This window comes from Nocardia sp. NPDC049707 (genome assembly GCF_040674855.1).
GTDB lineage: Bacteria > Actinomycetota > Actinomycetes > Mycobacteriales > Mycobacteriaceae > Nocardia.
Genome location: NZ_JBFANN010000002.1, coordinates 342,969 through 391,035 on the forward strand (window position 1 = coordinate 342,969; position 48,067 = coordinate 391,035).

A 48,067-nucleotide genomic window follows, 5' to 3' on the forward strand; every position below is an offset into this window, starting at 1 on the left:
TGATCAATTACTGCTGCGCCCTGTCCTCGATCCGCTTCTGGCCCTACTTGATCGCCACCGTCATCGGCATTCTCCCCGGCACCATCGGAACCGTCATCCTCGGCAATGCCCTCACCGGAGGTACCGATCCCGGCATGCTCATGGTCTCTGGGGCGCTCATCGCCATCGGAATCATCGGACTGATCGTCGACGCGCGCTGGGCGCAAACCCAGTGACCGGATCGCGGGTCCGCCACCCCGGTCACCGTGACCGACCGACTACCGAGCGTGTGCGTCGCCCGAGGCGGTGTCTGCACGGGTCTGCATCGATGCCGGTTTGCGGTTACCGGCGGGTGGCTACCCCGGAACAGCAACGTCCGCTCGAAGGGAGGTGACGAACGATGGTGGTACACGCAGTCGAACCGGGGCCGAATGGCAATAACCACGACAACTGGAATCAAGACCCCCGCGAAGATCTGGCTGACGACGTCATCCGACCGTGGGGTCGATGACTTCCTGACCTAATCCACGGTCAACTCGATCGGCACCGCGAACACATCGACCATCGCACCATTGCGCAATACCGTCACCGGCATCGAGACGCCGATGGCGTCACCGAAGAGTTGCCGTTGGATGCCTTGGGCGTCGGCCACCTCCGAGCGGGCGACGCTGAGTACCAGGTCGCCGCGGCGCAGCCCCGCGTGATCGGCGGGGCCGCCGCGGACGACTTCGACAATGCGGACACCGGCGTGTTGGCCGGTGCGGGCGGCGACGGATGTGGGCAGTGGGGCAGGAACGCCGACCAGGCCGAGGTAGGCGCGGCGCACACGGCCGTCTTTCAGCAGGGTGCTGATGATGCGGCGAGTGGTGGCATTGATCGGGATGGCGAGGCCGAGCCCGACGCCCGCGACCGCGGTATTGACTCCGACCACTCGGCCCGATGAATCCGCGAGCGCACCACCGGAATTGCCCGGATTCAGAGCGGCATCGGTTTGGATCACATCTTCGATCACGCGACCGGCACGGCGGGAGTTGACCGGTACGGCTCGCCCCAGCGCACTGACCACACCCGCGGTGACGGAGCCCGCCAAGCCCAGTGGGCTCCCGACCGCCACCACCAATTGGCCGACCACCAGCTTGTCGGCATCGCCGAGCACCACCGCGCCCGGCGCGCCGGCGCGGGCCCGCAGCACCGCGAGATCGGAGAGCGGATCGACGCCGACGACGTCGATCCGCGACTCCACACCGTCCGCGAACACCACATCGCCGCTGCTCGCCGCGCCGATCACATGCGCGTTGGTCAGCAGAAATCCGTCATCGGTGAAGACCACGGCGGATCCGCTCCCTCGCCGGGTTCGCACGCTCGCCACATGCGGGGTGACCGACGCCGCGACCGCGATGACCGACCGCGAATACGCGTCCATCGCCGATTCATCGAGATCGCGTTGCTGTCTGGCGTCCTCCGGACCCGACAACGGAATCGACTCGTCGTCCACGCTGACCACCATCCTGCTCATCGGGCGCGCACTCCATATCGAGGCCGCCCTCTCCAGGATCCTCCGCCGACCCGCCCGGTGCAGCGTGTTCGCCGCAGGCGCAACCGGATTCATCCGATGTTTACCCGCGCCTGTCTCGGCCCCGGGATCGGTTACGCTCCCGGCACCCGATCCAGGAAGCCGTACACACCGATGATCCGGCCGTCCTCGGCGAGGGTGATCACATCCGTCCCGGCGACCGGCGCACTCCCGTCGGCCGACACCAGCTCCCAGGAGAACCGGGCGGTGTTGTGGTGTCCGTCGACCACGCCGAGCTGTCGGAATTCGAAACCGGGAAACTGCTGGTGCACGCCTCCGATGGCGGCGCTCAATTGTTCGTGCCCGGCGACATCGGCCAGCGGATCGGTGTAGAAACCGTCCTCGCGCCAGGCCGCGGCCACCGCCTTGGCACGCACCTCGTCATCGGTGGCATTCCATGCCGTGAAGTAGCGCACCACCGCGTCCTCGTACTGAGACATAGCGAATCATCCTCTGCTGGAAGGTATTTCGACCCCCGCCGGGAAGCTCCGGCGAGATACCTCAACCTTGCCCGCTGCCGATCACGGAGTCGATTACGCGCGAGGTAAGAGTTAGCGCGCGAACCAGCGCGGCCACTGATGACCGCGCTCCCACACCGTGTCCCCGGCGACCACGACCAGGTCGCAGATCTCGGTGACCACGCGCCGCGACGCCCAGATGTGCTCCCTACTCGGCACGATGACCGCATGTGCACCGCAGCGCGCGATGGCCGCGAGTAGCCGCGCGACCGGATCGCCCTGCGGCCCCACCGTCATCTGGACCAGGCTGTAGCCCCTCCGAGCCGCGCAGGTCCGGGTGGCCCGCACATCGTGATCCACTATCGATCCCGAAATATCCCACCGCACGAATCCGATCGCCCACGGTGTGGTCACCACCCCGTTGCACAGTGACCCCGTTTCGCTTCCCAACCGCCCGACAACCTCCCATGGTTCCGACCCGCTCATATCACCCACCTGTCTGTCAGCACCCACCCAAGAACGGTAGAAACACGACCCGGCGCGGCACCATGGTTTTGCGGGGATTTGCGGAAGTTGTTGACCCTTATGGCGCTGACCGGCGACGATTATGCACAGCCAGCGCAATACCCACGCGAGACGAGGCCACTGTCATGCGTATACAACTGCTCGGCGGACCGACCAACAACACCGGCTCGCCCCGGCTCTGGATGGATGAGGATCGACATCTCTATCTCGTGCAGGGCTTTCGGGTGGCCCATGACGCGAACCGCGTCGAAATACCGCATATACTGCTCGGCTGGCTGCAGCCCGGCACGTACATCGGCGTCCCCCTGCTCGATTCCGGACATGGCTCCTTCACCCTCGCCGGACAGCCGATCACCGATCCGGATGCGTTGGCGCACATGCGGATTCCTGATCACGAAACCGCGATCGCAGTCCCGGTCGGACAGAGCCCGTGGGAATGGTAATGCAATGCTCTTCTTCAGCATCGAGGAAACCAACGATCTCATTCGCGAGACCCGCAGCGATGCTTTCCATCTCGAGGTGTCCGATGATCACTCCCAGGTTGCCGACGAGACCGAACCGATGCGCCGCGTGCTCGCGGGCCTACCGCCGTTCGAGGAGAGTTCCTATCCGCCGTCGTGGCGGGCCTGGGAGGAACTCACCAGCGAGGTCGCCGGTCGCGGCGTGCCGATCCGACGCGTTCGGGTGGTCTCGGAGCCGCTCACCGACTACGTTCGATTCCTGCACGCACTCACCGATCGCAATCAGCGTTATGGCGAGGATATCCGCTGGCTACCACGGCATCTCGCCGATCCCACGGAATACACCGACGACGAATGGTGGCTGCTCGACGAGACGGTCGCGTTTACGATCTTCACCAAGACCGGCGATCTGGCGGGGGCCGCGGTAACGACCGACCCCGTGCTGGTCGCACGCTGCACGACAGTACGAGATACGCTGTGGAACAAAGCAATTCCGCACCACGACTATATGCCCGGCGGGCGGAGTGCATGAGCGGTGTCGAGCAGTCCCGGCAAGCCTTCGGGGCACGCTTACGCGAACTGCGCAAGGCCGCACATCTGACCGGCGTGCAGCTGGCCGCCGATGCGGGCTGGCATTCGGCCAAGGTGTCGCGCATCGAACACGGTAAACAAACGCCGAGCGATAGCGATCTGGCCGAGTGGTGCCGCCTGTGCGGCGCCGAACTGCTGCTGCCGGATCTGCGGGCGGCACTGGCGAATATCGAGGCGCTCTGGCAGGAGTGGCGGCGCATCGCCGCGACCGGACATGCCCAGCAGCAGCGCCGCCGTATCGAGTCGGAGGCGCGCGCCACCACCATCCGCAATTACGAGAACGCCGTCGTGCCCGGCCTGTTGCAGACCGAACCCTATGCCAGGGCCGTACTCGAGACCTGCATCGACTTCGTGGGCGGTATCGACGATATCGACCACGCGGTGGCGGCTCGGATCGCGCGCCAACGAATTCTGCACCACGGCACCCATCGGATTTGCATCCTGCTGGCCGAACAGGTGCTCTACACCACGGTCGGCGACAACGAGGTGATGGCCGGTCAGCTCGAACGCCTCATCGATATGATGCCGCTGCCCCGGCTGGGGATCGGGATCATTCCGCGGACTGCAGATTTCCTCTACACCACAACATGTTTCGTATTACTCGACAAGCGCATCGCCGAGGTCGAGACGATTTCGGCGGGTCTCACCATCAGTCAGCCGCGGGAACTCGCCTACTACGAGAAGACCTGGGCGGCACTGCACCGGCAGGCGCGGTACGGCGAAGCCGCCCGAGCCATGATCACCGATGCGCTGAAACTACGGTTGACGCAGCGATAGTTACAGTGCCGCAAGGAATTTCGCGGCATTCGCGTAATCGTCCGCCCAGGCGGGGCCGGTCGGCGCGAGAATGACACGTTCGACACCCGCATCCCGGTACGCGGCGAGCAGTCGGACGGCGGCCGAATGTTCGGTGGGCAGCGCCGGCGCCACCACCGTCACCGCGGGCACAGGTCGATCGAATTGCGCGGCCAGTGACCGCAATTCGTCGAAATCGACGGCCAACTGGTCGAGGCCCGGCTGCAGGGTTATCCAGCCGTCGGCGTATTCGGCCGCCCGCCGCCGTGCCCGAGTCCCATTGCCCGCCACCAGGACCGGTGGCATCGCCGATCCGGGTGCCAGCGCCACGTCGACGCCGTTGACCGTGGCGGTCGCACCGGTGACGAGAGCGGGCAGCACCCGCAGTGCCTCGTCGGTGTGCCGACCGCGATTCTCGAATGTCGCACCGGCCGCGCGCCAACCGATATCGCCATGCGCCGGATTCCCGGTGCCGACACCGAGCAGCAACCGGTTCTCCGATACGTACTGCAGTGTGCTGATCTGCTTGGCCGCCCATGCCACCGGGCGCAATGCGAGCAGCATGACGTTGTAGCCGATCCGGATTCGGTCGGTGACGGCCGCCGCGGTCGCGAGCGTCACGGTGCTGTCGAGCATGGGCGCGCTCGCCACGAGATGGTCGGTGGACCACACCGATTCGAGGCCGAGTTGTTCGGCGAGGCGGGCGGCGGCCCGCACATCGCCGAGGATCGGCCGTGCCGGATCGGGGGTGGAGGTCGGGAGGATCACGCCGATATCGAAGGTCATGAGCACAACGTTAGTAACGAATCGTGAGCGTTCCAATGGCTCGATCACTCATTTCCATGCCCGCAACGCTCATTCCGTCACGGCCGCACCCGGTGCCAGGCCGAACCGTATTCCACTGCCGACGCCGACCGAGCCCCCTTCCGGCCCGGAGCAGTCCGCGGTGCCGAAACCGCCCTGTCGGCGCACCGGCCGGTAGCCTCGACGAGGGCACGGTTCGAAGAAGGGAGCGGATATGACCGCATTCCGTATGTGCAGCGGACTGGTCGTGCTCGCGGCAGCCGGACTGCTGACCGGTTGTTCCGACACAGCCGCGCCGGACGCCCAGCCCACCTCCACCCCGCCGGCCAACACATTGACGAACTGCGCGCCGCTGACCGAAGAGCAGATCAGCCGTGCCGCGCAGGCCGACACCATCACCGTCCAGCACCGTCCGCCGGTCTGCGTCTGGCAGGCACAACGCGACGCCGACGAATCCGATCTGACGTTCACCTACACCGCTCGCGAATCGCTCCAGCAGACGTGGCAGCGGGCCGAGAACGACGGATTCCAGACCGAACATCTGACAATCACCGAACAGATCTTCGGCACGACCGTCACCGCGACGGGCTTCTACATCCGCAATCCACACGACCCGGGTGACTGCGCGGTGGCCGCCGCGGACAATGGCACCATCGTCTGGCGCGTGCAAAACCGATCCCACACGAGAACACCCGACCCCTGCGCCATCGCACTCCAATTGGCAACGCTGACCATCGATCTCGCGCCCTAGCCAGCAATAAGCACCCCGGGCCTCGACAAGATCCGGGGTACCTGCGGTGTTTCCCCGACTACCGCGACGGCGGCTGCCAGGATTGTCCCTGGGGTCCGTCCGGGCGGTACGGCGGCTGCTGCGGTGGAAGCTGCGGCGGCGGGGTCTGCTGCCGTGCTGGCATGACCGGCTGGTGCGGGGAGGGCTGGGTTCCGGTCACCGGGGCCGCCACGCCCTCCACCGATGCGCGGGCATCGGCCTCCGCGGCGCGAACCGCCTGTTCGATGGCTGGATCGCGCGCCGTATCGAACCAGCCCGCGACATCGGAATCGTCCTCCGGCTTGCTCTCCACTTCGTCGACCGGGGTGGGCTCGTAGCGGAATACGCCGTCCTCGCCCTTGGTCGCGAAGTTCTGTGCGAAGCCCTCGAGTGCCTTTCCGAAATCGCTCGGTACCAGCCATACCTTGTTCGCATCACCGCGCGCGACCAGCGGCAGGGTCTGCATGTATTGGTAGGCAAGCAGTTCCGGCGTCGGCTTCCCGGATTTGATTGCGGCGAAGACCTTTTCGATGGCCTTCGCCTGGCCCTGTGCCTGCAGATAGGCCGCGGCCCGTTCACCCTGGGCGCGCAGAATCCGGCTCTGCCGTTCACCTTCGGCCGCCAGGATCGAGGCCTGCTTGGCGCCCTCGGCGGAGAGGATCTGCGACTGCTTGGCGCCTTCGGCCGTCTTGATCTGCGATTCGCGGGTGCCCTCTGCGGTGAGGATCATGGCGCGCTTCTCGCGGTCGGCCTTCATCTGCTTCTCCATCGACTCCTGGATCGATGGCGGCGGATCGATGCTCTTGAGTTCGACCCGCGCGACGCGCAGTCCCCAGCGGCCGGTGGCCTCGTCGAGCACCCCGCGGAGCTGACCGTTGATCTGATCGCGGGAGGTCAGCGTCTGCTCCAGGGTCATGCCGCCGACCACATTGCGCAGCGTAGTCACGGTGAGCTGCTCGACAGCCGCGATGTAGTTGCTGATCTCGTATACCGCCGCCTGCGGGCTCGTCACCTGGAAGTACACGACGGTGTCGATGTGCAGGGTCAGATTGTCCTCGGTGATCACCGGCTGCGGCGGGAAGGACACCACCCGCTCGCGCAGATCGACCTTCGCCCGGATCCGGTCGGCGAATGGCACCAGAAATGTCAGCTGACCGGACACTGTGCGCGAATATCGGCCCAGTCGCTCGATGACTGCCGCCTCCGCCTGCGGGACAAGGGCGATCGACTTGAAGACCACCACCACGACCAGCAGCACCAAGACGGCGGCAACGATCAGTACACCCATCAGGGCCCCTTCCAGACGACCGCGGTCGCGCCATCGATCTGCATGACGTACACCGTGGTTCCCTTCGGATATTCGACCGTTGTATCGAACGGCCGTGCGGTCCATTCCTCACCGCCGATTTTGACCAGGCCGCTGTGCTCGGCCACCGGTTCGAGCACCAGCGCCTGCTTACCCATCAGCGCGTCCACATTCGTCGGGATCGGCGGCGGAGTTCCGAAGCGGCGCCGCAGAACTGGGCGCACCCCGAGCAGCAGCACGAGTGCCAGCACCGCGAAAATCACCGCGTCGACGACCAGACCGGTACCCGCTACCGCGCCAACGCCCGCGGTGCCCAGCGCGGCGACGCCCAACATGAGCAGCGTGAGGTCCCCGGTGAGCATCTCCGCCGCCGCGAGCAGCAAACCCGCGACGAGCCAAACGATTGCGGCCACATGCCCCACTGTAGTTGTCCGTGGCACTTCTGTGGCGTGACAAACCCAAGATCAGCGGCCACAACGTGCACCGCGGCCGGGCCCTCTCGCCGACAACGCCGCAACCATCGCTCGAGATGCGCAGATCCGGGCAGTTCGGGAGGTGTTTCGGACGATCTGGTCACGATTTTCCGCCATCTCGCCGACCGGCCCGCTCATCCTGACGATGCCGAACCTGATCACGCCCGATTGCCGAGGGTCTGTGACCGGCACACCAACTCGGTTGCGCCGCAACCCGAAATGGCGGTGCTAGTTTCGGGCGGGTGAGCGGGCGTGACATGTATGGCAGCGATATCTTCTCCGGACATTCGCGGGCGAATAAGCGAACGGTGCCGACGGTGACGGCGGAACGTGACCTCGTCGTGGAGGATGCGGACAGCGGATTCTGCGGCGCCGTCGTCGGATTCGATCGCAGCTACGACGGCGAATTCGTGAAACTGGAGGACGCCCGCGGTGTGGTGCGGTTGTTCGCACTACGCGAGGCCGCGTTCCTCATCGACGGCCAGCCCGTGACGCTGGTTCGCCCCGCAGCCGTGGCACCCAAGAAGCAAACCCGGTCGGCGTCCGGCTCGACGCGCGTGGAGGGGCTGCGTGCGCAGGTCGCCAAAACCAGCCGGATCTGGGTGGAGGGTGTCCACGATGCCGCATTGGTGGAGCGGGTCTGGGGGCACGATCTGCGGGTCGAGGGTGTGGTGGTCGAGCATCTCGAGGGTCTGGACAATCTGGCCGAACGGCTGACCGCATTCGCACCCGGACCGGGTCGGCGGGTCGGTGTGCTGGTCGACCATCTGGTCACCGGTTCGAAGGAATCCCAGCTGACCACCGGCCTCGGTAAGTATGTGCTGGTCACCGGGCACCCCTATATCGATGTCTGGCAGGCCGTGCGCCCAGCGGCGGTCGGCATCGCGGCATGGCCGGAGGTGCCGCGCGGTGAAGACTGGAAAACCGGCATCTGCCGCCGCCTCGGCTGGGGCACCCCGCAGGAGGGGTGGCGGCGGGTGTACAACGCCGTCGAATCCTTCCGCGATCTGGAATCCCCTCTGATCGGCGCGGTGGAGCGGCTCATCGACTTCGTCACCGAACCGGAGTGACCGGATCGATACCGGTCCAATCGCTGAAATCCTGTCCCACTACGCAGAATTAGGCCCCAGTCGACGCAACCGTGCAGCGGCGGCGGCCGGTCGGACATTCCAGCTACTCGCGGTACCGGCAGACCGATCGATGCGCGCAGCTCACCGGGGTATCCGGCATGGCTCCCCCGAGTCGCAACCCTCCTTTATGCTCGATAATTATGTGCTCTCCTAGTGCCACGCTGACGGTGTGGGCCGGCTCCTGGCTGGCCGGTCGCAGCGCGCCCGATGACATCCTGGAGGCGTTGTACGCCTGGGCGCCGCGGCACACGATCGCCGCGGGCGACCCGATCACCGGTGGTCGCGACGACCTGCCCTGGTCCTCTCGCGACAATCTGTCCGGCACCGGAGTCATGGCGCTGCTCAAGGTGATTCGCGAGGCGATGGCACAGCCCGGTGCGCAATTGCGGCTGGTGTTGCCGGTGCCCGGCGATGTGCGCGGTCTGCCGACCGGAACGGCGTTCGCCGCCGATGCCATCGAGGCGGGTGAGGGCATGCTGTTCGGCACGCCCGGCGGCGACGGCACCGGGTTGATCCCGCAGTGGGCCGATGACGACACCCTGCAGTGGACGGTCTACAGCACACCGATCCCCGCCACGCCCGGACCGGATATGTCGCTCGGCGAGGCGGAGTACACCATGCGCGAGGCGGTGCGCGAGGCCGCCGACGCCCTCATGCGCCTACACACCACCGCCGTCGGCGCGGCCGCCGACGCCGACCCCCGCGAACTCATCGAGGCCGAACTCGCCGACTACTCCCGCCACGACTATCCGGACTCGATCCCGTTGCGCGCCAGGCGAATCCTCGACAGCGCCGACCACGTCGCCGCCATCCTTACTGTCGCCCAACGCGAACCGGCCTCCGCGCCCACCTCCGCCACCGCCATCGGCGCCCAGGAAGACCTGCTACGCCCACTGTGGGACGCGATCCGCGCGGCCCGGTTGGTGGCGGTGCACGCCGCGGCCCGGGGCAATTCGTAAAGCATCGGCGGTCGACGTATGCGGCGGCAACGAAGGCGCGACAACATCGACATCCTCTGGTTGAAGAGGCCGAGCGATCGCCGGAACCATCAGGGAGGCGGCATGTTCCGCATACCTCGCATTGCCGCGGCTGTGACTGCCGCACTCATCATCGGTCTCGGCGCGCCCGCCGTTCCCGCCACGGCGATCGTTGGCGGAATTACCACCGAGGCGAGCGCCCATCCGTGGCTCGCCGCCGTCGGCACCCCGTTGTACCTACCCCGGCCCTCCGGACAGTTCTGTGGCGGTGTGCTCATCGCGCCCGATCGGGTTGTGACAGCGGCACACTGCGTCGTATTGGCCCGGCTGCTCCCACAGGCGATCAGCGTCACCTTCGGCCGCACCGATCTGCGCTCGCACGACGGAGTTGCAGTGGGGGTCAAGGAGATTCGCGTCCATCCGGACTTCAGGGAGACCGATTTCGACGGCGAGATCGTGCACCACAATGATCTCGCGATCCTCGTCCTCGACAGGCCGATGCCGGGGCCGTACCTGGAAGTCGCCCCGCCACAGCGCGATCCGCGCACATACGGCGACACCGGCACCATCGTCGGCTGGGGCGGCACCACCGAGGACGACACCGCCAATACGGTCCTGCGATCCGCCACGGTTCCGATCGTTCCCGACGCCATCTGCGCCGCCGCCTACGGCTCCGCCTTCGACCCCGCCGATATGCTCTGCGCCGGCTCCCCCGACGCCGACACCGCCGAATACGACAGCGGCGATCCACTCATCGCCGCGGGCCGCCTGATCGGCGTCACCTCTTGGGGCAAGGGCAGCGCCCGCCCAGGCTTCCCCGGCGTCTACGCCTACCTCACCAGCTCGAGCTTCTGACCGACAACACTGCGAGCGGAGCCGGCCTGAACTGATCTGATGGAACCGGACGGACTTGCCGTCGACCTGAACCGGCGTATACGTCGTCGACGCGAACGCCAATCGGGTGCTTATGCTTACGGGTTGCTGACGACCGGAATTGCGAGGTCGTCGACCATTGCGGGGACACTGCGGACCAGTCGTATACTCGCCTCATGGCGGATGAACAGTCCTCCATGGGATTCCCCGAGGCACCGGTTCTCGTGGTGCAAACCAGGGAACGCGTCTATCGGCTACGCGCTGGAGCGGCGTATAACGTCGGTCGCGATCCGGCTTCCGACATTATTGTGACCGATCCGCGCGCATCTTCGTTGCACGCCGTTCTGGAGCGGGGTGCGGACGGTTGGGAAATCGAGGACGCGGGCAGCCTCAACGGCACCTTTTTCGACGGTCATCGCGTCGAGCGGATGGTGATCGACCATAACGAGACATTCCAGCTCGGTCACGCCGTGGACGGCGAGCAGCTGGCCTGTTCGCTGGAGGGGCAAGAAGGACGACCCGACCACGAGTCCGATGGCGATGTCGGGGAAGACACGATGGTCGTCCCCAATCCCGGCTACAACCTCGAGGATGAAGTAACGGTCACGAAGTTCCATGCTGGCCGGCCCCGGCGAGTTTCGCGATCGTCACCTGTGGCGGTACCCAGCGAGGTCGTCCGGATCACATCGCCCACGCTCCGAATCGGACGTGCGGCCGACAACGACATTGTCGCGCATGACCTCATGCTCTCCCGCCATCACGCCGAGCTGCGCACGATCGGCGACGGCAAGTACCGGATCGTCGACCTCGACAGCCACAACGGCACCTACGTCAACGGCCACCGGATCGACGCAGCGGACCTCTCCGAATCCGATTTGATCGGCATGGGCCACACCACGTTCCGGCTGGTTGGCGACGAGTTGCGCGAGTTCGTCGACACCGGCGACGTATCGGTGTCGGTGCAGAGTCTCACCGTGCGAACCCCCGACGGGAAGGTGCTCCTCGACGGGGTGGGCTTCCCCATCCCGCAGCGCTCGCTCGTCGGGGTCATCGGGCCGAGCGGAGCCGGCAAGTCGACCTTGCTCGGCGCGATCACCGGGTTACGGCCCGCGACGGAGGGGACGGTCCGCTACGACGGACGCGACCTGTACACCGATTACGACGAACTCCGGCACCGCATCGGGCTGGTCCCGCAGGAGGACATCCTGCACAACCAGCTGCCGACGCGGCGCGCGCTGCTCTACGCGGCCGAACTGCGGTTCCCCGGTGATACGCGCAGCGAGGAGCGCGAGGAGCGGGTCGACGAGGTCCTCAACGAGCTCGGTTTGGCGCGGCACGCCGATACCCGCATCGATAGGCTCTCGGGCGGGCAGCGCAAACGGGTGAGCGTCGCACTGGAGTTATTGACCAAACCGTCCCTGCTGTTTCTCGACGAACCGACCTCAGGCCTCGACCCGGGCCTGGACAAGACGGTCATGGAAATGCTGTCCGGGCTGGCGCACGACGGGCGGACCGTCATCGTCGTAACGCACAGTGTGGCGAATCTCGATTCCTGCGATCGCCTGCTGGTCCTGGTGCCCGGCGGTCGGCTGGCCTATTACGGGCCGCCCGCGGAGGGTCTGCAACAGTTCGCACAGCGCAGCTGGGCCGAGGTGTTCCAGGCATTCGACCGCGAGGAAGACCGCGACTGGGCCGGTGAGTTCCGTACTTCGCCGCGCTTCGAGAACTACGTTGCGGTCGGGCTGACCGACGACGTCGGCCCAGCGCAAGTGCATACACCTGCGCCACCGCCCGCGCCGCAGTCCAAGCTCAGCCAGCTCAGCACACTGTGTCGGCGATATCTGGCGGTGATCGCCTCGGACCGCAGCTATTTGGCGCTCCTCGGCGTGATGCCCCTGCTGCTCGGTGGCTTGATCGCCGCGGTGCCGTCGGGCGCGGGATTCGCCGGGGCGCCGGGATCCAACACCGATGCCCCGACCAAGCTCATGATTTTGGCATTCGGTGCCTGCTTCATCGGCACCGGCAACTCGATTCGCGAGATCGTCAAGGAGCAGACGATCTACCGCAGAGAACGCGCGGCAGGCCTGTCGGCAGGGGTCTACCTGATGTCGAAAATGTTGGTCCTTGGCGTGATCACCGCCCTGCAGGCGGCGGTGTTGGTTCTGATCGGCACCATCGGTATGGATATGCCGCCCAAGGGGCTTTTCACATCGGTCGAGCTGGAGTTGATCCTGGCGATGGCGCTGCTCGGCATCACATCGCTGGCATTGGGCTTGCTGGTGTCGGTGTCGGTGAACACCTCGGAGAAGACACTGCCGCTGCTGATCGTGCTGTCGATGGCACAACTGGTGCTCACCGGCGGGCTGGTGCGGCTCCCCGGCACATTCGGCCTGGAGCAACTGGCCTACTTATCGCCGTCCCGTTGGGGGTTCGGCGCGGGAGCCGCCACCATCGATCTCGACACCCTCACACCGCACTCGGGCGCCGCCGACCCGCTGTGGAAACACACCATCGGCACCTGGCTGCTCGACATGGGAGTCGTCGCCAGTCTGGGAGCCGTCTTCCTCGCGCTGGCCTGGTATCGCCTACATCAACTGCGTCCACGGCGCACCGGTGCCCGCCGCGAGCGGATTTGACGGTGGACGTCCACCTCGAAAGCTAGGTTGCCGCTGCCGGCCGTCGCGGCGGGGTGCAGCAGTCGATTGCGCAGCGAGCACCGTTTACGGTGCAGCCGTAGCCTGGAATATCGCCGAGTCGGCGTGGCGATTTACCGGTCAGGTGCTCGTTGATCAGTTCGACGACCAACTCGGCGAAACGGGGATCGGTGCCGGGGGTGGCGGCCCTGGCGAACGCCATGCCCAGTTCCTCGGCCTTCTCCCTGGCTTCGTTGTCCAGATCCCAGATGACCTCGAGGTGATCGGAGACGAACCCGACCGGGCAGACCACCACCGCATCCACACCCTTGCCGGACAGATCCTCGAGATGATCGACGATATCCGGATCGAGCCACGGAATCTGCGGTGGCCCGGAGCGGGACTGCCACACCAGGTCATAGTCGGCGAATCCCGTTGCGGCGGCACATAATCGGGCGGCCTCAGCGACCTGGCGACTGTACAGACGGCCACCATCGGCAGGCGGCCCCGCGGAAATATCGGCCGATACCGGGATCGAGTGCGCGGTGAACACCAGTCGGGCGCCCGCTCGGCGCCCTGTGGGAAGCGAACCGACCGCAGCTCGAATCGCCGCCGCGAATGCCTCGATCAACAGCGGATGGTCGAAGTACTGCCGCAACTTCACCAGTTCCGGCGCATCCGGCCCGAAAGCCGCACGCGCCCTGCTGATGTCCTCGTCATACTGCAGACACCCGGAGTATCCGCCCCACGGCGAGGTCGGGAACACCAATGCCGACCGCACACCGTCGGCAGCCATCCGCGCAACGGTGTCCTCGACCATCGGATTCCAGTTGCGGTTGCCGAAGTAGACCGGTAATTCGATGCCGGCACCGGCCAATTCACGCTCGACCGCGGCGATAATGTCGCGATTGAGCGCATTGATCGGTGAGACACCGCCGAAGTGCAGGTAGTGCTGTGCGACCTCATCGAGACGTGCGCGCGGCACCCCCCGTCCCCGGGTGACGTTCTCCAGGAACGGCATAACGTCCTCGGGCCGCTCGGGACCACCGAACGACAGCAGCAGTAAGGCATCGGCGGCCCGAACCACGGTGTCTCCCTTCGGATTACGTCAGTTGATCGACATATTCTCCGGGAACCAGGTGTTGTGGCTGGCTCCACCGTCGACGTAGATGATCGAACCGGTGGTGCCGGGCAGCCAGTCCGAGAGCAGTGCGACGATCGACTTCGCCACCACGGTCGGATCGTCGACATCCCAGCCGATCGGCGACGCGCCGTCCCAGTAGGTGTTGAGCTGGTTCAGCTTGGCGGCATCGTCGGTCGCGGTGCCCGCGATGGCCTTGGCCGCGAGGGTCTTGATCGGACCGGCGGCGATCAGATTGGAACGAACCCGCTTGGCGGTGCCCACCTCGCGTGCCACGTACCGATTCACCGACTCCAGCGCGGCCTTGGCCACACCCATCCAGTTGTAGAACGGCATCGCGGTGCGCGGATCGAAGTCCATGCCGACGAGCGAACCGCCCTCGTTCATCACCGGCAGTACGGCGCGGGCCAGCGAGGCGTAGCTCCAGGCCGAGATCTCGAAGGCCTTGGCCGCGTCCGGACCGGGACCGTCCAGGAATGGACGCGCCTCCGGGCCCATCAGCGTGCGCGGCGCGAAGGCGATCGAGTGCAGTACACCGTCGAGGCCGTTCGGCGCGAGCTCACGGAGCTTATCGGCCAGCGACGCCAGATCCTCTTCATTGGTGACATCGAGCGGGATCGCCGGGGCGACCTCTTGCGGCAGTCGCTTGGCGATCCGATCGATCAACCGCAGCCGCTCCGGAATGCCGGTGATGATCACCTGCGCGCCCTGCTCCTGCGCGACCGCGGCCGCGTGGAACGCGATCGACGCATCGGTGATGATGCCGGTGATCAGGATGGTCTTGCCTTCGAGCAATCCGCCCATGGGTTTTCGGTTCTCCTCAGTCGAAGTTCGTGGGGTTGCGCAACCGCCGAGGCGGCGCGCCGCTGTCGGTTGGCTCAGTGACCCATGCCCATGCCACCGTCGACCGGAATTACCGCGCCGGACACATAGCGCGAATCCTCGGAAGCGAGGAAGCTGACCACGGCCGCGACATCCTCGGGCTGGCCGAGACGCTGCAGCGGAATGAACTTCTTCGCCATGTCACGCAGATCGTCGGGCAGCTCGGCGGTCATATCGGTTTCGATGAAGCCGGGCGCGACGACATTGGCGGTGATCGAACGCGAGCCGAGTTCACGGGTGACCGACCGAGCCAAACCGATAACACCGGCCTTGGACGCGGCATAGTTGATCTGTCCGGCTTGACCGGCAAGAGCGACCACGGAACCGAGGAAGATCATCCGCCCCCAGCGTGCCCGCAGCATGGCACGATTCGCGCGCTTGGCGCAGCGGAACGCACCGGTCAGGTTCGCATCGATGACCTTGGTGAACTGCTCCTCGGTCATCCGCATCAGCAGGGTGTCATCGGTGATGCCCGCATTGGCGACCAATACCTCGACCGGACCCTGATGCTGCTCCACCTCGGTGAAGGCGGCGTCGACCGAATCACTGTCCGTCACATCGCATTTCACACCGAACAGACCGTCCGGAACCCCCGACCCACGATGTGTGACGGCCACCTTGTGCCCGTCGGCGAGCAGACGCTGCGCGACCGCCAGGCCGATACCGCGGTTGCCTCCGGTCACCAGGACCGACCGGGATGTGATGTTCGACATGAGAACCAACCTATCTGTTCGGGTTCGCGCGCCACGCCCAGGCCACACAGAGTGCTCTCTGCAGAACCGGGCGCGTCGCGACGGTGGGCATTGACGACTACGGCAGGCGTTGACGATAGAGCAAGCCGGTAACTACACCGGCTGCGATAACGAGCATGCCGAGCAAAAGCCATGGTCTGCTGGCATCGCCCCTGGTCATCTCGTAGCCGATCTGTTCTTCGAGCGTGTCGTAGACGCTGGTCAGCTCGGTCAGGCTCGACGCGGTGTAGAAATCGCCACCGGAGAGTTTGGCGATCTCACGCAGCGCGTCGTCGTCGACAGGCACCTTGACGCGCTGAGTGCCCCTACCCTCCGAGTCCGGAATCTCCACCGAGCCCCACGAGGTGCCGAACGAAATCGTCGACACCGGAACACCTTTGTTCTTCGCCAGGCGGGCAGCGGTGAAACCGTGCCGTGGATTGTCGGCATCCTTGTCGTCGGGCACCGTCTGCTTACCGTCGGACATCAGCACGATACGCGCGGGCGGTGGCGTTTCCGCGCCGCCCAACACCGTGGCCAGGGTGTCGATCGACTGCAGCGCGGTGAGAATGCCCTCGCCGGTAGCCGTACGCTCGGCGAGTTTGATGTTGTCGATGGCCGCCTTGACGGCCTCGCGGTTCGTCGTCGGCGGCACCATCACCGAGGCGGTGCCCGCGAAGGTGACGAAGCCGAGATTGATACCGGGCGGCAGCCCGTCGACGAATTCCTTACCGGCCTTCTGCGCCACCTTCAGTCGCGAAGGCGGCACATCGGTCGCCTCCATGGACAGCGAAACGTCCATCACCAGAACGACTGTCGCGCGATTGCGGGGCACCTTCTTGACCGCCGTCGGCCCCGCGGCCGCGATGGTGAGGAACACCAGACCGACCAGCAGCAGCGCGATCGGCACATGCCGCATCGGACTCGGCCGCGATGGGGCGACCTTCTCCAGCAGCTCCATATTGGAGAACTGCAGCATGTGCCGGTGGCGGCTGCGCTGAACGAGGATGTAGCCCAACGCGATCAGTGCGACCACGGCGAGGAAACCGAGCCAGACCAGCGCGGTGAAATGCGAAATACTCACTGGCGCGGCGCCCGTCCGCTCGGGGCGCCGAATGCGTGGCGCCGGGTGGACACGAACCGGACCACATCGGAGATCCAGTCCCGATCGGTCTGCAGGCTGAGCACCGGGGCGCCGCAACTGCGCAGGGCCTGTTCGACCTGAACGCGATGACGCTCGGCGGCGGCCGCGAAATCTGCGCGCAGCCCAGGCGTCACGCTGAACTCGCGGGTGCGCCCGGTCTCGGGATCGTGCAGCACCACATCCCCCACATCGGGCAACGACAGATCGCGGGGATCGAGCACCTCCACCGCGAGCAGATCGTGGCGCGCGGAGATGGCACGCAGCGAACGCTGCCAGTTGATTTCACCCAGGAAGTCGCTGATGACCACCGCGAGTCCGCGTTTGCGCTGCGGGCGGCGCAGCGATTCGATCGCCTCGCGCAGATCGCCACGCACACCGTCGCGGGCGTGCGGCGTCGTCGCGATCTCGCGCAGCATCGACTGCGCGTGCACCCGGCCACTGCGCGCGGGAATGCGGGTCAACTGCTCTCCGGTCGCAACGACCGCGCCGATCCGATTGCCACCGCCGCTGGTGAGATGGGTGATCGCCGCGGCGGCCGCAACCGCAAGATCGCGCTTCTCGCACAGCGCGGTACCGAAGTCGAGACTGGCCGACAGATCGACCACCATCCAGGTCTCGAGTTCCCGGTCCGCGATCATCTGCCGCACATGCGGATGGGTGGTGCGAGCGGTGACCGACCAATCCATCTGCCGCACATCGTCGCCCGGCTGATAGGTCCTGGCCTCGCCAGGCTCCGAGCCGGGGCCCGGAATCAAGCCGAGGTGATCGCCGTGCAGCACACCGTCGAGCCGACGACGGACGGTCAGTTCCAGCGTTTTGAGCGCGGCCGTCAACTTCGGGTCGGACAGTTCGCCCGATCGGAAAGACGGTGGTGCATGTGGGGACATCGGCGCTGGCGGAATCGGATCCGATGCGGAGGTCACTTCGGCTGGTTATTGCCGGCGGCCGAAGACATCTGCGCGACCGACGGCTGCGGCACCGCGTCCTGGGATGACGGTGGCTGCGCGATGGGGGCCGGCGCGCCGTGCGGACCCATGGCGGGCGGCGCTGCGGGAGCAGGGACAGCAGCCGCCCCGGGGGCGACCGCCTGCGGCCCGACCTGCGGCAGGCCCACCGTCTGCAGCACGCGCTTGATCACATCGTCGGGGCTGATCTCATCGGCCAGCGCGTCGTAGGACAGCACCAGGCGGTGGCGCAGCACATCCGGAATCACCTCGACGACATCCTGCGGCACGACATAGTCGCGGCCGCGGATCAGCGCGACGGCGCGGGCCGCGGCGATGATGCCGAGGCTGGCGCGCGGCGAGGCGCCGTAGGCGATCCAGCTCGCCACATCCTGCATGCCGAAATCACCGGGCTTGCGGGTCGCCGTGATCACCCGAACCACGTAGTCGACCAGCGCATGGTGCACGAACGTATTCGCGGCCACCTGCTGTAGGCGGATCAGCTCGGACGGCTCGAGGATCGGCTTGGCTGCCGGCGGGGTGACACCCATCCGGTAGATGATCTCGCGCTCTTCCTCCACCGACGGGTAGTCGACGACCACTTTGAACAGGAAGCGGTCGCGCTGCGCCTCGGGCAGCGGATACACGCCCTCGCTCTCGATCGGGTTCTGGGTCGCCATGACCAGGAACGGATCGGGCATCGGGTAGGTCTTGCCGCCGATCGATACATGCCGCTCGGCCATCACCTCGAGCAGTGCGGACTGCACCTTGGCCGGCGCGCGGTTGATCTCGTCGGCGAGGACGAAGTTCGCCACGACCGGGCCGAGTTCGGTATCGAATTCCTCGCGGCCCTGGCGATAGATGCGGGTACCGATCAGGTCGGTGGGCACCAGGTCGGGGGTGAACTGCACGCGAGCGAACGAACCACCGACAACCTTCGCGAAGGTCTCCACCGCAAGGGTTTTGGCGATACCCGGCACACCCTCGAGCAGAACGTGGCCGCGTGCCAGCACCCCCACGAGCAGCCGTTCGACGAGCCGATCCTGACCGACGATAACGCGCTTGACCTCGTATATCGCCTTCTCCAGGGTCTGGACGTCACGCTCCAGGGTGCTGGGTGCGGGAGCAGTGGCCGATTTAGCCAAATTTGCCCCGCTCACACCGTCCGTCGAAGTCACCAACATCCCCGCTTTCGCTTTGGTCCTGTGCGTGCTGCCACAACTATTCCAGGTAACGGCCGCATATGCCGCAACCGGACCCGAGATCACGGCAAATCAGCAGGTTCGCGGTCGGGTTCGCGGCGTGCGACCCAGCCTAGGGGTTACGAGACGATCCGCACCGCGTACGGCATGATGCCGCCCTCGCGCACCGGCGCCACCCGTACCACCTCGCCGGATTGCGGCGCCTCCACCATCTTCCCGTTTCCGAGGTAGAGCGCAACATGTTCGCTGCCGTTCGACCCCCAGAACAGCATGTCGCCGCGGCTGCGCGCGGCCACGGGCACCCTGGTGCCCGCGTTGTACTGATAGCCGCTGTAGTGCGGCAATGAGACGCCGATACCGGCGAAGGCGTAGATCATCAGACCCGAGCAGTCGAAGCCGACCTTGTGGAAATCGCCGAAGCTGTCGGCGACACCGCCGTCGCGGATGCCGAGGGTCGGCCCGTCCTCGTCGCCACCGCCCCAGGCATAGTTGACACCCAGCTGCGACATCGCCCGATCGACCACGGTTTCGATCGCATCGGCACCGCCGATGGACGGCAGGGTCGGCCTGGTGACGCGCGGCTTGGTCTGGCGCGGCGGCGGCGAATCCTCCATCTGGATATGGGGTCGTCTACCCTCGCCCGCCTGCGCCGCGCGGTCCTTGGCGGCCTGGTCCTGGGCCGCGCGCGCGGCCGCGGCCGCAGCCGCGGCGCGAATGGCGGCCTCCTCGGCCTTGCGCTGTTCGTCCCAGGCCAGATAGGCCTCGCGCTGTCCTTGCAGCCCGGCCACATTCGCGCGGGCCTGATCGAGGCGGCTCTGCGCCGCCGCACGCTCACGTAGCAGGCCCTCCCGCTGCACCGCCTGTTGATCCTGTTCGGTCTTCACCGCGGCGACGGCGTTCTCGGCGTCGGTCTTCTTCTGTTCGGCCGCTGCGGCAGCCGCGTCCGCGGCCGACTTCGCTTGGCGCGCACTGGCATTCTCATTGCCCTGCGCGATCTGCGCGCGGCGCAGCGAGTCGAGCACCGACTGCTGATTCTTCGATACCAGCGTGAAAACCTGGGCGCGGTTCAGGGCAACATCCGGGGTGGCCGAGGACAGATACGTCACCATCGAGGTCGCGGCGGGCCGGGTGTAGGCCTGCACCGCGAACTGGTCGAAGTTGCGCCTGGCCTGGTCGACCTGGGTTCCGGCCTCGCTCAGTTCGCGCTGGGTCTGCACCACCGCCGCCGCGGCCGCGTCGGCGGCGTCGCGCGCGTCCTGCAGATCGACGAGGGCCTTATTGACCTCTTCACGCCTGTGCGCGACGGCGGCGTCGAGCTCCTGCAGCTTCTGATCCGTCGCCGCGACCTGGTTGATCAGCGCACCGACCTCGCTCACTCCGGCGTCGACTTGCGCTCCAGCACCGGCGATCTGGTCATCGCTCGGGTTGGGCGGGGCAGGCGGCACCGCGGCGACCGGTCCGGCCGTGACGAGCATGGCGGCAGTGATCAGCAACCCCAGAGCGACCCACAGCGGACGCCGATCGCTGGCAACGCCGTTGTTGCGCATCGCACCTCCCAAAGGACCCGAACAGGCTTAACCTCACGAGCCCCCTGCGAACCATCCCACTCAGCGGTTGACAGATAGCTCTCTGATCACTCTTTCCCCATCAGCCATCATTCGAACCGTACGACACATCTTTCACCAAAGAAACTATGGCAACAGGACTACAGCCGAGTAATTTTCCCGCAGCCCGGAGATAGCCGGATGCATGCTGGGATTCGGCCGGGAAAAATAAACCGACCGTCAGGAAAAGTAACTGAGTGGATACTCGCTACGAGGTGAGATCCTGGTTGTCGTCACGAGCCGAAACCCCCACCGGAACAGCTGCCCGCCCGGCAGGACGGCGCGACTTCACCCAGTAGAGTCCGCCGACCACCACCGCGGTGCCAACAAGCAGCACACTGGTGATCGCGGTCCAGGAGACCTTCTCCGGCCGCTCCAGCCGATCGACGAAAATCTGCGCCGCCTGCGCCGAATGCCCCTGCGTACTCTTGGACGCGTCCTCGGCCCACTCCAGCTTCACCCGGCTGATCGAATCGCTGTAGGTACCGACCCAGTCGTCGCTGAGCACCACCACGGTTCCGCGCTCGGCCTTGCCGACCTCGGTGGCCAGGTCACGTAGATTGGAGTCGTGGCCTGGATTACCGGGAATCACCACGATGCTGAGTTCGATGCCATGGGCTCGGGCATCGGCGACGACCGCCTCGAGTGCGTCCTGATCCTTACCCTTCGGCATGGCCACATGATTGTCGGCCACATCCTCCTTGATCTGGGTCAACGTCGTGTCGTCGATACCAGGGGGGAGTTCGGCGCGCATGGGCGTGAACACCGAGGTGTGCGAGACGGTCATCTTCCATCCGGTCTGTCGAGCCGCATCGGTACGCGAGGCGACGGGCATCCAACACTGCGGGGGGAACCGATGCAAGCCCACCGGTCACCCCGAACAACTCGAAAGCACAGTACGCGACGGGGTGTCGGATCACATTCAGACGGCGCGTCCAACGGCACCCGCGCGTTTCACAGGACAAGCGTACTGTTAGGCTCGAAGGTGCGAGGAGCCAGTAAGTTCCAGTGCTGGAACCCTCCGAAGACGTAGCCGTAGCGACTGCTTGCAGATCGCTCGAAAGACCAGCCGCGAGCACAGCCCCGCCCGCGGCCACCCTCACAGACGAGTGGAGCTGACGTGACGACAAGTATCGATACTTTCGGCGCCAAGGGCACCCTCGAGGTCGGAAGCAACTCCTACGAGATCTTCCGTCTCTCGGCCGTGCCGGGCACCGAAAAACTCCCCTACGCACTGAAGGTCCTCGCGGAGAATCTGCTCCGCACCGAGGACGGCGCCAACATCACCGCCGATCACATCCGCGCCATCGCCAGCTGGGATCCGTCGGCTCAGCCGAACACCGAGATCCAGTTCACCCCGGCCCGTGTGATCATGCAGGACTTCACCGGCGTGCCCTGCATCGTCGACCTGGCGACCATGCGTGAGGCCGTCGCCACCCTCGGCGGCGACCCGGACAAGGTCAACCCGCTCGCCCCCGCCGAGATGGTCATCGACCACTCCGTCATCATCGACGTATTCGGCCGTGCAGACGCCTTCGAGCGCAACGTCGACATCGAATACCAGCGCAACGGTGAGCGCTACCAGTTCCTGCGTTGGGGCCAAACGGCTTTCGACGATTTCAAGGTCGTTCCGCCGAGCACCGGCATCGTGCACCAGGTCAATATCGAGCACCTGGCGCGCGTCGTCATGGTCCGCGACCGCCCGAGCGGGTCAGGCCCGGAGGAGGCAGCCGCAGGCGTAACCACGCAGGGCCCCCGCTCGGGCAGCAACGTGATCCGCCAGGCGTACCCGGACACCTGTGTCGGCACCGACTCGCACACCACCATGGTCAACGGCCTCGGCGTATTGGGTTGGGGCGTCGGCGGTATCGAGGCCGAGGCGGCCATGCTGGGCCAGCCGGTCTCCATGCTCATCCCGCGCGTCGTCGGCTTCAAGCTGACCGGCGAGATCAAGCCGGGAGTGACCGCCACCGATGTGGTGCTCACCGTCACCGACATGCTGCGCAAGCACGGTGTGGTCGGCAAGTTCGTCGAGTTCTACGGCAAGGGCGTCTCCGAGGTGCCGCTGGCCAACCGCGCCACCCTGGGCAATATGAGCCCCGAATTCGGTTCCACCGCAGCGATCTTCCCGATCGACGAGGTGACCGTCGACTACCTGAAGCTGACCGGCCGCTCCGATGAGCAGGTCGCGCTGGTCGAGGCCTACGCCAAGGAGCAGGGCCTCTGGCACGACGCCGACAACGAGCCCGCCTACTCGGAGTACCTCGAGCTGGACCTGAGCACCGTGGTGCCGTCCATCGCGGGTCCGAAGCGTCCGCAGGACCGAATCCTGTTGTCGGAGAGCAAGACCGCCTTCCGCAAGGACATCCACAACTACACCGATGACGCGGAGACCGGTCCGGCCGCCGCGACCCCGCACACCCACCTGGACGAGGCCATCGAGGAGTCCTTCCCGGCCAGCGATCCGGCGGTGCTCTCCTTCGCCGAGGACGACGCCGTCCTGCCGTCCGCCGCGAACGGTGCGGTGGGCCGCCCGTCCAAGCCGGTCAAGGTCTCCACCGAGGAGTACGGCGACTTCGTGCTGGATCACGGCGCGGTCGTGGTCGCCTCGATCACCTCCTGCACCAACACCTCCAACCCGTCGGTCATGCTGGGCGCGGCACTGCTGGCCCGCAACGCGGTGGAGAAGGGCCTGACCCGCAAGCCGTGGGTGAAGACTTCCATGGCCCCGGGTTCGCAGGTCGTGAACGGCTACTACGAAAAGGCCGGTCTGTGGCCGTACCTGGACAAGCTGGGCTTCAACCTGGTCGCGTTCGGCTGCGCCACCTGCATCGGTAACACCGGTCCCCTGCCGGAGGAGATCTCCAAGGCGGTCAACGACAACGACCTGACCGTCACCGCGGTACTTTCCGGTAACCGCAACTTCGAGGGCCGCATCTCCCCCGATGTGAAGATGAACTACCTGGCCTCGCCGCCGCTGGTCATCGCCTACGCGCTCGCGGGAACCATGGACTTCGACTTCGAGAAGGACGCGCTCGGCAAGGACACCAATGGCAACGAGGTGTTCCTGAAGGACATCTGGCCCTCGACGCAGGAAATCCAGGACACCATCGACCGGGTCATCTCCCGCGATATGTTCCTCGAGGACTACAAGGATGTCTTCAAGGGTGACGCGCGCTGGCGTTCGCTGCCGACCCCGGAGGGCAAGACGTTCGAGTGGGCCGAGGAGTCGACCTACGTCCGCAAGCCTCCGTACTTCGAGGGCATGCCCCAGACGCCGGAGCCGGTCACCGACATCAAGGGCGCGCGTGTCCTCGCGTTGCTGGGCGATTCGGTCACCACCGACCACATCTCCCCCGCGGGCAACATCAAGCCGGGCACCCCGGCCGCACAGTACCTGGAGGCCAACGGCGTCGAGCGCAAGGATTACAACTCCTACGGCTCGCGTCGCGGCAACCACGAGGTGATGATCCGCGGCACCTTCGCCAATATCCGGCTGCGCAACCAACTGCTCGACGATGTCTCGGGTGGTTACACCCGCGACTTCACCCAGGACGGTGGCCCGCAGGCGTTCATCTACGACGCCTCGCAGAACTACCAGGCCGCGGGCATCCCGCTGGTGGTACTCGGTGGTAAGGAGTACGGTTCGGGTTCCTCGCGTGACTGGGCCGCCAAGGGCACCTCGCTACTCGGCGTGAAGGCCGTCATCACCGAGTCCTTCGAGCGCATCCACCGCTCGAACCTCATTGGTATGGGCGTCATTCCGCTGCAGTTCCCGGCCGGTGAGTCGGCCGCGTCGCTGAAGCTGGACGGCACCGAGACCTTCGATGTCGAGGGCATCACCAAGCTGAACGAGGGTGTGACTCCGAAGACCTTGAAGGTCACCGCCACCAAGGAGAACGGTAATGTGGTCACCTTCGACGCGGTAGTCCGGATCGACACCCCCGGTGAAGCCGACTACTACCGCAACGGTGGCATCCTGCAGTACGTGCTGCGCAACATGATTCGCGGCTGAACGCCTGTGCTGTAGTAGGTCCGCGCACCGCATTACCCGCGGTGCGCGGACCTCTTCACATTGCATTGCCCGCTTCGCTCAGAGGAGCCCGCCGAAATGCCCAAAGTCAGTGACGATCACCTCGCCGCCCGGCGTAGTCAGATTCTGGAGGGAGCGCGGGCCTGTTTCGCCGAATACGGGTACGAAGGGGCAACCGTGCGCCGCCTGGAAGAGGGCATCGGCCTGTCGCGCGGCGCGATCTTCCACCATTTCCGGGACAAGGACGCCCTGTTCCTCGCGCTGGCCCAAGAAGATGCCGACCGCATGGCCGACGTCGCGGCCAATCAGGGACTGGTGCAGGTCATGCGCGATATGCTCGCCCACCCGGAGCAATTCAACTGGCTCGGCACCCGTTTGGAGATCGCGCGCCGCCTGCGCACCGATCCGGAATTCCGCGCCGGCTGGACCCAGCGCTCCGCCGAACTGACCGCCGCCACCCTGGCCCGCCTGGAACGCCGCAAGGCCGCAGGCGCCCTCCGCGACGATGTCCCCACCGATGTCCTCCTCGGTTACCTCGACCTCGTCCTCGACGGCCTCATCGCCCGCATAGCCTCCGGCCACACCAATGAAAACCTCTCCGCGGTACTGGATCTCGTAGAAGCCTCGGTCCGCCGCAAGGAGTGAACCAGCCGAACGGGTCGACCCGCATCGGAACAAGGTGTCGCGATGTCTCTGCCGGCGAGCCCGACCCGCCGTGACCGCTGAGCGGTCAGTGGTGGGATAAACGGCCGAATACGATGCTGGCGCTGCCGAATCCGAGGGCGCCGAGAATGGCGCACCAGAAGAGGGCGAGGGGGGCATTGTGGCCGATGTCGGTGGAGTTCAGGAGTCCGCGTACGGTTTCGATGATCGGGGTGGCGGGTTGGTAGTCGGCGAAGCCGCGGAGCCAGTGGGGCATGGTGGTGGTTTGAACGAAGGCGCTGCTGATATAGGGGATGAACATGATGGCGTAGGTGAGGCCGCCGGCAGCTTCCGGATTCTTGGCGACCAAGCCGAGAGCGACTGCGATCCAGGAGATGGCGGTGACGAACAGGGCGATGACCGCGAGGGCCGCAAGCCAGCCGAGTGGGTCGGCCTGGGGGCGGTATCCGAGTGCGAGCGCCACCGTGACCGCGATCGCGATGGCCGCCAGATTGCGGACGACCCCCTCGACGACGTGGCCGGCGAGTACGGCCTGGCGAAACATCGGCAGCGTGCGGAAGCGGTCGATGCTGCCCCGGGTCATATCGGTGGAGACGGCGGTGGCGGTGATCGATGAGCCGAAACCCGTGCACAGCAACATGATTCCGGGCACCACATAGTCGAGATAGGGTCCGCCGACATCGATGGCCCCGCCGAAAACGTAGGTGAACAGCAGCATCACCAGAATCGGCATGAGCAGCGAAATGATCAAGGTGTCGCGACTGCGCAGGGTGTGCCGGACACAGCGGCGGAACATCACGACGGTGTCGGCGAAGACGTCGGTCACCGGGCGGCGGCCTCGATGATATCGGCGGCACGGGCGGCGGCGTCCTCGGTGCTCAGCGTCTTCGCGAATTCCGCTGCGCGGGAACGGCGTTCGGGCGTGAGCAAGGACGCGACGCCTTGTTCCAGCCGAGCCTCGGTGAGTTTGGTGAACGGCAGATGCGCACCAACCCCGAGGCGCTCGACCTGCCCGCCCCACATCGGCTGTTCGAACGATACCGAGCAGACCAATGTCGGCAATCCGGCACGCAGACTCTCGAATAACGTCCCGATACCGCCGTGATGCACCGCCGCGGCGCAATACGGGAAAACCAGATCGTGCGCGAATGGACCGACCACCTTCACATTCGGCCCCGCCTGCGCATCGGCGATATCCAGATCACTCCAGCCCGCACTCACCAACGCACGCACGCCCAAACGAGCAGACACCTCGTTGACCATGGCCAGCACCGCGGCCGTATCCCTAATGGGCATACTGCCGAATCCGAAGAATACCGGCGGCGCCCCCGTCTCGATCCACGACAGAATGCCAGCATGGTCGCCCGCCAGATCACCGACGGCCTCCCGGGCGGCGTGATCGAGCGTCAGAAATCCGGTGAACGGCCTGCGCTCATCCCATTGTTCGGGCAGTCCGGGCACCAATGCCGGATCGTAGATCTGCACTTCGGGCACCTGTGCACGCGCCAATACCGCAGCGGTACTCGCCCGCGACTTCGGCAGCCCGAGCGTCGTCCGTAGATCGTTGAGATAGCGCATGAACACCACCCGGCGCAGATTCTCCGCGAATGCCCAGGTCGCCCGATTGACGACCGCGGGCGGATGCCACCGCGGGGGCAACGCACCCGGAAACGGATATGCGCCGTTGCCGCGGCAGGGGAAGTAATGCAGGCTGACCAGCGGAACTCCCATTGCCTCCGCAACCGAACTGGCGCGATCCTCCGTCACAGTGGTCGCCACGATCAGCTCCGCACCCGTGCAGACGTCGATGACCTCCCGATTCATCTGCTCGGCATAATCGGCCATCTGCCGGGCGACCAATTGCATGAGCCGCAGGGTGTTACCCGCCGCCAGCGCCCGCTGTCCGGCGTCCGAACTGTAGAGCTGCTGCACATCCGGTCCGCATGCGACGGCGGCAAGCCCGGTGGCCGTGGCGAATTCGACCAGATTCGGCGGCGCACCGAGCAGCACATCATGGCCGCGACGGCACAGTTCAAGTCCCAGCGCCACGACGGGCTGGACGTCACCGCGGGTTCCGGTGAGCGGAATCGCTATTTTCACGGCGGCTCTTTCGGTATCGGGGCCCTGACGACGCCGACCGGATGATCCACAGAATTGCGGGCTCCGCACGGCGGCGATGTGTCAGTACAGTGCCATTGTGCACATAGCGATGTTCATGGACTACCACCCGGCCACCCTCGGTGGGATTCAGACAGCGGTCGCTTCGCTGTGCCGCGGACTCGAACGCGCAGGTCACCGCGTCACCCTGTTCGTCGCGCCGCAGCCGGGCGCCGACGAGCTCCCGAATGTGGTGCCACTGCACGCGGTCGGCGGTCTCGCGGTGAATGGATTCCCGGTTGTGCTGCCGACCAAGCACAATGCCGAACTCATCGACGCCGCCTTCGCCGGGCGCGGCCCGATCGACCTCGTGCACACTCACACCACCTACGGCGTCGCTATCACCGGTATGAAAGCCGCACGGCGACACCGGATTCCGCTCATCCACACCGCCCAGAGCCGCGACGACGCGTTCATCGAGAACACCTCGCCCGCACCGTATCCGGCGGCGCTCGCCCTGCGCGCGCTGCACAGCCGGTTCGTACCGCATGATCAGTACATGCCACACCGCGCCGAAAGCCGTGCGGCGCGTCATGCCTGGTGGACCATCGTCGGTCAGGCCCAGGCCGCGGATCGGGTCATCGCGCCGACCCAGCACTTCGCCGACCAGCTGCTCGCCCACGGGCTGACCCGGCCGCTGCGGGTGGTATCCAACGGTGTCGATGACGAGCTCATCGAAAACAGCGGCGGCACAATGATTGTCGAGCAGGCGGCCGACGCGCCGCTGCGGCTGATCTGGTGCGGGCGACTGTCCGTCGAGAAGCGACTGCTCGCCGCGATCGAGGCCGTGCGGTACCTCGACAACTGCACGCTCGATGTCTACGGGGATGGCGACCTGCGCGCCGAGGCAGCCGCCGCCATCGGCGAGTATCAACTCGCAGACCGAATCCGCTTGCACGGCAGAGCCACTCAGGCCGAATGCCTCGCCGCCATGTCCGAAGGCGACGCACTGCTGTTCCCCTCCAACGGTTTCGACACCCAGGGCATGGTCCTGCTGGAGGCGGTGGCGGTCGGTCTGCCGATCATCTACTGCGATCCCGATCTCGACGAATCGGTGCCGACCGGGGGCGGCCTTCGCACCGCCGATCCGTCGCCCGTCGCGATCGCCGACACCATCTCGAAGCTCGACGCCGATCGCACCGCGCTCACGGAAATGCGCCAGATCCTCGGCAAATACGGCGACTCGGTACGACAGTCACAGCACATCGGGACTGTACTCGAGATCTATCGGCAGGCTCGTGTGGAGGCCGCGCGCAGCCCGGAATTGGTCCTGCCGCAATCGCTTTCGGAGGTGCCGACCGCGCCCGGTCAGCTGCCGCTGGTCGGCCACAGCCTGCGGGCTCTGCGTGACGCTCCGGGGTTCGTCACCTCGCTGGCCGATCTCGGCCCGATCGTGCGCCTGCGGTTCGGCCAGAAGACCGGATATCTACTCACCACACCGGATCTCGTCCGCGAGGTCGGGCTCGGCGATGCCGAACTCAATCGGGATGATCTGCGCGAAGCAATCGAGGATGTCGCGGGCGGATCCGTCAATGTGCTGCGCGGCGCGGAACACAAACTGCGGCGGCGAATGATCTCGCCCGCGTTGCGGCAGAGCCGCCTCGCCGAATACACGCGCTCGGCGGCCGATATCGCCGAAACCTGGTCGGCGGGCCTGCCTTCGGGCGGACGCGTGAATCTCATGGACGAGGCGCACGGCCTGATCCTCGACACGGTCTCCTCGACGCTGTTCACCGCCGACTTCAGCGATGACGCACGCCGCGAGATCCGCGACAGCGTGCCCTGGCTGCTCAGTCAGGTCATCTTGCGCACCGCACTTCCCCCGCAGGTGCGTCGGCTGCGACTCATTTCGAACTGGCGCTGGCGCACGAAGGCTCGCAACCTGCGGACCGCCATCGGGGCCGTCATCGCCGAATACCGCCGCCGCGACGAGGATTTCAACGATGTGGTCTCGGCGCTCATCCGGCACACCGACAGCGAGACCGGCGCGACCCTGTCCGACGAGCACATCATCGATGAGGCGATCCTCATGCTGGCCGGTGGTGTCGGCTCGATGGCGTCACTGACCGGCTGGCTCTGGCACGAGGTCATGCGCCGCCCACAGATCGCCGAGCGACTGTATGCCGAACTCGATGCTGTCGTCGGCGCGGGCCCGGTGCGCGCCGATCATCTCGGTGCACTCCCGTATCTGAAACAGGTTGTGGCGGAGACACTTCGGTTCTGGGGGCCGTGGATCAGTGCGGGCACCGCCGACGGCGACATCACCATCGGCGGACTCACCGTTCCGGACGGCACGGCGATCATGTTCTCCCCCTATCTGGTTCAGCACAACAAGCGGTACTACGCCGATCCGGAATCCTTCGACCCAGACCGCTGGTCGCCCGACCGCGCCGCCGATATCGACAAGAAGGCCAACCTCTCATTCGGCGTGGGCCGTCGCCGCTGCCTCGGCGACCATTTCGCCATGATCGAAATCGGCCTCGCCGCCGCGGCGCTGCTGGTCCGCTGGCGCCCGACACCCGACCCGGACTATGTGGTACGCGCCTCCAATCGCGACTTCGTCCTGTCGCCCTCGGCGCTGCCGGTTACGCTGCATCCGCGGTGAACACTTGCTTTGAGTGCACTCCAAGTGACTAGCGTGGATCGCATGAGCAAAGTTTGGTTCATCACCGGAGTCTCACGAGGATTCGGCCGTGAATGGGCACTCGCCGCATTGGAGCGCGGCGATCACGTGGCCGGTACGGCGCGCGATACCAGCACACTCGACGATCTTGTCGCCAAATATCCTGACACCTTCCTGCCACTGCACTTGGACGTCACCGACCGGGACGGCGATTTCGCCGCGATACAGCAGGCGGTCGAGCGATTCGGACGGCTCGATATCGTGATCAACAATGCCGGCTACGGCCAGTTCGGCATGATCGAGGAACTCAGCGAGGACGAGTTCCGCGCGCAAGTGGAGACCAATGTCTTCGGCGCGCTGTGGGTCACCCAGGCGGCCCTGCCGATCCTGCGGGCCCAGGGTAGCGGCCACATCATCCAGGTATCGAGCATCGGTGGCATCGCCGCCTTCCAGAACCTCGGCGCGTACCACGCGTCGAAGTGGGCACTGGAAGGTTTCTCCCAGGCGCTGGCCCAGGAGGTCGCCCCCTTCGGCATCCACGTCACCCTGATCGAACCGGGCGGATTCGGCACCGACTGGGCCGGCCCCTCGTCGCGGCATGCCACCCCGCTCCCGGCCTACGATGCGGCCAGGGCGGCACGAGCCGCCCAGCGCGCGGCGGTGCGCCAGGGCGATCCGGCCGCCACTGGCACCGCCATCCTCGCGGTCGTCGACGCGCCCGAGCCGCCGCTGCGCATTTTCCTCGGCGCGGCCCCGCTGACCATCGCCACCGCGGAATACGAATCCCGCCTGGCACTCTGGCGCGAATGGCAGCCCATTTCCGCTGCCGCGCAGGGTGATTGAGCCGAACAGCACGAGTGCGGCGCCGCCGGGGAGAACGGGGATGATGGTGGACCCGTCCCCGGCGGCGCCGACCCACCCGTCCGGAGTTCCCGAACTGCCCTGGGCGGGTCAGTAGTTGGCGTTCAGATAGTTGGCGGCATGGGTCGTCCACAGGACATTCGTGCCGGGCATAGTGTGTCCGGAGTAGAGCACATGCTGGCCGTCCGGCCAGGGCGTCAGATAGCCGATGACACCGTTGACCGCGGTCGCGTAGCGATCGAGATCGGCCATCGGATCGTTCATCAGGAAACGCAGCAACTCGGCGAAGATCAGCGGGGCCACATTACCGATGCGGGCGCCCTCGACGAACGAGAACGGCGAGATGCCGACATCGATGACCCGCAGCGGCGAGTCGCCCGGTGCCGCGGTGATGATATCGCCGGGATTCGCGTATTCTTCGACATCGAGTGCGGGCCAGGCACCGTGTTCGCCGTGCAGGCCGTAAGTCGTTGCCGGACAGAGATTGCCGACCGACTGGCCGCGTTTGCGCAGCGGGTTGGCGATATTGACCGCGAAGGCGATTTCCAGGGGCGAGCCGTCGGTGTTCTTGTACTTACCCGACCGCACCCCCTCCAGGATCTTGCTCGCGCAGATACTTCCGAGCGAATAGCTCAACAGCCCGCAGACATTCGGCGAGTCCTGAATCGCCTTGACACCCGCGGCGGTGCCGAGCCGGATCGAGGTGTCCAGCGAAGGGCCCCACAGCTCTGGGCTCGGCCCGACCGAGGCGGGCCAATCCGGCTCGAAGGCGGTGAATCGGCCGGGATCGAGCAGTTTCGTGACATCGCGCAGCATGCCGGCGGGCGTCCCATCGGTATTCCGCGGTTCACCCGTGCCGCGGAGGGTGATGATGTCGATCATCACTGCAGAGTGCCCCGATGACCGCACCGGCACACGAGTAGCGGACTACCTCATTTCGTCCCGCCCTCGAGGCTCGCGAGCAGTACGCGGGCTATCCGGTCCAGATCGTGGCGGTCCTTCGCCGAGAGCACCGACAACATGCGGGTTTCGTTCTCGGTATGCGCGGTGACAACCTCATCGATCAGCGTGCGGCCGGTCTCGGTGAGCGCGACCCGGATGGCGCGGCGATCCTGCGCATCCGCGATGCGCCGGACCAGCCCCGCGGACTCCAGACGGTCGAGCCGTCCGGTCATCCCCGCGCGCGACAGCATCAGTGTGTCGGCGAGCACCGATGGGTTCAATTCGAACGGCGCCCCCGAACGACGCAGTGCGGCAAGCACATCGAACTCCCCACGCTGCAGCCCGTGCGCGATGAAGACCGCCTCGATATCTCGCTGCGCCACCGCAAGCAGCCGACCCATTCGTCCGATCACCCCCATCGCCGCCAACTCGAGGTCCGGTCGCTCCCGGCGCCACTGTTCGACGATCGCATCCACCGGATCCTGTTCCGCCTCCCCGAACCTTTTGCCGGTCGTGAGTGCCGCGACAGTGTCGTTGCGGGCCGGCGGTTGAGTGCCTGGCGGGGTTCTGGACGTACCCGGCGGGTTACCCATGTGCCTGCGAAATCAGTTGTCGCGACTCAGCCATGGACAGCATTCTATTCACCCAGATATAGTTCGGTAGTGAATTATCAATCACTGAATCATATGGAGTGACCATCGTGAGCACCACCGACCGCACCTTCGCCATCCGCCAGCCGCACGATGCCGAGACCATGGTGACCCCCTCGGTCACCATGCGCCTGCTCATCGACTCGAACGAGGCAGGCGGCGCGGTCAGCCACTTGGAGGTCGACATGGCTCGAGGCGCCGACGGCGCGGCACCGCATTACCACACCAAGTCGGACGAGCTGTTCTACGTCGCCGACGGCGAATTGCAGGTGCTGGCCGGAGACAAGATCGTCACCGTGGGAGCGGGCGGGTCGATCGTGGTACCGAAACTGATGCCGCACGCCTTCGGCGCCAGCCCGGACAGCTCCGCGCGGATCCTGATCGCCCTCATGCCAGCGGTGGAGCGCTTCGGCTACTTCCGCCTGCTCGACCGCCTGACCAAGGGCGCGGCCACCTTCGAAGAGTTGGCGGCAGCACAGGAGGAGTACGACAACTGGTTCGTCGAGTCGCCCGATTGGTGGGCCGAGCGCAACGCGAACCGGCGCGATTCGTGAAGCGACGCAGCGACAATTGATTTCGTACGTAGATGGGTAAGTCGTCGGATACTTCCCAGCGCACGCTCGCGAGCGCTCGCCGAACAACCCGGCCTCCCTAGAACCCTGAACCACACCGGGCACATCCGTACCACATGATGCACAGCCGCCAATCCTGGGCAATATCGACCATGCCGAACCATCGAGAAGTAGCTCAAAGATTGCTGAAGCCCATTCGGGCCCATCCTGAAATTCTTTCGGCGCAAGCGCATCCCGAGCCGAAATCGGGTTTGCCAGCCGCGGTCAAATCTCCCGATCCGAACCGTGCGAGACCCTTGCGCGATATGATCCAGTTCCCGCTCGTGGGTCCTGGCAAATCGCGAGCAGATCGGAGAGCTCACTATGACCGACGCAATCCACCTCCCCGGTACCGGGTCGACGGGCGACCGGGTACCCGCGTTGCAGGGACTGCTGGTGGCCGAGTCGGAACGAGATTTCACGGTCGAAGTGACCGAAGGAACCTGGACCTTCCACCGCGACGATGTGCTGCGGGTCATCGACTGGGCCGACGGTGCGACCGCCGAGCGCGACGGCCGTCCGGTACTGATGGATATCCGCCCCGGCGCCACCGCCGATTTCACCCGCCGCCTACGCATCGACCTCGTCGACCGGCCGATGACGCTGGCCGAGGAACCCTCCGCGGCATCGGGAGATGAAGCGCTACAACAACTCACCGCGTCCTGGGCCGACAGCCTGCAGCTGGCCCATTGCCCGGGCACCAGCGGAGCGACCTTCACCTACTGCCAAACCAAATCGCTCGCGACCAGCGACGACGGCATAAACTGCGACAGTCTCGACTGAACGGAACTGTGTATGGCGGCGCGCCGGACAGGTTCGGTCCTCATTGTCTCCGAATCCGATGATCTGCACGGCACCGCGATGGCGGCGACGTTGCGAGAACACCACGGACTCAGCCCGATTCAGCTCGACCTGCGCGACTTCCCGCGCGAATCCGGAAGCTTCCGGCTCGATCGGCGCGGCACCGCGCGATCGCTGTCCCATGTGCTCGGACTCGACGATGTCCGCTCGGTCTGGTGGCGCAGACCGCATCCCACCCAGGTTCCGGCCGGTGTGCGTGCCTCGGATGACGCCTACCGCCAAGCCGAATGCGACGGCTTCATCCAGGGCTTACTGTGGTCGATACCGGCGTACTGGGTCAACGATCCCGGTGCCGACCGCACCGCGAGCCGCAAGATCGTACAGTTGGAGACCGCGCGCCGAGCCGGTTTCGCGATCCCGGAAACGCTCATCACCAACGATCCGGACGAGGCGCGCAGTTTCGTCGAATCACGTTCGGGCTCGGTGGTTTACAAGCGAACCGGCACCGGACGTGCCGAATTCGCCGAGACCCGAATAATCACCAAGGCCGACTTCGGCCGCCTCGCGGGCATCCGCTCCGCGCCGACCACCTTCCAGGACTACGTCGAGGCGCAGTGCGATCTGCGGGTGGTGTGGATGGACGGCATCGAATGGGCGGTACGCATCGACTCGCAGTCCGGGGTCGGCCGGGTTGATTCCCGGCTGGACACCACCGTCGACTTCGCACCGGAGCATCTGCCCGCGTCGGTCAGCAAATCGCTGGCCACGTTGATGGGCGCACTCGGCCTGAGCTTCGGCGTGCTGGATCTACGCCTCGGCCTCGACGGCGAATACTACTTCCTCGAGGTCAACCCGCAGGGCCAGTTCGCGTATCTGGAGATCAAGACGGGCCTGCCGATGTTCCGCAGCCTCGCGAACCTCCTGGTCAACGGCGACGGTGCGGTGCCGGGCTACTAGCGCGCTCGATCCCGCTCGGTGTCGGCGAAAGCCATTCGCCGACACCGGGATTCAGCCGCGCCAATCCCTTTGGGTGAACGCTACTGGCTCTTGCGGCGGTTCGCACCGCCGCGGCTGCGGAGCTGCACATGCGACTCCACCAGCACGTTGTGGATGAAGCCGTAGGAGCGGCCGGTGGACCGGGCCAGCGATCGGATGCTGGCACCCGCCTCGTACTGCTTCTTCAGCTGGGTTTGCAAACGGTCTCGTGATTTCCCCGTGACGCGTGTGCCCTTACCCAGTGTGGCCTTGACTTGTGTGGGCCTGTCGCTCATGGCTTCCTCCGAGTCGCCGAGCCGCGTCTTTCCAGGCTAGACACTCGGGAAGCTGTGATCAACGGGTGTTTGTGATAAATATCACCAATGATCCGATCCCGGAAGGTGAAACCCCATCGCGCGCAACGAAACTCCGGCCGGCTGGCCCGGATCAGGCCAGCTGAATCAGTTCCAAATATTCCGCCGACCAGTGGTCTTCCTGGCCGTCCGGCAGCAGGATCACCCGTTCCGGGGACAGCGCCTCGGCCGCGCCCGGGTCGTGGGTGACCAGGACGACCGCGCCCGCATAGGTGCGCAGCGCGTCGAGGACCTGTTCGCGCGAGATCGGGTCCAGGTTATTGGTCGGTTCGTCCAGCAGCAGCACATTGGCCGCCGAGGAGACCAGCCCGGCCAGGGCGAGGCGGGTCTTCTCGCCGCCGGAGAGCGTGCCCGCGGGCTGCTCCAGCTGCGGTCCGGAGAACATGAACGCACCGAGCAGACCGCGCAGCTCCTGCTCTCCCGCATCGGGTGCGGCGTGGCGGATGTTCTCCCACACCGTGGCCTGATCGTCGAGAGTGTCGTGCTCCTGGGCGAAATAGCCGATCTTGAGCCCGTGACCGGGCACGAGACCGCCCGCCGTCGGCGTCTCCACCCCGGCGAGCAGACGCAGCAGGGTGGTCTTGCCCGCGCCGTTGAGGCCGAGTACGACCACGCGGCTGCCGCGGTCGATGGCCAGATCGACACCGGTGAAGATTTCCAGCGAGCCGTAGACCTTGGTCAGGTTCTCAGCCATCAGCGGCGTCTTACCGCAGGCGGCGGGTTCGGGGAATTTGATCCGCGCGACCTTGTCGGCCACCCGCACCTCGTCGAGTTCGGCCATCAAGCGGTCCGCGCGCTTGGCCATGTTCTGTGCCGCAGTGGCTTTCGTGGCCTTGGCGCCGAGTTTGGCGGCTTGGGCGCGCAGCGCGCTGGCCTTCTTCTCGGCATTGGCGCGTTCGCGGCGGCGACGCTGTTCATCGGTGGCCCGCGCGTCCAGGTATTTCTGCCAGCCCATGTTGTAGACGTCGGCCTCACCGCGTACCGCGTCCAGGAACCAGACCTTGTTCACCACATCGCCGAGCAGTTCGACATCGTGGCTGATCACGATCAGACCGCCGTCGTGGTTCTGCAGGAAGCCGCGCAACCAGGTAATGGAGTCGGCGTCGAGGTGGTTGGTCGGTTCGTCGAGCAGCAGGATGGTGTCCGAGCGTCCGCCGCTGCCGTCGGAGGCGGCGAACAGGATGCGCGCCAACTCGATTCGGCGGCGCTGACCACCGGACAGCGTGCGCAGCGCCTGGCCGAGTACCCGATCGGGCAGGCCGAGGCTATTGCAGATGCGCGCCGCTTCGCTCTCGGCCACATAGCCGCCGAGCGCCGAGAAACGCTCCTCCAGCCGACCGTATTTGCGCACCGCCTTCTCGCGTTCGGCATCATCGGCCACCTCGGCCATCAGCGCCTGCTGCTTCTCCATATCGCGCAGCAGGGTGTCCAGGCCGCGGGCGGAGAGCACCCGATCGCGGGCGAGCACGTCCAGATCGCCCTCGCGGGGATCCTGCGGGAGATAGCCGATCTCGGTGGAACGCAAAATCTTGCCGGCGTAGGGCTCGCCCTCCCCCGCCAGAATGCGCAGCGTGGTGGTCTTGCCCGCGCCATTGCGTCCGACCAGTCCGATCCGGTCGCCGGCCTGCACCCGCAGTGCGGGCCCCGGGGCCGACAGCAGGGTGCGGACGCCGGCCCGGACCTCCAGGTCCGTCGCGGTGATCACAGGCTTCTCCTACGGGTACGTGGTGCTGATCGGTTGCTGCTCGATTGTGCGACGCGAAGGCGCACAAGAACCACCGATTTTACCTGGCTTCGGAGGTGCTTCCGACACCCCACGATCCAGGTGTGACCGCGCTAACTCCGCGATCGACGCTAGGCAGCTACGCCGGCCAGGCTCGACCTGATGCTGTTGGCATTCGCGACGCGCTGACCGCGGGCCTCACCGGAGCTTCGTTCGTAGTACTGATCGAACGCCGCCGCCGCGTCACCAGCCGAGGTCGCCGATCTCAGACGAGAGTACGCACCCCGCTCGCTGCCCTCCAGCTCGTGCATCATGAAATCGACTTGAAGAGTCCAGTCGGTGACGGAGCGGCGTTGGGGGTCGTTCGCGGCAAATGCCTCGAGATTCGTTCGTCGGCCACCTTCCCATTGGCAGAGGCCGATGGCTCCTTCGGCGGGGTTGTAGGCACCGGTATCGAAACCGGATTCGACCTGCATGTTGCCCAAGATGCCCGCTGCTTGTTCTGGTGTGAAGCCCTTGCGGAGGAGGTACTGGTAGATCTCGCTGGCCGTCGCTTTCCTACCCCCGCTGATGGGTTGGGCATTCGCGAAATTGCCGAGACCCGTTGGTCCGGTATTGGCGCGGCGGTTTCCACCGCTGCCGGCATAAGTAGGAAAGCTGTTGCCGCTACCGATCGAATTCGGGGCGCTTCCGCTCTCGGACGACTCCGGGTCGGTGATCTTTCCGGCGTGTTCATCCAATGCGTCGTACGCGTCCGAGACCACCTTCGCCGCTTTCCCGACCTTCTCATCGATCTTGTCGATGGCGGTGATCTGCAACTCGATGCTGCGCGGCAGCGGCACATCGGTCAGATTCGGCACACCGGAAATAATGTCCTTGACGTCGCCCACCAGTTTCTCGACCTCTTTGGTCACGGTGTTGGATACGTCGGCCGATTTCTCCGCGATCTCGGCGATACTTTTGTCCAGCGAGTTCAGATCGTCTTTATATTTGGTGTCGTCGCTCTGTTTGGCATGGTATTTCGTGACGAGATCGCCATCCTTCAGCTGCGACTCCCCAAGGCCCTTCAGCCCGTCGACCGTAATCGACTTCGCCGAACCATCGCCCACCGGCTTCACCAACTTCGCCAGCACCGCCTCTATGTGGCTGATGAAGGCGTTCAGGATAGGTGCGTCCGGGCGCGACGGCAGCGATATGTCGACAGCCGACAGCGGCGATGTGTCGGCAGCCATAGCCTCACCTTCCGTCGATACCTCGACGGCAGCTTAATCGCAGCTAGGCGCCATGCTCTAACATCGGGTCCCCGCCTCTGGGAACAGCCGCCCCGGGGCGACATCGCGCAAACCCGACCGGGTCCGCTCGGCGAATTCCAACAGCGGTAGCGTGCCATCACATGACGACCGATCTGTTGGGCAAGAGCGCACTGGTTTCCGGAGCCAGCCGGGGCATCGGCAAGGCCGTTGCGGCGGAGCTGCTGCGCCGGGGCGCCAATGTGCTGATCACCGCCCGCAAACCGGAACCACTCGAGGAGGCCGCCGCCGAGCTGCGGGCGCTCGGCCATCGGGGCGAAGTCAGCGCGCTGGCGGGCAATTCGGGTGATCCGGACAGCCGGGCGGCCGCGGTGGGTCGGGTGGTCTCGGAATTCGGCTCGCTGGACATCCTGGTCAACAACACCGGTATCAATCCGGTCTACGGCTCGCTCATGGATGCCGATCTGGAGGCGGTACGCAAGATCTTCGACATCAATGTCGTCGCCGCACTCGGCTATGTGCAGGAGGCCTACAAGGCGTGGATGCGCGAGCACGGCGGTGCGGTGGTGAATGTGGCCAGTGTCGCCGGGCTGCGCTCGACCGGCGTGATCGCGGCGTACGGCGCGTCCAAGGCCGCGCTGATCCGGCTCACCGACGAACTGGCCTGGCAACTGGGCCCGAATATCCGGGTGAACGCGGTGGCACCGGGGGTGATCAAGACGAAGTTCGCCGACGCGCTGTACTCGGCGGGTGAGGAGCGGGCCGCGAGCGTGTACCCGATGAAGCGACTCGGCGCACCGGAGGATGTGGCGCAGCTGATCGGATTCCTCGTCTCGGATGAGGCCAAATGGATCACCGGTGAGACGGTCCGGGTCGACGGCGGACTGCTGTCGACCGGCGGAATCTGAAACACCCCAACCGAACTGATGGCCGTGCGGCGAATACCGCACGGCCATCGGCCTTTCTACACCCTGGCGGGCTGGCGCAGATTGTTCGGATCGCGTCGCGACGGCGCGGACGGTCCTTCGTCGAACCCGAAACGCTCGTGCAGCTTTTCGAGTGGGCCGGGTGCCCACCAGTTCCAGTCGCCGAGCAGTTTCATCACCGCGGGCAGCAGGAAGCCGCGGATCAGGGTCGCATCGACCAGCACCGCCAGCGGCAGGCCGATGCCGAAGGACTTCATGAAGGTGATGTCCGAGGCCAGGAATCCCAAGAACACCAAGGAGATCAGGACCGCGGCGGCGGTGACGATCCGGCCGATCTTCTCCAGGCCATGGGCGACGGCAGATTCGTTCTTACCGGTGCCCTCGTACTCTTCGAGGATCCGGGACAGTAGGAATACCTGATAGTCCATGGCCAGACCGAACGCGACACCGAAGAGCATGACCGGCACGGTCGGCGGCAGATCCCCGGTCACGGTGAAATCGAGCAGGCCGGACAGGTGCCCATCCTGGAAGATCCAGACCAGCGCGCCGAAGGTCGCGGTGAGGCTCAGGGCGCTCAGCACGATCGCGACCAGCGGCAGTACCACGCTGCCGGTCAGCAGGAACAGCACGACCAGCATGATGATCACGACGTAGGCCAGTGCCACCGGCAGCGCAGAGGTCACCGCATCGAGGGAATCAGCGCTCGCGGCCGCGATACCGCCGACCAACCGCTGCGAGGGTGCGGGCACCGCGCGCAACTCCTTGGCCACCTGTTCCAGCAGCGCCGGATCGCTGGTATCCGGGGTCACCGAAAGGTATGCGGCATCCTTGGTTTCGAAGCGTGCATGCTGTGCCATGGCCGGGGCGAGCTGCCCGCCGTGGGCGTAGCTGCCGGTGGCGGTGTCGACGCGACGGACATTGTCGACTTCGGAGAGTTTCCTGGCGTAGGCGTCCAATCCGGATTTGCCGTCGGGCAGTACGACGAACAGGCCGTTGGTGTGGGTCGCGGCGAACTCACGCTGGATGGTCTCGGTGATCTGCCGGTTGTTCATGGACTCCGGCAGTGCCCGTTCGTCCGGGAGGCCGAGTTTCACACCGAGGAACGGCGTCCCGAGCAGCAGCAGGAAGGCCGTGACCGCCAGACCGATGGGCATCGGCTTGCGCATGACGAATACCGCGAGTCGATGCCAGAACCCCTCACCGGGCACGGGACGTTGCGGACGGAAGAACCAGCCGAGTTGGCCGCGATCGATGCGGCTGCCGAGCAGCAGCAAAATCGCGGGCAGCACCGTCAGCGATACCGTCGCGGCGATAGCTGCGACCACCAGACCGGCGTACCCCATGGAACGCACTGCGAGCAGCGGGAAAAACAGCAGACCCGACAGCGCCACCGCGACGGTGATCGCCGAGAAGGCCACGGTGCGACCGGCCGAACGCATGGTCGTGGCGACGGCCCGGCTGGTCACGGCGCCCGCAGCCAGTTCGTCGCGGTAGCGGCTGATGATCAGCAGGCTGTAGTCGATCGCGAGGCCGAGGCCGAGCAGGGTCGCGACATTGGTCGCGGTCGCGGCGAGATCGGTAACCAGGGTGATCAGCCACAGCGCGCCCATGGTGATCATCACGGTCAACGCCGCGACGACCAGCGGCAGGCTGGCCGCCACCAAACCGCCGAAGACGAACAGCAGGGCGATCAGGGTGATCGGGAAGGCGATGGATTCGCCGAGAGCAACGTCCTTCTCGCTCTGCTGCACCGTCTCGTGCAACAACATCGCGTAACCGCCGACGCGCACCTGCACCGGCCCGTGCGTGCCGCCATAGCGATCCGCCAGGCCGCCGACCTTTTTGTCGACCTCACCCTCCTCGCCGAGAATGCTCGCGACGATCAGCCCCGACTTGCCGTCGGCACTGCGCAGAGCGGGCGACTTGTCCATCCAGTACGACATGACACCAGCGACACCCGGCTCATTCTTCAGCTTCAACGCCAATTTCACTGCGGCCGTTGCTGATTCGAGATCGTCGACCGAGGTGTCGCTGTGCACCAGCAGCACGAAGTTCGGCGGCGCCTGACCGAAGGTATCGCGCAAAATCTCGGTGGCCCGGCTGGCTTCGCCGCCGGGATCGCTGTAGCCGCCGCCCTGCACCTTGTCGAACAACGTCGAGCTGAGCATCCCCATGAGCAGCGCCAGGCCGACAAAGATGCCGAGAATCCATTTGCTTCGCTGCTTGGTCAGTTCGAACACCGCCACACCCTCATCACTCGTTAACCGCGCCGCGATCGCTGTCCGACGAATCCGCGACCTGCCCGGCTTGCACCTGCCTGGCCACCACCCGCATCGGCAGATACTTCGGGTGCACCAGGGCGCCGATCACCGTATCGTGCACCTCGATACCGGGCATCGGGCGCAGGCGCCAGCGCGCCCGCCGATCGTAGCAACTTGCACGGCAACCCCGGTGGGCGAGAACACATTTCCCGGATACTGCCGAGTGCCCATACCGAACGGCAGCTACGCGCCCTTCGGTCGGGACTCCATTGCCGCAGGCAGCCAGCGATCCGGGTCGAATTCATCCGGATTCGGGAAGATCGCCGGATCCCGATGTACCGCAACGGGGCAGGAGGTCGCCACGGCAGGGCTACTGACGAAGACGAACCGGCCGACGCCGGCCTCCCGCGCCGCCTGCATAGCCGCCGAATGCCCTCGACATTCACCTCCCAGAACTGCGTTGGACGGTGAACACGTCACCGGCCGCGGTGGGGACCCGCTGCGCCGAGCGGCCGCAGAACCACCGCCGAGTCATCCGGCCAGGGCGGATCGCCGAAGCGAGGCCAGCGGCGCACGGTGCCGTCGGGGCAGGTCTCGTCGATCTTGTTGCGGGCATCGGCGGCCGGGTTGCGGTGATAGGCGGCGCCACCTGGGCACGGGTAGCGACTCGGAACTGCGCGGAGATCACCGCGAACAGATAGTGGCCGCGGGCAGGCATACGGGAATTCTGTTCCATTGGATCGGGGAATAGGGAGTTCCGAAATCACCACTGATATCGGCATTCGGATCCGGATCGCTCGACTCTGGGCATTCCGTCCCACAACTGCGAACATACGACGCACGGACATTTGTGACCAGCCGATGACAACACGGCGCTACTGGCAAGTCATATCGTCGCTGGAAAAGCGAGATCTGAAATGATCGCATTATGAATAGTGTCACCGTCGATATCCGTGAACTATCACAGGGCAACGCCGACCCGAAGGCCCGACAGTAAGCTCCGCACAACCGACGAACCACGCCGATAACGAAGGGGTCCGCCCTGCACACCACCGAACTTGCTGTGCCACAACGACATCCACGATCCACACGGGAAATGCGATGACCGCGGATCTCATCGTCTGCGGACTCGGACCCGCCGGTCGCGCACTCGCGCACCGCTGTCTCGCACACGGAATGTCGGTCACCGCAATCGATCCGGTGCCGGATCGGCGCTGGTCGGCGACGTACGCGGGGTGGTACGACGAGTTGCCGCACTGGCTGGCCCCCTCGGTCATCGCCACCACCGTGGCGCATCCGATGGCCTGGGGTACGACGCCGCATCGCCTCGACCGCACCTACGTCGTCTTCGATTCCGCGGCATTGCGGGATTCGCTGAATCTCGATGGCGCGCAAATAGTTGCCGACCACGTTATCGAAATTCGATACAATACAGTGACTTTGGCCTCGGGAACAGAATTCAGCGCCGAGCGTGTTATCGACGCACGAGGAATTGCCCGCTCCCCCATGCTCGCCGAGCAAACCGCGTACGGCGTGGTCGTGCGACGCGGCGCCGATATCGCACCCCTGTTCATGGACTGGCGCACAGACAACGGCACGGAACCCGATGCACCACGGTCGTTTCTGTACGCGGTGCCGCTGAGCGCGGAGACGATGCTGCTGGAGGAGACCTGCCTGGCCGGACGTCCCGCTCTGGAGACCACGGTGCTACGTGACCGCCTGCACCACCGATTGCGGTCGCGCGGAATCGAACTCACGGGAAGTGAACCGGTCGAACGCGTACGGTTCCCGGTGCAGGGCGGACGACCGGGACCGCGACGGTTCGGCGCGGCGGGCGCGTTCACCCATCCCGCAACGGGTTACAGCGTCACCGCTTCGCTCGCCGCCGCCGACACCGTCGCCCTCGGTTCGTCGGCGTGGCCCGCCCGGGCGCGAGCGGTACATGCGTTGCGGTCGGCGGGACTGCGTGCGTTGCTCGCGCTGCCGCCTGCCGACCTTCCCATCTTCTTCGATGCCTTCTTCACCCTGCCGCCGCGACTGCAACGGGCCTATCTGTCGGGTCGCACCGATCTCGGCGGTACTGCCGCCGCCATGCGCACCCTCTTCGCTGCCCTGCCGGCACGGCTGCGTCGGCGCGTCGCGACCGCGACACTCGGGATTCCGATTCGCTCGCCTATCCGAAACGGTTCGTCCATGATGGAGTGATGGCACGAGCTATCTGGAAGGGCTCGATTGCGTTCGGGCTGGTAAACGTCCCTGTCAAGGTGTACACCGCCACCGAGGATCACGACATTCGGTTCCACCAGGTGCATGCCAAGGACGGTGGCCGGATCAAGTACGACCGCGTCTGCACGGTCTGCGGCAAGTCCGTGCAATACGCCGATATCGATAAGGCCTACGAATCCCCCGAGGGGGACAAGGTCATCCTGACCGACGAGGACTTCTCGAAGCTGCCCGCCGCCGAGAAGCACGAGATTCCGGTGCTGCAGTTCGTCCCCAACGACCAGATCGACCCGATCCTGTTCGAGAAAAGCTACTATCTCGAACCCGACTCGAATACCCCCAAGGCCTACGTGCTGTTGGCGACCACGCTGGAGCGCATCGATCGGACCGCGCTCGTACATTTCACACTCCGGCAGAAAACCAGACTCTCGGCGCTGCGGGTGCGCGACGGTGTGCTTGTGCTGCAGACACTGTTGTGGCCCGATGAGGTCCGTTCCGTCGACTTCGAATCCCTGGACGGTGTCGCCGAGCCGAAGCCGCAGGAGATCAAGATGGCCGAGACGCTGGTCGAGACCATGTCCGACGATTTCGATCCGGACCAATACACCGACGAGTACCAGATCGAGCTGATAAAGGTGCTCGACGAGGCCATCGCCAGCGGCACCGGGAAGATCGTCGCTCAGCCCGAGGAGGCGCCCGCCGCGATGGATGCCGAGGTCGTCGACCTGGTGGCCGCACTGCAACGAAGTCTGGAGGCCAGTGGGCGGCGGGCCGCGGAGAGTTCCGGCAAGAAAGCCGCCGAGCCCAAAGCCAAGGCGGCACCGGCGAAGAAGGCAGCGGCCAAGAAGACCGCCGCCAAGCCCGCCAAGAAGACCGCGAAGAAGGCAACCGCCCGCAGGGGCGCCTAACCGACTACCTGCTACCAGGTACTTCGACAGCACTACCAATCGGACAGTCCGGATAACGGGTGCTGGCTCGCCGTCGACTCCGATCGGATGGTCGGGTTCGAATTGGATGCCGAGGACGAGGCTCTGCCCGCGGTACCGCCGGGCACCAAGCGGGCGCTGATCCGCCGCGGCCGACTGGCCGGTGCGCAGCGGTGCGCCCGCTAGGTGCCCGGATCAGACCATGCCGTGCGGGAGCTGGTCGGCGGCGGGCACCGGTTGTACGACATCCCAGTGCTCGGTGATCACACCGTCGACCAGCCGCCAGATATCCACCACCGCCACGCCGCGGGCATCGTCGGGCGCGATCATATGGTAGTGCACGACGGCGTATTCGGCATCGGTGATGACCCGTTTGATCTCCAGTCGGGCGGCGGCCACCGGTGCGTTCGCGGTGAACTCGATGAACGCGTCGCGGCCCGACGGATTGCCCGGACTATGCCAATAAGGATCTCGTACTGCACGGCCTCGCCGAGTTCGGTAAGGGCAATATCGAGGTGCTGCGAAACCTGTTGCACGAGAACTTCATCGAGCCCGAAAGGTGCTGCGCCGCTGATCCCTCGGCGAGGCCGCGCTCTCGACGCCGATCGCGTCGAGAGCGCACTCGGTTTTCCGTCAGCTCGCGTTGGCCGTGCACTGCGAGTCGACGATGCGCGGTTCGCGCGGCGCCGAGCTGCCGAAGTTCAGCAGTGGCGGCGGTGCGGTCGGCCCGGCATTGGCGATCGCCGCCTGCTCGGCCTCGGCCCGTGTCGGCGCCCAGGCCCAGCCCAGGTGATCATCGCCATTACGTGCCACGGCCGCACAGGAATTGGCGAACTGCACGACGACATGGCAGCTGGACAGACCGCACTGTTGCACCGCGGCGCGGTCCGAATCCGCCCAGTTCGAGTGGTTGTAAGCCCATCCGAGCGTCGCGTCGCCACGCGACGAGACCGAAATCGCCAGCGAGCCGTAGAGGCCCTCGTCCGCCTGCGCGGCGCCGGCCCCGGCGGCGACGAACGCACCCGCGGACGCGGCCGCCAGACCCATGGCAGCCTTGGACGATAGTGACATGTATTGCGCTCCCCAGTTCCGAAATGGCTCGGATCGAAATCCTGACCGTTCCGATCCGAATTGTCGAAGTCTTTGTATCACCAGAGCTGGGCGCCGTCTTCAGCGATCCCCGATACTCCCGTCTGCCGCCGCACTGACGTAGTGACCCCTTTTGCCGCCAAAACCCTGCTCTTTGAGTGCCTTTCGCATTCTCACACGACGTCCGCGGTGAATACCGTTGGGGGGTCGGCTGTGCAGGCGAGAGGGAGGTGACCTCGATGCTGGTTGTCAACGAACGGGCGACGCAACCATCCGGAGAGTCCGTGGTCGAGTGGTTGCGGACTTGGAACGGCCAATACGTCATTGTGGGCCTTGCGGTTTCGGGATATCCGATATCGGACGACATCTCCGGTGGCTCGCCACGGCAGCTGGACGTGATGGTCATTACTCCGCGCGCTGTGGTCGTGATCGAAGTGTTGGAGATCGCTGCCGAGATGACCGGCGGGGTGCACTCGGTGCGGGCCGACGGGCGCTGGCAGCTTTCCGGATTCGATGGGGAGACGGTTCCCAGCCACGACAGTGATCCCTTCGGCCAGGTGACGAACGACGCGTATCTGCTGAGCAAGATGGTGCGCAGGCAGCACCCGGACGCCCTCATCGACCGGGTCATCGTGGTCGTGCCGCCCCGAGACGCGACCATCACACTGGATACCGAATCGCGGATGCCCAGCGGTGCCGTCGTTGTCGACTCGTCGGCGCAGTTGCGAGCCTGGTTCCTTCGAACGGCGAACCGAAAGCTGATCTGGACCGCGGAACAGGCATACGAACTGCTCGGTGAGCTCGGCCTATCGCATGCGGTCACGGTCGAAGAGCTTGTGGCCGAGGGATTTCCGTCGCAATCCGGACGACCCGAGGGGCCCGCGTCGAAAGTGCTGGTGCAAGCTCATGCGTCGGCCGCGGTCGGTGCCGTCGAACTTCCCGACGACGCTCGCATATCGTCGGAGATGTCACCTTCCGGGACTCCATATCCGCCGTGGCTCCCGCCCGATATCGACGCGGAGCCGTCGGAAAACGTGGCACTATCGCCGCTCGAGGTCGGTACCGATGTGGAGCCGCACGCCCAGCTATCCGCTCCGCCAGAGCCGGTGGACCATCCGGATGCGATGCGGGAGCCGTCGGCTCCGCAGTTGTCGGCGGCATTCACGGACCGGTGGTCGTCGTGGATCGAGTCCGATGGGTTGTCGGATGTACCTCCGTCCCGCCGTGACCTCGACCGTCGAGGTCGTCCGCACCGAGAGCCACGCCTGCGGAACTGGCTGCCGACCCCACCGAAGTTTGTGGCAACGGCGGCACCACACCTGTCGAAGGCGAAGCTCCAGCCTTCGACGCCGGTTGGGCCGGAACCTCGATCGGAGGAAGGGCCGCGGTCTCGGACCGCGACCGGGTCGGGGTCGCTGTCAGACATTGATGCGCAATCATTGTCGACAGCACCGGTCCAGCCTTCGTCGATGGTTGGGGCCCAGTCGGTATCGGAGCCAGAGCCGCCGCATTCGTCGGCGGTTGAGTGGGAACCTCCGACGGAGACCGAGCCGCGACCGGTGCGATCGTTGCGGTCGGGCAGCGCGCCCGCCGCACCGCCTCCGCATCGGGCTTCGACTCCCCGGCTGGCGTCCGTGGTGCGGACCTGTGTTGCCACCGTGATCGCCAAGGGGTCGAAGCTCATCGCGGGCCTGCCGCAACTGCTCGCGACGGCGGTGGTGATCGCGGTGATAGTCGCCACGATCTGGTTACTTGTCTCCGAGGGTATGCGCGCGAAACCCACTGTGGTCGAGACCCGCCCGGAATCGAGCAGCGAGCAGGCTGTGCTGCCGGAACTGCCGGCCGCACCCCAGGCACCCACGACGCAGTGCTTCCCATTCCAGCAACAATGCGTGCGCCACGAGGCGCCGACTTCCATACCGGAGGTGAAATGACTCCGAAGCGATTGTGTCGCAGCATGATCGCTGTAGCTGAGGGCAGTCTG

The 48,067-nt window shown here is 65.8% G+C and carries 46 protein-coding genes (1 of these 46 running past the window's edge); 20 read left to right on the plus strand and 26 right to left on the minus strand.

Translation table 11 applies throughout. The features are described from left to right. Nucleotides 1-215 carry the end of a TVP38/TMEM64 family protein gene (locus tag AB0J29_RS03990; RefSeq protein ID WP_364778789.1) on the plus strand. 430 nt of this gene lie to the left of the window's left edge, so the window shows 215 of its 645 coding nt (coding positions 431-645); its start codon lies off the left edge, out of view; it ends in the stop codon at nucleotides 213-215. 284 nt (nucleotides 216-499) lie between these two features. Here AB0J29_RS03990 and AB0J29_RS03995 read toward each other — a convergent pair whose 3' ends face one another. The 3 genes from AB0J29_RS03995 to AB0J29_RS04005 form a co-directional block, all read right to left on the minus strand. Next, nucleotides 500-1,402 (minus strand): trypsin-like peptidase domain-containing protein, encoded by a 903-nt coding sequence (locus AB0J29_RS03995; protein ID WP_364778960.1) that lies wholly within the window; start codon nucleotides 1,400-1,402, stop codon nucleotides 500-502. Nucleotides 1,403-1,626: 224 nt separating this feature from the next. Beyond that, complete coding sequence (locus tag AB0J29_RS04000) at nucleotides 1,627-1,992, minus strand: nuclear transport factor 2 family protein (protein WP_364778792.1); 366 nt, start codon at nucleotides 1,990-1,992, stop codon at nucleotides 1,627-1,629. Nucleotides 1,993-2,103: 111 nt separating this feature from the next. Further along, nucleotides 2,104-2,496, minus strand: coding sequence for a hypothetical protein (locus tag AB0J29_RS04005; RefSeq protein ID WP_364778795.1), 393 nt, complete (start codon nucleotides 2,494-2,496; stop codon nucleotides 2,104-2,106). Between the two features lie 164 nt (nucleotides 2,497-2,660). On the opposite strand from AB0J29_RS04005, the gene AB0J29_RS04010 reads away from it, so the two are divergent. Genes AB0J29_RS04010 through AB0J29_RS04020 form a run of 3 tightly spaced genes read left to right on the plus strand, consistent with a single transcriptional unit; the run spans nucleotide 2,661 to nucleotide 4,364 of the window. After that, nucleotides 2,661-2,978, plus strand: coding sequence for a hypothetical protein (locus AB0J29_RS04010; RefSeq protein WP_364778798.1), 318 nt, complete (start codon nucleotides 2,661-2,663; stop codon nucleotides 2,976-2,978). Between the two features lie 4 nt (nucleotides 2,979-2,982). After that, complete coding sequence (locus tag AB0J29_RS04015; RefSeq protein WP_364778801.1) at nucleotides 2,983-3,528, plus strand: DUF6879 family protein; 546 nt, start codon at nucleotides 2,983-2,985, stop codon at nucleotides 3,526-3,528. Then, nucleotides 3,525-4,364: a helix-turn-helix transcriptional regulator gene (locus AB0J29_RS04020; protein WP_364778804.1), complete on the plus strand. Its 840-nt coding sequence runs from the start codon at nucleotides 3,525-3,527 to the stop codon at nucleotides 4,362-4,364. Before AB0J29_RS04015 ends, AB0J29_RS04020 begins: the two co-directional genes overlap by 4 nt. On the opposite strand, the gene AB0J29_RS04025 is transcribed toward AB0J29_RS04020, so the two are convergent. After that, on the minus strand, nucleotides 4,365-5,168 hold the full coding sequence (locus tag AB0J29_RS04025; RefSeq protein WP_364778807.1) for an LLM class flavin-dependent oxidoreductase: 804 nt from the start codon (nucleotides 5,166-5,168) through the stop codon (nucleotides 4,365-4,367). It abuts the gene before it with no gap. 232 nt (nucleotides 5,169-5,400) lie between these two features. On the opposite strand from AB0J29_RS04025, the gene AB0J29_RS04030 reads away from it, so the two are divergent. Continuing rightward, nucleotides 5,401-5,937 (plus strand): DUF3558 family protein, encoded by a 537-nt coding sequence (locus tag AB0J29_RS04030; protein ID WP_364778810.1) that lies wholly within the window; start codon nucleotides 5,401-5,403, stop codon nucleotides 5,935-5,937. Between the two features lie 58 nt (nucleotides 5,938-5,995). Here AB0J29_RS04030 and AB0J29_RS04035 read toward each other — a convergent pair whose 3' ends face one another. Both AB0J29_RS04035 and AB0J29_RS04040 read right to left on the minus strand, forming a co-directional pair. Further along, nucleotides 5,996-7,243 carry an SPFH domain-containing protein gene (locus tag AB0J29_RS04035; RefSeq protein WP_364778813.1) on the minus strand — a complete coding sequence of 416 codons (1,248 nt, stop codon included), beginning with the start codon at nucleotides 7,241-7,243 and terminating at the stop codon, nucleotides 5,996-5,998. Further along, on the minus strand, nucleotides 7,243-7,674 hold the full coding sequence (locus AB0J29_RS04040) for an NfeD family protein (RefSeq protein ID WP_364778816.1): 432 nt from the start codon (nucleotides 7,672-7,674) through the stop codon (nucleotides 7,243-7,245). Before AB0J29_RS04040 ends, AB0J29_RS04035 begins: the two co-directional genes overlap by 1 nt. Nucleotides 7,675-7,991: 317 nt before the next feature. Between AB0J29_RS04040 and AB0J29_RS04045 the strand changes: the two genes are divergently transcribed. The 4 genes from AB0J29_RS04045 (at nucleotide 7,992) to AB0J29_RS04060 (ending at nucleotide 13,350) form a co-directional block, all read left to right on the plus strand. Continuing rightward, entirely contained in the window at nucleotides 7,992-8,804 is an 813-nt protein-coding gene (locus AB0J29_RS04045) for a DUF3097 domain-containing protein (protein ID WP_364778963.1), read from the plus strand. Nucleotides 8,805-9,004: 200 nt separating this feature from the next. Further along, on the plus strand, nucleotides 9,005-9,823 hold the full coding sequence (locus tag AB0J29_RS04050; RefSeq protein WP_364778819.1) for a hypothetical protein: 819 nt from the start codon (nucleotides 9,005-9,007) through the stop codon (nucleotides 9,821-9,823). Nucleotides 9,824-9,925: 102 nt separating this feature from the next. Beyond that, nucleotides 9,926-10,696 (plus strand): serine protease, encoded by a 771-nt coding sequence (locus tag AB0J29_RS04055; protein WP_364778822.1) that lies wholly within the window; start codon nucleotides 9,926-9,928, stop codon nucleotides 10,694-10,696. A gap of 194 nt (nucleotides 10,697-10,890) precedes the next feature. Next, nucleotides 10,891-13,350, plus strand: a complete 2,460-nt coding sequence (locus AB0J29_RS04060; protein WP_364778825.1) for an FHA domain-containing protein — start codon at nucleotides 10,891-10,893, stop codon at nucleotides 13,348-13,350. A gap of 22 nt (nucleotides 13,351-13,372) precedes the next feature. Here the strand turns inward: AB0J29_RS04060 and AB0J29_RS04065 are convergent, their stop codons facing one another. From AB0J29_RS04065 to AB0J29_RS04100, 8 genes are all read right to left on the minus strand, one after another. Next, nucleotides 13,373-14,434: a ferrochelatase gene (locus AB0J29_RS04065; RefSeq protein WP_364778828.1), complete on the minus strand. Its 1,062-nt coding sequence runs from the start codon at nucleotides 14,432-14,434 to the stop codon at nucleotides 13,373-13,375. Between the two features lie 21 nt (nucleotides 14,435-14,455). Then, nucleotides 14,456-15,292 (minus strand): NADH-dependent enoyl-ACP reductase InhA, encoded by an 837-nt coding sequence (inhA, locus tag AB0J29_RS04070; protein ID WP_364778831.1) that lies wholly within the window; start codon nucleotides 15,290-15,292, stop codon nucleotides 14,456-14,458. A 74-nt stretch (nucleotides 15,293-15,366) separates the two neighbouring features. After that, nucleotides 15,367-16,083, minus strand: a complete 717-nt coding sequence (gene fabG1, locus AB0J29_RS04075) for a 3-oxoacyl-ACP reductase FabG1 (RefSeq protein WP_364778835.1) — start codon at nucleotides 16,081-16,083, stop codon at nucleotides 15,367-15,369. Between the two features lie 97 nt (nucleotides 16,084-16,180). Next, the gene (locus tag AB0J29_RS04080) at nucleotides 16,181-17,185 is read right to left on the minus strand and encodes a VWA domain-containing protein (protein WP_364778838.1); all 1,005 of its coding nucleotides are present in this window, start codon (nucleotides 17,183-17,185) and stop codon (nucleotides 16,181-16,183) included. Further along, nucleotides 17,182-18,132, minus strand: coding sequence for a DUF58 domain-containing protein (locus AB0J29_RS04085; RefSeq protein WP_364778966.1), 951 nt, complete (start codon nucleotides 18,130-18,132; stop codon nucleotides 17,182-17,184). Before AB0J29_RS04085 ends, AB0J29_RS04080 begins: the two co-directional genes overlap by 4 nt. A 32-nt stretch (nucleotides 18,133-18,164) precedes the next feature. Further along, the gene (locus tag AB0J29_RS04090) at nucleotides 18,165-19,373 is read right to left on the minus strand and encodes a MoxR family ATPase (protein ID WP_364778841.1); all 1,209 of its coding nucleotides are present in this window, start codon (nucleotides 19,371-19,373) and stop codon (nucleotides 18,165-18,167) included. 137 nt (nucleotides 19,374-19,510) lie between these two features. Further along, on the minus strand, nucleotides 19,511-20,938 hold the full coding sequence (locus AB0J29_RS04095; protein ID WP_364778844.1) for an NlpC/P60 family protein: 1,428 nt from the start codon (nucleotides 20,936-20,938) through the stop codon (nucleotides 19,511-19,513). 265 nt (nucleotides 20,939-21,203) lie between these two features. Continuing rightward, nucleotides 21,204-21,782 (minus strand): DUF6676 family protein, encoded by a 579-nt coding sequence (locus AB0J29_RS04100; protein WP_364778847.1) that lies wholly within the window; start codon nucleotides 21,780-21,782, stop codon nucleotides 21,204-21,206. Between the two features lie 333 nt (nucleotides 21,783-22,115). Between AB0J29_RS04100 and AB0J29_RS04105 the strand changes: the two genes are divergently transcribed. Then, nucleotides 22,116-25,010, plus strand: coding sequence for an aconitate hydratase (locus AB0J29_RS04105; RefSeq protein ID WP_364778850.1), 2,895 nt, complete (start codon nucleotides 22,116-22,118; stop codon nucleotides 25,008-25,010). A 96-nt stretch (nucleotides 25,011-25,106) separates the two neighbouring features. Then, entirely contained in the window at nucleotides 25,107-25,673 is a 567-nt protein-coding gene (locus AB0J29_RS04110; protein WP_364778855.1) for a helix-turn-helix domain-containing protein, read from the plus strand. Between the two features lie 85 nt (nucleotides 25,674-25,758). Here the strand turns inward: AB0J29_RS04110 and AB0J29_RS04115 are convergent, their stop codons facing one another. Both AB0J29_RS04115 and AB0J29_RS04120 read right to left on the minus strand, forming a co-directional pair. Continuing rightward, nucleotides 25,759-26,487 (minus strand): ABC transporter permease, encoded by a 729-nt coding sequence (locus tag AB0J29_RS04115; protein ID WP_364778969.1) that lies wholly within the window; start codon nucleotides 26,485-26,487, stop codon nucleotides 25,759-25,761. A gap of 26 nt (nucleotides 26,488-26,513) precedes the next feature. Beyond that, nucleotides 26,514-27,791, minus strand: coding sequence for a glycosyltransferase (locus tag AB0J29_RS04120; RefSeq protein ID WP_364778858.1), 1,278 nt, complete (start codon nucleotides 27,789-27,791; stop codon nucleotides 26,514-26,516). Nucleotides 27,792-27,888: 97 nt separating this feature from the next. On the opposite strand from AB0J29_RS04120, the gene AB0J29_RS04125 reads away from it, so the two are divergent. Together AB0J29_RS04125 and AB0J29_RS04130 are read left to right on the plus strand one after the other, a co-directional pair. Then, nucleotides 27,889-30,453, plus strand: coding sequence for a cytochrome P450 (locus AB0J29_RS04125; RefSeq protein ID WP_364778861.1), 2,565 nt, complete (start codon nucleotides 27,889-27,891; stop codon nucleotides 30,451-30,453). Between the two features lie 42 nt (nucleotides 30,454-30,495). Next, nucleotides 30,496-31,314, plus strand: coding sequence for an SDR family oxidoreductase (locus AB0J29_RS04130; RefSeq protein WP_364778864.1), 819 nt, complete (start codon nucleotides 30,496-30,498; stop codon nucleotides 31,312-31,314). Between the two features lie 108 nt (nucleotides 31,315-31,422). Here AB0J29_RS04130 and AB0J29_RS04135 read toward each other — a convergent pair whose 3' ends face one another. Beyond that, on the minus strand, nucleotides 31,423-32,214 hold the full coding sequence (locus AB0J29_RS04135) for a hypothetical protein (protein WP_364778867.1): 792 nt from the start codon (nucleotides 32,212-32,214) through the stop codon (nucleotides 31,423-31,425). 50 nt (nucleotides 32,215-32,264) lie between these two features. Beyond that, the gene (locus AB0J29_RS04140; protein WP_364778870.1) at nucleotides 32,265-32,750 is read right to left on the minus strand and encodes a MarR family transcriptional regulator; all 486 of its coding nucleotides are present in this window, start codon (nucleotides 32,748-32,750) and stop codon (nucleotides 32,265-32,267) included. 299 nt (nucleotides 32,751-33,049) lie between these two features. Here AB0J29_RS04140 and AB0J29_RS04145 point away from each other — a divergent pair, with 299 nt between their 5' ends. From AB0J29_RS04145 to AB0J29_RS04155, 3 genes are all read left to right on the plus strand, one after another. Then, entirely contained in the window at nucleotides 33,050-33,478 is a 429-nt protein-coding gene (locus AB0J29_RS04145; protein WP_364778972.1) for a cupin domain-containing protein, read from the plus strand. 381 nt (nucleotides 33,479-33,859) lie between these two features. Next, nucleotides 33,860-34,318: a hypothetical protein gene (locus AB0J29_RS04150; protein ID WP_364778873.1), complete on the plus strand. Its 459-nt coding sequence runs from the start codon at nucleotides 33,860-33,862 to the stop codon at nucleotides 34,316-34,318. A gap of 12 nt (nucleotides 34,319-34,330) precedes the next feature. Then, a complete protein-coding gene (locus AB0J29_RS04155; RefSeq protein WP_364778876.1) occupies nucleotides 34,331-35,293 on the plus strand; it encodes a hypothetical protein in 963 nt (320 codons plus the stop codon). Between the two features lie 80 nt (nucleotides 35,294-35,373). Here AB0J29_RS04155 and AB0J29_RS04160 read toward each other — a convergent pair whose 3' ends face one another. From AB0J29_RS04160 to AB0J29_RS04170, 3 genes are all read right to left on the minus strand, one after another. Then, nucleotides 35,374-35,607, minus strand: coding sequence for a helix-turn-helix domain-containing protein (locus AB0J29_RS04160; RefSeq protein WP_063043281.1), 234 nt, complete (start codon nucleotides 35,605-35,607; stop codon nucleotides 35,374-35,376). 151 nt (nucleotides 35,608-35,758) lie between these two features. Next, nucleotides 35,759-37,390, minus strand: a complete 1,632-nt coding sequence (locus AB0J29_RS04165) for an ABC-F family ATP-binding cassette domain-containing protein (RefSeq protein ID WP_364500784.1) — start codon at nucleotides 37,388-37,390, stop codon at nucleotides 35,759-35,761. 149 nt (nucleotides 37,391-37,539) lie between these two features. Then, on the minus strand, nucleotides 37,540-38,640 hold the full coding sequence (locus AB0J29_RS04170) for a phage tail tip lysozyme (RefSeq protein ID WP_364778879.1): 1,101 nt from the start codon (nucleotides 38,638-38,640) through the stop codon (nucleotides 37,540-37,542). 161 nt (nucleotides 38,641-38,801) lie between these two features. Here AB0J29_RS04170 and AB0J29_RS04175 point away from each other — a divergent pair, with 161 nt between their 5' ends. Next, on the plus strand, nucleotides 38,802-39,566 hold the full coding sequence (locus AB0J29_RS04175; RefSeq protein WP_364778882.1) for an SDR family oxidoreductase: 765 nt from the start codon (nucleotides 38,802-38,804) through the stop codon (nucleotides 39,564-39,566). A 56-nt stretch (nucleotides 39,567-39,622) separates the two neighbouring features. Here AB0J29_RS04175 and AB0J29_RS04180 read toward each other — a convergent pair whose 3' ends face one another. The 3 genes from AB0J29_RS04180 to AB0J29_RS04190 form a co-directional block, all read right to left on the minus strand. Then, the gene (locus AB0J29_RS04180; protein ID WP_364778885.1) at nucleotides 39,623-41,824 is read right to left on the minus strand and encodes an MMPL family transporter; all 2,202 of its coding nucleotides are present in this window, start codon (nucleotides 41,822-41,824) and stop codon (nucleotides 39,623-39,625) included. Nucleotides 41,825-41,837: 13 nt separating this feature from the next. Beyond that, the gene (locus AB0J29_RS04185) at nucleotides 41,838-41,981 is read right to left on the minus strand and encodes a hypothetical protein (RefSeq protein WP_364778888.1); all 144 of its coding nucleotides are present in this window, start codon (nucleotides 41,979-41,981) and stop codon (nucleotides 41,838-41,840) included. Between the two features lie 107 nt (nucleotides 41,982-42,088). Then, nucleotides 42,089-42,265: a cytochrome P450 gene (locus AB0J29_RS04190; protein WP_364778891.1), complete on the minus strand. Its 177-nt coding sequence runs from the start codon at nucleotides 42,263-42,265 to the stop codon at nucleotides 42,089-42,091. A 681-nt stretch (nucleotides 42,266-42,946) separates the two neighbouring features. Between AB0J29_RS04190 and AB0J29_RS04195 the strand changes: the two genes are divergently transcribed. Together AB0J29_RS04195 and AB0J29_RS04200 are read left to right on the plus strand one after the other, a co-directional pair. Further along, complete coding sequence (locus tag AB0J29_RS04195; protein WP_364778894.1) at nucleotides 42,947-44,050, plus strand: lycopene cyclase family protein; 1,104 nt, start codon at nucleotides 42,947-42,949, stop codon at nucleotides 44,048-44,050. Further along, nucleotides 44,050-44,976 (plus strand): Ku protein, encoded by a 927-nt coding sequence (locus AB0J29_RS04200; protein ID WP_364778897.1) that lies wholly within the window; start codon nucleotides 44,050-44,052, stop codon nucleotides 44,974-44,976. The genes AB0J29_RS04195 and AB0J29_RS04200 overlap by 1 nt, the downstream gene beginning before the upstream one ends. 213 nt (nucleotides 44,977-45,189) lie before the next feature. Here the strand turns inward: AB0J29_RS04200 and AB0J29_RS04205 are convergent, their stop codons facing one another. Both AB0J29_RS04205 and AB0J29_RS04210 read right to left on the minus strand, forming a co-directional pair. Further along, the gene (locus AB0J29_RS04205; protein WP_364778975.1) at nucleotides 45,190-45,417 is read right to left on the minus strand and encodes a nuclear transport factor 2 family protein; all 228 of its coding nucleotides are present in this window, start codon (nucleotides 45,415-45,417) and stop codon (nucleotides 45,190-45,192) included. Nucleotides 45,418-45,627: 210 nt separating this feature from the next. Further along, nucleotides 45,628-46,065 carry a DUF4189 domain-containing protein gene (locus AB0J29_RS04210; RefSeq protein ID WP_364778900.1) on the minus strand — a complete coding sequence of 146 codons (438 nt, stop codon included), beginning with the start codon at nucleotides 46,063-46,065 and terminating at the stop codon, nucleotides 45,628-45,630. A 257-nt stretch (nucleotides 46,066-46,322) separates the two neighbouring features. Between AB0J29_RS04210 and AB0J29_RS04215 the strand changes: the two genes are divergently transcribed. Then, the gene (locus AB0J29_RS04215) at nucleotides 46,323-48,017 is read left to right on the plus strand and encodes an NERD domain-containing protein (protein ID WP_364778903.1); all 1,695 of its coding nucleotides are present in this window, start codon (nucleotides 46,323-46,325) and stop codon (nucleotides 48,015-48,017) included. Nucleotides 48,018-48,067 lie beyond the last annotated feature (50 nt).

Bases quoted from the DNA above. Each gene is read 5' to 3' on its own strand.
- AB0J29_RS03995 (WP_364778960.1), bottom strand. From the start codon at position 1,402: ATGGACGCGTATTCGCGGTCGGTCATCGCGGTCGCGGCGTCGGTCACC.
- AB0J29_RS04000 (WP_364778792.1), bottom strand. From the start codon at position 1,992: ATGTCTCAGTACGAGGACGCGGTGGTGCGCTACTTCACGGCATGGAAT.
- AB0J29_RS04005 (WP_364778795.1), bottom strand. From the start codon at position 2,496: ATGAGCGGGTCGGAACCATGGGAGGTTGTCGGGCGGTTGGGAAGCGAA.
- AB0J29_RS04010 (WP_364778798.1), top strand. From the start codon at position 2,661: ATGCGTATACAACTGCTCGGCGGACCGACCAACAACACCGGCTCGCCC.
- AB0J29_RS04015 (WP_364778801.1), top strand. From the start codon at position 2,983: ATGCTCTTCTTCAGCATCGAGGAAACCAACGATCTCATTCGCGAGACC.
- AB0J29_RS04020 (WP_364778804.1), top strand. From the start codon at position 3,525: ATGAGCGGTGTCGAGCAGTCCCGGCAAGCCTTCGGGGCACGCTTACGC.
- AB0J29_RS04025 (WP_364778807.1), bottom strand. From the start codon at position 5,168: ATGACCTTCGATATCGGCGTGATCCTCCCGACCTCCACCCCCGATCCG.
- AB0J29_RS04030 (WP_364778810.1), top strand. From the start codon at position 5,401: ATGACCGCATTCCGTATGTGCAGCGGACTGGTCGTGCTCGCGGCAGCC.
- AB0J29_RS04035 (WP_364778813.1), bottom strand. From the start codon at position 7,243: ATGGGTGTACTGATCGTTGCCGCCGTCTTGGTGCTGCTGGTCGTGGTG.
- AB0J29_RS04045 (WP_364778963.1), top strand. From the start codon at position 7,992: ATGTATGGCAGCGATATCTTCTCCGGACATTCGCGGGCGAATAAGCGA.
- AB0J29_RS04050 (WP_364778819.1), top strand. From the start codon at position 9,005: ATGTGCTCTCCTAGTGCCACGCTGACGGTGTGGGCCGGCTCCTGGCTG.
- AB0J29_RS04055 (WP_364778822.1), top strand. From the start codon at position 9,926: ATGTTCCGCATACCTCGCATTGCCGCGGCTGTGACTGCCGCACTCATC.
- AB0J29_RS04060 (WP_364778825.1), top strand. From the start codon at position 10,891: ATGGCGGATGAACAGTCCTCCATGGGATTCCCCGAGGCACCGGTTCTC.
- inhA (WP_364778831.1), bottom strand. From the start codon at position 15,292: ATGGGCGGATTGCTCGAAGGCAAGACCATCCTGATCACCGGCATCATC.
- fabG1 (WP_364778835.1), bottom strand. From the start codon at position 16,083: ATGTCGAACATCACATCCCGGTCGGTCCTGGTGACCGGAGGCAACCGC.
- AB0J29_RS04085 (WP_364778966.1), bottom strand. From the start codon at position 18,132: ATGTCCCCACATGCACCACCGTCTTTCCGATCGGGCGAACTGTCCGAC.
- AB0J29_RS04090 (WP_364778841.1), bottom strand. From the start codon at position 19,373: ATGTTGGTGACTTCGACGGACGGTGTGAGCGGGGCAAATTTGGCTAAA.
- AB0J29_RS04095 (WP_364778844.1), bottom strand. From the start codon at position 20,938: ATGCGCAACAACGGCGTTGCCAGCGATCGGCGTCCGCTGTGGGTCGCT.
- AB0J29_RS04100 (WP_364778847.1), bottom strand. From the start codon at position 21,782: ATGACCGTCTCGCACACCTCGGTGTTCACGCCCATGCGCGCCGAACTC.
- AB0J29_RS04110 (WP_364778855.1), top strand. From the start codon at position 25,107: ATGCCCAAAGTCAGTGACGATCACCTCGCCGCCCGGCGTAGTCAGATT.
- AB0J29_RS04115 (WP_364778969.1), bottom strand. From the start codon at position 26,487: ATGTTCCGCCGCTGTGTCCGGCACACCCTGCGCAGTCGCGACACCTTG.
- AB0J29_RS04130 (WP_364778864.1), top strand. From the start codon at position 30,496: ATGAGCAAAGTTTGGTTCATCACCGGAGTCTCACGAGGATTCGGCCGT.
- AB0J29_RS04135 (WP_364778867.1), bottom strand. From the start codon at position 32,214: ATGATCGACATCATCACCCTCCGCGGCACGGGTGAACCGCGGAATACC.
- AB0J29_RS04145 (WP_364778972.1), top strand. From the start codon at position 33,050: ATGCGCCTGCTCATCGACTCGAACGAGGCAGGCGGCGCGGTCAGCCAC.
- AB0J29_RS04150 (WP_364778873.1), top strand. From the start codon at position 33,860: ATGACCGACGCAATCCACCTCCCCGGTACCGGGTCGACGGGCGACCGG.
- AB0J29_RS04155 (WP_364778876.1), top strand. From the start codon at position 34,331: ATGGCGGCGCGCCGGACAGGTTCGGTCCTCATTGTCTCCGAATCCGAT.
- AB0J29_RS04160 (WP_063043281.1), bottom strand. From the start codon at position 35,607: ATGAGCGACAGGCCCACACAAGTCAAGGCCACACTGGGTAAGGGCACA.
- AB0J29_RS04170 (WP_364778879.1), bottom strand. From the start codon at position 38,640: ATGGCTGCCGACACATCGCCGCTGTCGGCTGTCGACATATCGCTGCCG.
- AB0J29_RS04175 (WP_364778882.1), top strand. From the start codon at position 38,802: ATGACGACCGATCTGTTGGGCAAGAGCGCACTGGTTTCCGGAGCCAGC.
- AB0J29_RS04185 (WP_364778888.1), bottom strand. From the start codon at position 41,981: ATGCCCGGTATCGAGGTGCACGATACGGTGATCGGCGCCCTGGTGCAC.
- AB0J29_RS04190 (WP_364778891.1), bottom strand. From the start codon at position 42,265: ATGCAGGCGGCGCGGGAGGCCGGCGTCGGCCGGTTCGTCTTCGTCAGT.
- AB0J29_RS04195 (WP_364778894.1), top strand. From the start codon at position 42,947: ATGACCGCGGATCTCATCGTCTGCGGACTCGGACCCGCCGGTCGCGCA.
- AB0J29_RS04200 (WP_364778897.1), top strand. From the start codon at position 44,050: ATGGCACGAGCTATCTGGAAGGGCTCGATTGCGTTCGGGCTGGTAAAC.
- AB0J29_RS04210 (WP_364778900.1), bottom strand. From the start codon at position 46,065: ATGTCACTATCGTCCAAGGCTGCCATGGGTCTGGCGGCCGCGTCCGCG.
- AB0J29_RS04215 (WP_364778903.1), top strand. From the start codon at position 46,323: ATGCTGGTTGTCAACGAACGGGCGACGCAACCATCCGGAGAGTCCGTG.